Origin of the sequence: Rhodococcus sp. 14-2470-1a (assembly GCF_002259425.1) — a bacterium.
GTDB lineage: Bacteria > Actinomycetota > Actinomycetes > Mycobacteriales > Mycobacteriaceae > Rhodococcoides > Rhodococcoides fascians_E.
This window is the reverse complement of sequence record NZ_NPFZ01000001.1, coordinates 114,537-172,207: the sequence shown is the minus strand read 5'-3', so window position 1 is coordinate 172,207 and position 57,671 is coordinate 114,537. Positions and strand designations below refer to the sequence as shown.

The following is a 57,671-nucleotide window of genomic DNA, read 5'->3' as shown; positions in this document are numbered from 1 at the left end:
GTGTACTCGGAACCGTCGTCGGCCCAGACCGTCGCGACGCCGTCCATAGCCGTCGCGAGTGAGATCATCGCACCCGCGGGTAGAGAGAGACAGATGTTGCCGCCGACGGTGGCGACCTTCCAGATCTTGAACGACGCGAGCAATGCTGTCGCACACTGCTCGAACAACACCGTCGCCGGCCAGTCCCGTTCGAAGGTCGCCGTCGCCAGTGTCTCGATCGTGCAGGTCGCCGCGACGGTCAATCCAGCGTCGTCCACCACGAGCGGCGGCCAACCAAGACCGGTGATGTCGACCAGACGCGTCAGATGGTCCTGTTTCTCCGACATCAACCAGGTTCCACCGGCGATGACCGCACTGTCGTCGCGGCCGGGAGGAACATCGGACCGCATGCGCGGAATCACCACGTCGGCAATCGTTCCCAGGTCCATCCGTCACCGCCTTCGTGTGCCGCAGGAGCGGAGCCTGCGGAGTGACCATTGTGCTCCGCAGGAGCGGAGCCTGCGGAGTGACAATGTGCGAACTCTAGTGAACATCTGTTACGGCGGCGGCGTACTGATGCGATACGACCGAAACGCGACCGAAACACTCCGCGGTTATTGTCCGTTCCTACAAAGCCGGGGAACATCGGAGGTGAACATGCAGGTCAAAGACCTGCTCGCGGTTCCGGAATTTGGCATCCGCATGCTGACCACGGACACGGAGGCGTACGAGCGAACCGTCAAGTGGACGTTCACGACCGATCTACCGGATCCGTCTCGCTACATCGCGGGCGGCGAGTTGGTCATCACCGGACTCGTGTGGCGCCGAGCGCCCGAGGATTCGGACGCGTTCGTTCGGGCAGTGTTCGGCTCGGGCGCTGTGGCATTGGCAGCCGGTGAGGGGTTGCTCGGTCACGTTCCGGTCGATCTCGTCGACGCGTGCGAGCGGCACGGACTGCCCCTGCTCGCCGTACCGGCGTCGGTGTCGTTCGGCGATCTGACGGAGTTTCTCGTCGACCGGGTGTCGGGCGACAGGATCGCCGCGTTGAACACCTCGCTCATGCGACAACGACAGCTCCTGACGGCTGTCGCCGACGGCCGTGCCCTCGACGAGCTGGCCGTCCACACCACACGCGAGACCGGGATGCAGTGCTCGATCTTCACCGCGACCGGGCGTCGACTCGTCGTCGAAGCGACCCCCTTCTCCGACGAGGACGTCGATGCGCTGACCCGCTGCGCCCTGTCCGCCGACAGCCTGCCCGCGACGGTCACCCTCGCAGGAGGCCGCGTCCACAGCATCTTCGGTGTCGGTGCGGCGCTGTCCACCAGAGCGATGCGCTGGTTCCTTGCCGTCTCCGGTGACTACCGGACCTTCGGTCCGGCGATCTCCGACGCCTTCGGTCAGCTCGCTTCGATCGCTGCTCTCGACCGCGCTCGCAGGGAGGAAGGCCGCCTCGTGCGACGCGAAATCGCCGACCAGGCCGTGCGATTGCTGGAAGAGGACTGGTCGACATCGGAGACGCTCGTACGGCTTCGCCAAGCCGGCGTCGATCCCGAACAACCACTCGTCGTGATCAGTGCGGTCTTCGTCGGTCGAGGTGACATGCACGAACTGCTCAGGACCGTTCTGTCGGACACTCTGACGTCCTTCGGCGGTGGATGCGTCGGTGGCGGAAGCCGCGGCGACATCGTGGGGATCGTGACAACCAAAGCCGTCGACATCGTGCCCGTTCTCCGGACGAGATTGCGCAGGCTGGCCGCCGGGATCGGGAGGAGCAGGCTCGTCGTCGGCGTCAGCTCCGAGGTGACGGGCTCGGCACTGGAAGGTGCGGTTCAATCCGCTCGTCACGCGTCCGACGTGGCAAGGGCGAGCGAGAAACAGGTCGCTGTCGTCGCCGCGGGCGATCTGGACTCGGCGGTCTCGCTGGTGTCGATTCTTCCCGACCGTGTCCGACGCGACTATGCCGAGCGTGTCCTCGGTCCGGTGCTTCGGTACGACGGCGACTCCGGACTACTCGACACCCTGCGTGAGTTCCTGGCCCAGGGCGGTTCGTGGAACAGGACAGCCGACGTGCTTCACGTCCATCTCAACACGGTCCGCTACCGGATCAAACGCGTCGAAGAACTGCTCGGCCGCGATATGGCGTCCACTGCGGACCGCGTCGACGTCTACCTGGCTCTGCAATCGGTGGCGCAGCCGCACACCTAGAATCGGGCTCATGGCTTTCACGGGGATCCCTTTCGCCGCTCTCGACTTCTACGAGGACCTGGAAGCGGACAACAGCAAAGTGTGGTGGAACGCCCACAAGGACGTCTACCAACACTCGGTGAAGGAACCGATGACGGCGCTTCTCGCCGAACTCGAGTCCGAGTTCGGTCCCGCGAAGATGTTCCGGCCGTACCGCGACGTCCGATTCTCGAAGGACAAGACCCCCTACAAAGCGCACCAGGGTGCGTTCGTCGCGCGGGGCTCGGCCCTGGGGTACTACGTTCAGATCGACCCGGCCGGACTTTTCGTCGCGGGCGGCTTTTATCACGCGGACGCCGACGGAATCGCCCGGTTCCGGGACGCCGTCGACACCGAGGTGCGCGGGACCGAGCTCGAGAACATCGTTGCGGCGATGCAGAAAGCAGGCTTCGAGATCGGCGGCGACCAGCTCAAGACCAAACCGCGAGGTTACGACGCCGACCACCCGCGGATCGAACTGCTCCGCCACAAGACCCTGACCGTCAGCAGGCATTTCGGTTCGCCTGCCTGGCTCGAAACACCGAAAGCCGCTGCACGGGTCCGTGAATCGTGGCGGAAGATGGCCCCTCTCGTCGAGTGGGCCGAGCAGGTTCTGCAGTAGGTACCGGTGCTCAGCCGACCACCGAGTAGGTGCGCCATGCACTGCCGGCGTCCGGGGCATCCTCGCGCTCGACCGTCGCCTGGATCAAACCATAGGGTCGATCGTCGGCGTTGAATACCTCGTTGTCGTTGGGGACACCGAAACGTGCTGTGTCGTAGAGGAAATGATGCTTGTTGGGTGCCGACATCCGAATCTCTGCGATGAACGGATACTTCTGCAGTACCGCCTCACCCATCGCGTACAACGTCTGCTGCAGTGCAAGTGACTGCAGATTGGCGAACCGCTCGATCATCGCGGCCTTCACGCCTGCGTGGACTCCGTCCCAGTCCACGTCGGTGCGAGTGTAGCGCCACTGCGCAGTGAGAGACGTCGCCATCACCCGGTCATGGGTCGGTTCGAGCACGGTCAGCTCGTCCTCGAGGAAGCCCGCGAACTCCGACCCGGTAGACTTGAGGATGATCAGTTCCTTGAAACCGCTGACGACCCACGTCTTCTGGTACTCGCCCTTGCCTTCGACGGTCACCGCGGACGTGCGGATCTCCTCGCCCTTGCGCGTCCACGTGTGGTCGTGCTCGGCTCCGTCGACGACAACACGCTGCCAGGCGTACTCCTCGAGCTCGATGCGGGCGCCCTCGACGGGCTCGACATCGTCGACGTAATGCCGGGCAAGGTCGAGCCCGTAGCTCTCGATGTGCAACAGGCCCTTGGACTTGGCGTACGTGTATGCCGTCTGCTTCTGCGTATCCGTCGGTAGAACATTCGATTGATCGCCGACGAGGTGGGCGGGTGAGAAGTCGCCGCGCAGCGCGCTCGAGACGTTGATGTCGTGGATCTCGTGTCGCGGAGAATCACGGTAGATCCGTACGACTCGGTTCTCGGCTTTGCCGTACTGGTTTGCCCCGAGGACGATCTTGCCGTTCAGGTCGGTCATCTCAGCTCCCGCGATAGGTGGAATAGGCGAACGGGGACAACAACAATGGAACGTGGTAGTGCGCATCCGGGTCGGTCACAGCGAACGAGATGGACACTTCCGGATAGAACGTCGCCGTGCCGTGGACGTCGAAGTAGCTGCCGGTGTCGAAGGACAGGCGGTACGTACCGGTAGCGACCGGACCGGGTACCAGTTCCGGCACCCGTCCGTCGGCGTCGGTGGCCGCCGTCGCGATCTGTCCGTCCACCGGATGGAACAGCGCGACCCGTATCCCCACCGCGGGAGCCCCGGCGACCGCGTCGAGAACGTGCGTGCTGATCCCGCTCACTGCTGCGGCCCCAACACCCGGTTCAGTCGAATTCTGTTGATCTTGGCCAGTTCCACGCGCAGCACCCGTCGCTCGGTCTCGGGGTCGTTCCCCAATCTCTCTTCGAGGATAGCGAGCAACTCCGTCGCCGACCGTCCGGTGGCGCACACCAGGTATACGTGCCCGAACTGTGCTTCGTACTTGCGATTGGCCTCGGCGAGCTCGGCCAGCACATCCGATCCTGCACTCTGGACAGCCGCCTGCTCGCGCTGGGAGGAGCTGTTGTCCGCCCGCCCGCCGATCCGGGGGTGGCCGTCGAGCGCCTGGTCGATCTCCGCTTCCGGGAGTTCGGCGAGCACTCGATCTGCCCGGTCCAGCAGTTGATCTCGGGACGAGAACGGCCGAGACCCGGCGACCCGTCGAGCCCAGATCGACGACGAGCAACACTCGAACAGAGCATGCATCGCCTGCCGGTCCGACAGTTCGTTGAACCCGTCCAGGCCTATCCATTCGTGTAACAACGCATCTCGCTATCTGTGCTCGGTCAGCCGACCGAAGCGGGCGGCGGCGATGGGGTTGGCGTCGGCGACGAGGTCGTCGAAGCGATAGTTCGCGATCTTGGCGATCTCGATCATCGCAAACGATCGCTCGGCCGCGGCTGCATTCTCCATGCGCGACCACCCATTGGCGAGAACTCTGTCGTAGCGTTCGGTCTCCCTGGCACAGATCACGAGCGGAAATCCGAAGTGCTGCCGGTACTCCGCCGCGAGTTGGACGATGCTGTCGTGCTCGTCTTCCTCCAGATTGGACAGGCCGACGTGATCTGCGGCGTGCAGTGTTCCCGTCGCATCCTCACTGCCGAGGTCGGGGTAACTGTTGATCAGCTCCACCTGCTCCTCCGTCGTCCCGGCCAGCAGAGATTCCTGGAACGCCTCCCGCAGGCTGTGCGCGTCGGCGAACGGTGCCTGCTGGTACGCACGCTCGACCACCCATGGTGTGCCCTGAACCAGACCGCCGAACGTCGAGGCGAATTCGTCGGGAGTCATTGCGTTGACCTTGTCCAGGGTGATTCCCTTACCCGGTCCACCTGCCACGGCCTGGCCGCGACCACCGAGATGGAAGAACAACACGTTCAACACGATCGCCGTGACGGCTCCGAGGACGATACCGCTGCCGAAGAGCATCTCGAGCCATGCAGGCACGCCCTGGGACACCGTCGGTTGGATCGTCACCAGCATCGCGAGGCCCAGGCTGGTTGCCACGATGATCAAATTGCGGTGGTCGGTGAAATCGACCTTGGACAGCGTCTGGATTCCCACCACGGCAACCGTCGCGAACAGAGCCAGCGCCGCACCGCCGAGCACGGGCGGCGGAATCGACGCAACGACCGCGGCGGTTTTCGGCAGTAGCCCCAGCAGGATCATGATTGCGCCCGCCGCTGCCACGACCCACCGGCTCCGAACTCCGGTGAGACGCACCAGCCCGACGTTCTCCGAGAATGCGGTGTAGGGGAACGAGTTGAACGTCCCGCCGATCACCGTCGCCACGCCGTCCGCGCGCAGGGTTGCCGCTATGTCGTCCTTCTTGATCCGCTTCCCGACGATTTCGCCGGTGGCATAGACACTTCCGGTGGTTTCGACGGCAATGATCAGCATGACGACGATCATCGAGATGATCGCGATGACGCTGAACTTCGGCGCGCCGAACAGGAACGGCTGCGTGAAGCCCACCCACGATGCTTCACCGGTGCCGTCGAAGCTCATGTCTCCCAGAACGAATGCGACGGCGCTCCCGATCACCAAACCGAGCAACACCGCGATGGTCGCCATGAATCCTTTGAAGAAGCGCTGAATCAGCACGATGATCAGCAGGGTGCCGATGGCGTACGCCATCCACCGTCCGTTCGTCGGATCCTGCTCGTGCGTAGCGGGATTGGTCACCGCATCGTTGACGGCGACGGGGAGCAGTGCGACGCCGATGATCGTGATCACCGTCCCGGTCACGACGGGCGGAAAGAACCTCAGAAGCTTGCTGAAATACGGTGCCATGAAGAACGTGACGAGGCCCGCGACGATGACGGCTCCGTAGACGTACAGCAACCCCTCGGTGCCGCCGCCGTTCGCCATCGCGATCGCGATCACCGGTGACACTCCGGCAAACGTCACGCCCTGCAGAAGCGGGAGGCGAACGCCGATCTTCCAGAACCCCACGGACTGAATGATCGACGCGATCCCGCACGTGAACAGGTCGGCATTGATCAGGTGGATCAACTGTTCGTTGGTCAGTCCGATCGCGCTGCCGATGATGATCGGCACCAGTACGGCGCCCGCGTAGAACGCGACGACATGTTGAAAGCCGTACGCAGCGAGTTTGGGGACGGGCAACACTTCGTCGACAGGATGAACACGGCGACGCTTGATCGGGAGAACGGACATGTGGACACCTCGCGGTAGCGAACAGGAATCGAAGTCCTGCCACGCTGCAGGAGAAGTGGTAACAGAATCCGCCATCGCGGGAGATGCCGCGAGTCGAGCGGGCACAATAATGATCGGCTGTCCGGCCGTAGTCGTTGTGCGAATGTCCAAACGGAGGGTGCGCAGTGGTTCCAGATGCAGTGGTTCCAGATGCAGTGGGAGTGCTGCTGGCCGCTGGTGCCGGACGCCGATACGGCTCACCCAAGGTCCTCGCCCACGACGGTGACTGGCTGGCAGCGGCCGTCCAGGCATTGGTGGACGGAGGCTGCGCCGAGGTCGTGGTCGTCCTCGGTGCCGCCGACACCGACGTTCCCGCCCCCGCTCGCGCCGTGTATGCACCCGACTGGCAGGAAGGGATGAGCGCATCGCTGAAGGCCGGGCTCGCCGCGGCAGGTGACGCAGCCTTCGCCGTCGTCCACGTGGTGGACACTCCCGACGTCGGCGCGGAGGTGGTGCGCGCCGTCCTGGCAGCGGCAGACGCCACCGGGCTCGCACGGGCAGTGTTCGACGGTTCCCCCGGTCACCCGGTGGTGTTCGGACGCGAGCACTGGGCCGCAGTCGCCGCCGGCGCAACGGGGGACAAGGGAGCCCGAGAATTTCTCCGCAACCGCGACGACGTCATCGCCGTCGAGTGCTCGCGCTGGGCAACCGGTGTGGATCACGACTATCGATGACTTCGTACCGGGTTGTCAACGAGAACACGAGGTCCGCGTGTGGACGCCGGGACGACTGAAGGAAGTCGCTTCTCAGGGGTTTCGCTGCTGATACACGTCAGGAATCCCGTCCTGGTCGTCATCTCGCGTCTCGTCCTCGTGAATCTTTCGGTACACCGTGTTGCGCGCTCGAAGGAGGGCCGAGGCCAGCAGGGCCGCCATGATCGATCCTGCGAGCACACCGATCTTGACGTGGTCGTCGCGTTCGGTGCCTGGTCCGAAGGCGAGGTCGCCGATCAGCAGCGACACGGTGAATCCGATGCCGGCAAGTATGGAAATTCCCACGACGTCCACCCATCTGACGGTGCTGTCCAGCGATGCGCGAGTGAATTTCGAGAGCAGGAAGGTGACACCGAAAATCCCGACGGTTTTGCCGATCACCAGGCCCGCAATGATTCCGAGTGCCACGGGGTCGGTGATCGCGCTGGTCAGTCCGCTGAAGCCACCGACAGTCACGCCTGCCGCGCAGAATGCGAACACAGGAACAGCGACGCCGGCGGAGATGGGGCGAATGCGATGTTCGAAGTGCTCGGCGAGTCCGGGGCCGGCATCGGGTCCGCCCGCCGCTCGGCTTCGAATCACGGGGACTGCAAACCCCAGTAGTACTCCTGCGACGGTGGCGTGGATACCCGATTCGTGTACCAACACCCACGTGACGACTGCGAGCGGGATGAGGATCCACCACGATCGTATTCGTTTCTGAACGGCGATCGTGAACAGACCGAGAGGGATCACAGCGAGGGCGAGTGCTACGAAGTTCACCTCGTCCGTGTAGAAGATCGCGATGACGGTGATCGCGAGTAAGTCGTCGACAACGGCGAGAGTAAGAAGGAACGTCCTCAGTGCAGTGGGTAGATGGGTCCCGATCACGGCGAGAATGGCCACAGCAAACGCGATGTCGGTCGCTGTGGGAATGGCCCATCCCTGCAGCGCGCCGTCACCGGTGTTGCGGTTGACGAGCACGAAAATCAGTGCGGGAACTATCATTCCGCCGACCGCGGCCGCGATGGGAAGCGCTGCGCGCTTCGGATCGCGGAGGTCGCCCGCGACGAACTCGCGTTTGAGTTCGAGGCCGACGACGAAGAAGAAGATCGCCAGCAGTCCGTCGGCTGCCCACGTCGAGACGGTGAGATTCAGATGAACCGAGGACGGCCCGATCGTGAAGTTCATCAAGGTTCGGTAACTGTCGGACAACGGCGAGTTCGCCCAGACGAGTGCCGCGACGGCAGCGACGAGTAGTAGAACTCCGCCTACCGTTTCTTTGCGGAGTACTGCGGCGATACGACTGGCTTCGGACCACGAACCGCGGGAGAACAGTGTTCGCGGTGTCGGAGATGTCGGCATGATGGCCTTTCGCAACGTCATCACCCACAGCAGTGGGGCAACGACTTTCGGGCATGGTCAATTCATGCCGACCAGACTTCCCGGCGCACCGAGGGACAACTCTAGCGGGGTTGGTTGCAGACGTGTAATCGAGCGATTCTCGATCTGTTCAGCATCCCAGCGCCGAAGCCAGTTCGACGATCGACGAAACGCTATGAGTCCAGTCCGACTCCGCCGTCAGATCCGTCGACTGAGAAGGTCCGTGCTCGGTGGGGCGGGCGATGAAGGCGGTCTGGAATCCGCATGCACGCGCCGCGTCGAGGTCACTGTTGTGCGCGGCGACCATCATGCAGTGCTCCGGTGGGACACCGAGGAGGTCGGCTGTGCGGAGGTATGCCTCGGGGCTCGGCTTGTAGGCGCGCACCGGCTCGGCGCCGAGAATCGCGTCCCACGGCAATCCGGCGTTCTTCGCCATGTCCAACAGCAGCGAGATGTTGCCGTTGGAGAGGGGAGCGATGACGAACTGCGACTTCAACCGCTCGAGTCCGGAGACCGAGTCCGGCCACGGTGTCAGTCGATGCCATGCGCTGTTCAACTCCGCAACGGCCTCGGCGGGCAAACGCACGCCGAACTCGTCGAGCACCGTCCGCAGGCTTTCGAGGTGAAGCACGTCGAGACGGACGAACTCCCGTGCACCGGATCGGACGTCCTCCATCGATGGTTGATAGAGACTGCGCCAACGGTCGGCGAACGCGTACGAATCGACGTCGCCAGGCAGTGCGTCGGCGCAGTGCGCGGCAACGCTGGTTCTCCAATCGACGACCGTGCCGAAGACGTCGAAGAGAAGTACTTTCGCCGTCACCGATCGCGCCGCCTGGAGCGATCGCCACCGAACAGCAGGGCACCGGTCAGAGGAATGAGTAGGAAGAACAACCAGCTGTTGGACACCGGCACCACGAAGAACAGGATCAGCGCGACTATCGGTGCGGCTGCCAGGGTGGCTTTGCGCCAGTCCCAGCCATCCACCACCGCCGGGGCTGCCGGTTCTACGGTGGGTTCCGCTGACTTCGAGATATCCAGTGGCCGAGACGCCGTCGGTGCCAGCGAGGGGGTGGGGAGATCGGTGAAAACAGAATCCAACTCGCCACGCGTTGTCGCTGCCGTCACCACTGCGCTGCGCTCGTCGAACTCGGGGAGAGTGAGGCGCCCGTCGCTCAGGTGCTGACTCAGATTGGAGAGCGCCTGCTCGCGTTCGGCGGTACCAATGCGAACGTCCGGGTTGTCGGCCATGACAGACAGACTAACCCGGACGTCGCTTTCTTTCGTACTACTTCAGTTCTGCGAGGACGGTGCCCTGGGTGATGGCCGATCCTGGTTGGACGGCGAGCCCGGTGACGACGCCTGCTTTGTGGGCGTTGACGGGGTTTTCCATTTTCATGGCTTCGAGGACGGCGATGAGGTCGCCTTCGGCGACTTCCTGGCCTTCTTCGACGGCGACCTTGACGACGGTGCCTTGCATGGGTGCGGTGACAGCGTCACCGGATGCAGCTCCGGCTCCTGCTCCGCCGCGCTTGCGGGCCTTGGGCTTCCGACGGATCGCGCCGTCACCGGCGTTGCCACCGCCACCGAGGGAGAATTGGCCGGGCAGGGACACCTCGACGCGTCGGCCACCGACCTCGACGACGACAGCCTGACGCGGCAGAACCTCGTCCTCGTCCAACGTTTCGCCGGCGGTGAACGGGGGAACCTGGTTGTCCCATTCGGTTTCGATCCAGCGGGTGTGGACGTCGAAGGATTCCCCGTTACCGATGAACGCGGGATCGGAGACCACGGCAGCGTGGAACGGGATGACCGTGGCGAGGCCTTCGACCTTGAATTCGGCCAACGCGCGACGGGAGCGTGCGAGGGCTTCCTCGCGGGTGGCGCCGGTGACGATCAGCTTGGCGAGCATGGAGTCGAACTGGCCACCGATGACGGAGCCGGATTCGACACCGGAATCGACGCGCACACCGGGGCCGGACGGCGCGACGAACGTGGTGACCGGGCCGGGGGCGGGCAGGAAGCCGCGGCCTGCGTCTTCACCGTTGATGCGGAATTCGAAGGAGTGTCCGCGCGGGGTGGGGTCCTCGGTGATGGACAGTTCTTCGCCGTTGGCGATGCGGAACTGCTGCAGCACCAGGTCGATGCCGGAGGTTTCTTCGGTGACCGGGTGTTCGACCTGCAGGCGGGTGTTGACCTCGAGGAAGGAGACCAGGCCGTCCTGTCCGACGAGGTACTCCACGGTCCCGGCGCCGTAGTAGCCGGCCTCTTTGCAGATGGCCTTGGCGGAGGAATGGATCTCGGCGCGCTGGGCGTCGGTGAGGAACGGTGCGGGTGCTTCCTCGACGAGCTTCTGGAAGCGGCGCTGCAGGGAGCAGTCGCGGGTGCCTGCGACGACGACGTTGCCGTGCTGGTCGGCGATGACCTGTGCTTCGACGTGGCGGGGCTTGTCGAGGTAGCGCTCGACGAAGCATTCACCGCGACCGAACGCTGCGACGGCTTCGCGGGTGGCGGAGTCGAACAGCTCGGGGATCTCTTCGCGGGTGCGGGCGACCTTCATACCGCGGCCGCCTCCGCCGAAGGCGGCTTTGATGGCGATGGGGAGGCCGTGTTCGTCGGCGAAGGCGAGGATTTCGTCGGCGTCCTTCACCGGTTCCGCGGTGCCGGGAACGGAGGGTGCTTTGGCGCGGGCGGCGATGTGGCGGGCGGTGACTTTGTCGCCGAGGTCTCGGATGGATTGGGGGGAGGGTCCGATCCAGATCAGGCCTGCGTCGATGACGGCCTGGGCGAAGTCGGCGTTTTCGGAGAGGAAGCCGTAGCCGGGGTGGATGGCGTCGGCACCGGACTTGGCTGCGGCGCCCAAGAGTTTGTCGATGACCAAATACGATTCCGCCGAGGTCTGGCCGCCGAGGGCGAAGGCTTCGTCGGCGAGGCGGACGTGGGGTGCGTCGGCGTCGGGTTCTGCGTAGACCGCGACACTTCTCAGGCCTGCATCTGCTGCTGCTCTGATCACCCGAACTGCAATCTCGCCGCGGTTGGCGACGAGAACTTTGGTGATATGCGCACTGGCATGGCTGGGCACTGAGCCTCCTGTGGTGTCGAGTGTTCCGTGCTGGCCGTTTCGTGCCGCACTGGTACGAGCGTCTCTTCGGAGTTTAAGCACAGGCCCGAACACAACCGAAACTGGATGGTGATTATGGGGAACCTCCCCAAAAATCGAGTCACTACCTACTGATTGGTAGCAATCGGGCCGGTACCGGACGCGTCCAGGCTGTACGAGCGCCCTGCTCGACCGAGGAGTGCGTAACTGCCGGTGTCGACCACCTCGTCGACGATCCGGCGAAGTGCGCCGACGTACTGATGGACGTTCGACGTCGCCTCCTCGGTGTTGGGGTAGCGCGCCGAGATGTTGATCCCGCGCGGTGTCCGGTTGATCCAGATGTAGACATCGTGGTCGTACTGCCTGCTGCGTAGCGCGCGTGCATTCCAGTCGTGCCAGTTCTCGGCCATGGGGGCGAAGCGCACGTCCATGAAGGAGACGACGAAACGCGGTTTCGCCGACGTGTCCAAAGCCCGGAAGACTCGATCGAGGGGAACCCGGGCAACAGGTTTGGTCGCCGTGACCTGTTCGGTTGCCTGAGCCACGATGGAACCGAACGACTCCGCGTCGGCGATGTCGAACGACAACGGGCACAGTCCGACGAACCATCCGAGAGAGGACACCCAGTGCGGCTGGTCGCGGGTGTGGACCGGAGTGATGGTGCGAAACCGAGTGTCGCCGGAGAGTTCTGCGCCCGCGACAGCCAAAGCGGCGAGCAGGCCGGAGAACAGGCTGTTTCCGGTCTTCCGACACGCCACCGAGAAGGCGTCGGCTCGCTCCGCGTCGAGGATCCACGCCGACAGGCCGCTCTGCGGAGCGTGCATCCCGCCCGGTCGACCGATGTCCAGCGGGAACGCAGGCAGCTCACCGTTGCCCTCGTCCAAGAAGTGCTTCCACGCCAGAACGGCATCGTGCGTGTTCTCCAGTTCCTCGTGCACACGTCTCTCGGACACACCGAAGTCGAGGTACGAACCTGCCTCGAACAACCCGGCAGGCACCTGATCCTTGGCCTCCGCATACAGCGCCGAGATCTCGTGAGCGACGAGAACGGTGGACAGTCCGTCGATGATCGAGTGGTCCGCGGCGAAGAAGACAGTGACGCGATTCGGGGCTTCCTCGGCCAGCGGCTCGAGCGTCACGAACGCGTAGGCGGGCCACGCCAGTGGTGACGTGAACTCGTCGAACAGGTATTGAAGGTGCTCGTAGACCTCACCGGACTGAACGCAGCGTTCCTGCTCCACCTGCCAGATGTCGATGGCACCCTCGGCTGCGGTGACACGAGACAGTGCGCCGGAGTTCTCGTCGATCGACGCGTGCGAGCGCATCGACTCGTGACGGTCGATCCACGCGAGGACGGCGCGCCGGAACGCAGGCTTGTCCAGCGGGGCGTCGATCTCGAACGCTGCGCCTAGCCAGCTCTCCCGCCCTCGCCTCGGGCTGGCGAGGCTGGAGCGTAGATGCGCCTCGTGGACGTACGACGTGGGTCGGCTGTCCGGCTGCCACCCGGCCAGAACCGGAGTGGTGGCGTGCGGCCCGACGCTGGGAATCCACTCGGTGATGGTTCCAGCGGGGATGGCGTAGTCAGCCAGCTCGGTGAACTCCATGCGGCACTGACCATCTTTCCCGGTGACTTGAACAGACAACTACTGCAGCCGAGTGTACCGAGCCCGAAGTGTATCGATCAAGACGACCGGTCACCTCAGGTGTCGTTTGATGCGCGCCAGCATCGCGGACATGCCGCGCAGCCGGAGCGGGCTCACCGCGTCACCCAACCCGAGCGCCAGATAGAAGTCGTCCGGCACGTCCAGAATGTCCTGCGCACTGTGACCGTCGAGGCCCTGGTGAAGGATCGACGCGAACCCGCGCGTCGTCGGTGCCTCCGGCGGCGCGCTGAAGTGCAGCTGCACATGGTCTCGGTCGTCGGCGTCCACGGAGAGAAACAGTGGGGACTGGCACTCCGGAACGGGCTCCATCGCTGCCTGCTCGAGGTGAGCAGGCAGCTCGGGAAGCTCACGGCTGAACTCGAGCAGTAACTGAAGCTTGTCCTGGCCCCCGACCGCCGCGAAATCCTCGACGATCTCGGCCAGGGTGTCAGGCATGCCCTGAGAATCGGCCACGGCGCTACTTCTTCGCCGGTGCGTCGCCGGGCTCCTCGCCACGGGCGATCGGAACACGAACCGCGTTGCCCCACTCGGTCCACGAGCCGTCGTAGTTGCGGACCGATTCGTGCCCGAGCAGATGCGTCAGAACGAACCAGGTGTGGCTCGACCGCTCACCGATACGGCAGTACGCGATGACCTCGTCGTTCGCGACGACGTCTCCGTAGATCTCGTCCAGTTCCGCGCGTGAGCGGAAACGGCCGTCCGCTGCCGCTGCCTTGGCCCACGGAATGCTCGTGGCGGTCGGGATGTGCCCGCCGCGCAATGCGCCCTCCTCCGGGTAGTCCGGCATGTGAGTGCGTTCGCCGGTGTACTCGGCAGGTGAACGAACGTCCACCAGCGGAACGGAACCGAGGGCCGACAGAACATCCGACGCATACGCCCGGATAGGGGCGTCGTTGCGTTCGACGACCGGGTAATCCGTGGCCGGGTACTCGGGAACGTCGAGCGTCGTCTCACGGATCTCCGCCAGCCACGCGTCGCGTCCACCGTCGAGCAGACGCACATCTTCGTGTCCGAAGAGCGTGAACACCCAGAGCGCGTACGCAGCCCACCAGTTGCTCTTGTCTCCGTAGATCACGATGGTGTCGTCGCGGGAGATGCCCTTCCGGCGCATCAACGCCGCGAACTGCTCGCCGTCGATGTAGTCGCGCGTCACGGGATCGTTCAGGTCCAGGTGCCAGTCGATCTTGACGGCGCCGGGAATGTGCCCCACGTCGTACAGCAACACATCCTCGTCGGACTCGACGACCTTGAGGCCGGGAGTTCCGAGATGTGCGGACAGCCATTGCGTGGACACCAGGCGATCCGGGTGCGCATAGTCGGCGAAGGCGGGGGTGGGATCTGCTGCTATGGGCACTTCTTCTTCGCTCCTACTGAGAATTCGAGAGGGAGATGAGCAGTTCGCCGGGTGACGAGCTGACTGCATCGATCCTATGCGCTCGGGCCGAGAAGCAAGAGGTCACTGGTGTTCACCGGGTCCGATGCCGCGGCACGGACGACCGACTGCAGTGCTCGGACGAAACGCTCGATCACCATGTGCGCCTGCGTCGTGTCCGGAAAACGTGAACGGAGCGCAAGCCCGTCCTGGGTCCGCGACACCCAGAACTGAGCGTCGTCGGCAGTGGTGGCGTTGCTGATGTGGTGCGCGTTGCGGCCGGTGGCGTCGGCTCCGGGCAGGCGCCGGTAGTCGACGTAGGAGATCATGAAGACGTCGCCGCGCCCGCGCGTGAGGGTGTCGCCCACGGCTTCGAGGACGCGGGGTATCGGCACGGTCCCGAGCGCGAGTGCGTCCCGAAAGGACGACTGTGCCGAGGCGAGTGTGCCCGCGAACGTCTCGAACACCTCGACGTTCATCGGAGCGTTGGTGGTGAACCATCCGATCGCCTGCTCGTACCGGGCTTCGCGACGGGTGTGCAGTGGAAAGAGCAGCGGGAGAGTGCTCGGGCCACCGATGTCCGCCGACGCCTGCGCCATCGCTGCGGCGACCGCGGCGAAACTACCGCCGCCCAGATCTCGACAGGCCTGTTCGAACGCGGCGGCCTCGGCGGCGTCGGCAAGGCGGTGCACGGTCGTGGCCTGAGGTGCGCGAGTACCGGACGGCACGCCGAGGTCGAAAGGAAATTCGGGTGTCCGGTTCCCGCAGCTCGCGAAGAAATTCGCCCACGCCTGCAGGCGAGGGTCCGTGAGATCGACCACGGGAGCGGCGATCTCGGTAGCGCAGAAGTCGACGAAACTCCCGACCTCGGGAAGGGCCGCCGCGTCCTGCACGTGGTGTGCCGCGTAGAGATGCGAGATCTCCTCGGCCGCGACCGTCATCGAGACCGCATCGACGTGAGCATGATCGAAACCGCACACCACGGTCGAACGGCTCGTACGGCTCACCGCCGCGAGCGAATACGACGGAATGCGGGCGGGGTGGCAGAGGACGTCGAACCGCGCGCGAATGTGCGCGGTGAGCGCTGCGGATCCGTCGACGATCACCGACGTCGGTGTCATGACGTCGACCTCGTCCGGCTCGTACACGCGCCGAGCGACGACGCCGTCTCGCGCGGCGAACGAGGTCCGCAGAGCCGGGTGGCGGCGCACGAACGTACCGAAAGCAGAAGTGAGAGCATCGATGTCGATCGGTCCGTCGACGTCGAAGGCGACCGCGATCCATACCGATGCCGTGTCAGCGCCACTGCCGACCGCAGGCTCGAGTGCGGACGACAGATGGAAGCTCTGATTGAACGACGGCGGAACGGACGACGCAGTACCTGCGCGCATCACGACCGGCCACTCCAGGTACTGCCCCGGTGCGGTGTGGAAGTCGGCTATCGAGGTCACTCGCACCGGTCAACCACCGACGACTTCGGCCACCCGTATCGCGTAGTCGCCGTCACGGGCAACCGATTCCAAGATGCTCTGCAGGTGCGAGTGATAGCGCTCGACCGACTCGGCGGCAACCGGATTGTCGGGTACCTGCGCGCACAAGTAGAGGTGGTCTGCGTCGCGGTTGATCCACATCGACGCGTTGGACGTCCTGCCTTCGCCGGTGAAATGCTCACCCCGAGTATCAGCAGGACGGCCGACACCGGGGAACCATCGAAAATCGATGTAGGACAGCATGTTCGGACTCACGGCCAATTCGCTGCCCAATGTTCCGTCGGCAGCAAGCGCGCCGAGGACGGCATGAACGGGTACCGCTGCGATCTTCTTCGAAGCCTCGAATCCGGCGTGAGCCCTGACGGCGACCTCGGAGAAGGCGTCGGCGTCCCCGACGGTGAACGCGACCGGCGCGAAGTTCACGAACCAGCCCTGCGATTGCGCGTAGTCACCGACGTGTCGGGTGCTGAGCACCGTGATACCGAAGTAGTCGGTGCGGCCGGCCAGTTCGAAATCGGCAATGCCGACGGCTGCGAACACGCCGCTGCTGATGCGGGCACCCGCAGCCTTGCACGCCCGGTCGAGCGCAGCGGTGGCGTCGGCGTCGAGCAGATGGCGTTCGACGATCCGCACCGGTCCGCGTTCGCCTTCCTCGAGGCCGAGGGTAAGAGGGAACCGCGGCATCTTCCCGTCGTTGTTTCGAAAGATGCTTCTCCACGCCGCGATCTCGGGGGCGTCGGGGCCGTACGTCGCCGCGAGCGCACGCTCTGCAGTCGCGTACTCGAGGTGGCTGCCCGCTGCCGCAGGTACGGGAGCGTCCTCGCCGATCTCCAGGGCGTACAGATCGGCGAGTTCGCTGATGACGAGCGCCTGTGAACCACCGTCGGTGAACGCGTGATCCGCACCGTAGTAGAGCGTGAAACCGTCGGAGCGATCGACGGCACCGACGACGAATCCCGGCCACTCGAACGCCGTGGCTTCGGCGGAGAAACGGGCACGGACGTAACTCTGTAACTGCTCGTCGGTGTCGAAGCTGCCTGCATCGCTCGGTTCGAACTCGGCGACCGCGTTCGAGGCGAGGTGACGCACGACATGCGTACCGTTCACCTCGAACCAGCACCGCAATCCCTCGTGCCGGAGCACGTACGCAGCGATCGCCCGGGAGAGGGCATCCCGATCGAGTGCCCCGTCGATCTCGGTCGCGACACCGGTGTAGGCGTGGTGAACGTCACCGCGAGCGGACGCTGCTGCAGCCGCGACCAGATGGTCTTCCTGCAGAAACGACGGCGGGGCCGAGTGCACCGGGGCTGCCAGCGCAGCGTCCGACGCCGCCCGACTGGGGTGCCACTCCACGAGCGTGCCCGGTCGAGGTGTCCAGTTGCTCAGCGCGGTGATGATCATCGATGCTCCTCCCGGATCTATTCTCGCCCTGCTCCGACGGCGGCGACTGCAGAATCGAGGGTTTCCGTCGGTTCCTCGATCACAGCGGTCACCACGGAGACGAACTCGGTGATGAACCTGTGCACGTTGGTCGTCGACACGTCCGAGCTGGGGAATCGAGCCGAGATGTTCAGGCCTTGCAGGGTGCGGTTGATCCAGAAGTAGACCTCGTCCTCCGCGTGGCACTCGCTGCGCAGTGCGCGGCCCTTCCGTTCCTGCCATTCCTCGCCGTCCGGAAGGAACCTCAGGTCGATGTACGAGACGACGAAGCGAGGAATCTCGGTGGAGGACATCAGGGATGCGATCTTCGAGTACGGCATTGCGGCGAGCCCCTTGTACTCGGTTGCCCCGATGTTGGCCCGATCGATTGCCTCGGCGAAGGTCGTTGCATCGTCCAGCCGGATTTCCATCGGCAGAATCCCGACGTACCAGCCGACGCTCGCAGCCCACTTCTCCGCGAAGCGAGTGTGCATGGGCATGATCGTCCGAAACGTGCCGTTGCCCGTCAATCGCGAGTTGACGAGAGCGAGTGCCGCCAGGATTCCCGCCTGCATGTTCTGGCCGGCGGCTCGGCACTTGGCGTTGAACGCCTCGACCTGCTCGGTGGTCAACAACCAGGAGGAGACGCTGCTCTGACGAGTGGCGAGATCGGTCGGCGCCGACGAGTTCTCCGCGCGCAACGGGAGCGGAAACGCCGGGAACCGGCCGTCCTCGGCAGCCAGGAAGCGGTCCCAGGCCAGTACCGCGTCGTGGTCGGCGGTCAGCGATTCACCCAACGCACGTTCGGCTGCGGAGAAGTCCACGTAACTGCCCACCTCGGGGAGTCCGTGCTCGGCACCGTCCAGAACATGTGCGTACAGGCGGTCGAACTCGTTGATCGCGTAGATCTGGCTGTACGCGTCCATCACCGAGTGGTCGGCAGCGAACGCGACGAGGAACTTGTCCTGCTGCGGGACGGATGCGGCCACGTGCGGCTCGGGGACGACGGTCGCCAGAACGAAGTGCGGCCACGTCGTCGGTGAGACGACGTCGGCGAACCAGGATTCGAGATGTTCGAAGACCTGCGACTCGCTCCACGACGACGACTCGGCCCGGTCGTCGACCGTGACGGCGTCGGCGTCGACCGTGTAGCGCCTCCAGGCACCGGTTCGGTCGTCGCGCTCGACGCGTGTGCGGAACGCCTCGTGCCGTGCGATGTAGGCACCGATGGTCCGGCGCATGACCTCGACGTCGTAACGACGATGGATCTCGAAGACGGTACCGATCCACGAACCGTCGTTGCCTCGGCTGCAGTGGTCCTCGTGAGTGAAGGAGATCCCCCGCGGATCCTCGCGCCACGCCTCGGAGGCGACGGCGGGGACCCACTCGGTCAGCTTGCCTGCGGGCAGCGGGTAGTCCGCCAATTCGGTGTATTCCATCGAAAGCATCCAATTCCGAGCTCGGCCAGCAGCTACTGGCAACATGGGTGACGATTCGTGAAGCCGGACTCGACAGTCACAGCGCACGCGCATGACGTGACACCGTGCTTGCCGTTTGTAACGCGCATTCCGTGGTTCTCGCGGATTGTGCATTCGGTATTGGTTTCGCTGACGACACTAAGGCGAATCGTCCGGTAATTCGCTACGCAAAAAAGTGTTGTTCATCACCTGGTCTCGAGTTGACGACGGTGTCGGTTTCTGTCGTCCGAGAGCGTCTCGCCCGGGTGCATTCTGATGGTCGTTCGTAACCCATTGTTCGGCAATGCAGTTCGACCGACCGCGTCGGCGTGGGCGTCGACTGCCGTCGCGTGATGCGGAGACGTCGGCCTCGCGACTTCAAGACTTTCGGGTCGGTATTGTTATGGCCTGCACCACATATTCGAAACGAACCAATCCGTACGAAGTTCTGTTTCGAATTCGTGAATTCCAATTCTCGACGCTGTTTTCGGTGCTATTCGATCGTCGTCGAACCTGCTCGGCCAATGGCTTTGTAGTAGATTTTCGCAGATGACCCGAATTGGATTTGCGGATCACCTATTCCTCCGAATGCACCATGGAATCGGTAATCCTGTGTTCAATCAGTTCGTGTGGCGGTTCGACGGCCCCGTAGCAGTCGCCGAGCTCGCAAAACTGCACGCGAACCTGTCCGCGGGGCTGCTCTCACGGCGGGTGCTACCGCCGATCGTTCCGACGGCCAGGCACCGATGGGTCACCTCGAACGCGTCGCTACCGCTGGACTACTCCACCAACTCGGTCCCGACGGATGCGGTTCGCTGCTGGGCGGAACAGCGAATCTCCGCCGACATCGACCCGGAAGCGGGAACCGGATGGCTGCTGTCCGCAGCTCCGGTCGCAGACGGCGGCACGGTCGTGTCACTGGTCTGCTCGCACATGGTTGCCGACGGCGCGGCGATGGTCGCCGCCGTCGAGCGCGCATCCACCGGTGTGTCGGTGGGAGACTCCGCTCGTCTGGGCGAGAAGCCGTCGCTGGTCGATTCGGTCGCGTCCGACATCGCGGACACCGTGGGCCAGCTCCGGCCGATCGCGACGTGGCTCGCGGGGAAATCCGCGCAGGCTGTCACCTCCGTCGTCCGACCGGCGGCAGACGTTGCACCGTCACCGTCGGAAGCCTCGATCGCGCCCGACGGACCGAGTCGAACCGACGTTCCCGAGACGTCGGAGCCGTGGAGTCCGCCCTATGTCGTGGTCAGCTGCTCGGCATCCGAGTGGGCGTCGGCGGCCGCAGAGTGGGGTGGTACGTCCAACACTCTGTTCATCGCCGTCATGACGTCGGTGTCCGCTGCGCTGGGCCGCGCACGCCCGGGAGAAGAACTGCGGTGGTCGCTTCCCTACAACGATCGGGGCTCGACGGAAATCGAGTCGAACTCCACGAAGATCATCGCTGTGCGAGTGCCCGTACCGGATCCTGCCGACCGTGATCTCACTCGTATACGAAAAGCGAGCAAAACCGCATTCCAGGAATTCTCGGCGCGACAGGCTTCGGGCGCGTCCACCCAGGCGGTCCCGTTGAACCTCGTCCAGATGTTGCCCGATGCGGTGGCGAGACGGCTGCCCGTCCCCGCGGACGGCGCCGAGGGGCTGTGTTCCAACCTCGGTCGGCTATCCGAGGACTTCGTCTCCATCGGCGGAGTTCGCGCCACGAGAGTGGCTGCCAGAGCCACGTTCTCGGGAGCGGACGCGGATTTCGCGCGACAGCTCGGCGGTGGCTCCACGGCGTGGGCGACCGAGACCGACGCTGCGGTCACGATCAGTATGCACGGGATGGATCCGGACCGGATGGCAAGCGACGAGGACGTTCGGGCAGTCGTGTCGGAGGTTCTCGACCGGTGGGGGATCGGTCACGAATTCTGGTGAACCGCACCTTCGATCAAGCGCACGGCGGCGCGACGGGTGTCGGCCGGAGATGTCATGGCAGCAGCCAACTGTCGTGCACGTGACGCGGTGTCGGGGCGCATCAACGTCTCGATGCCTGCGGCGAGAATGTCCCGGTCGAGTTCGACGAACTTCGCCGAGCATCCAGCGCCGGTTCTCTCGAGAGCGGCACCCCAGAACGGTTGATCCGCGCTGAACCAGCACACCATGGTGGGTAATCCCGCCCGGACGCTTGCCGCAGTCGTGCCCGCGCCGCCGTGGTGAACTGCCGCGCGACACAACGGGAACAAGGCGCCGTGGTCGACGGAGCCGACGACGGCAACGCTGCTGTCGGCATCGATACGTTCGTCGAGTGTGCTCCAACCCGAGCTCACGACCGCGCGATATCCGCCGCGCGCGCAGACGTCCTCGATCATGCTCACCAACCCCGTCGGATCCTTGACCGGCATGCTGCCGAATCCGAAGTACACCGGCGCAGTCCCGGATTCGATCCAGGATCGGAGCGGTGACCCCGGGATCGAACCGGAACCGAGAACTCCGGTGCTGCCCGAGGATTCGCCTCCGTCCGGCTCGAGGAACCCGACGAACGGTCTCCTGTCCGCCCATTCCTGCCGAAGACCGGGGAAGAACGCGGAGTCGTAGGCCTGGATCTCGATCCCGCCGTACGACGCGATACGTTCAGGGAGGGGGCGCGACGCGTTCTCCAGTCCGAGGGCGCGGCGCTGAGCATTCTCCCGCTTCTTCATCGAGCTCCACCGCATGGACTCGAGGATCCGCCACGTCGCCCGGTTGACGACACCAGGCATCGTACGCGACGGCACGACCGACATCGACCGATTCGAGCGGATGGGGCAGTAATGCAAGGCTGCGAACGGAATCGATTGTGATTCAGCGTAATTGAAGACCAGCTCCTGGCCGAGGGTGCCGGCGATCGCCATGTCCGCGTGCGCACCCATCGACAGCACGCTCTCGGCCATGTCGTCCCAGCCGAAGTTGGCCAGTTCCGCCGACGCGGCCCACCGCGTTCGAAGATTCTTCGACTTGATTCGGGTACGCACCAGATCCGATTCCAGAAGCGCTCGGGTATCCGGACCGAACGGCACCACGGACACGGACGTACGGCCTGCCGTTGCTGCCTCGGCGAACGCGACGAGGTTGGGAGGTGCGCCGAACGTGACTTCGTGCCCACGAGCGGACAACTCGGACGCCAGGACCAGGCCCGGTTGGACATCCCCACGGCTGCCTGTGAACGGCATCACGAACTTCATTTCCGCCCTCCTCGGCCGCGTCGTCGCACGCAGAACTGAAACCTACCGCACGGGTGGGGAACGTCGCGTAACACGCACGGGCGCAATGGTGTTTCGAACCACGCGGGTGTTTCGAACCACGCGTTCTCCGATACCCTTTCCCGGTGACCAGATTGACGTACGACGACGACCTGTTCCTCCGGATGGAGTGCGTCCTCGACGTTCCTGTCGTCAATCAGATCGTCTGGCGCTTCACGGGTCCGATCGACTCCGAGGTGCTGGACTCGACGTGGCGGAACCTCGCAGGCGGGCCGATCGATCGAGCCGTGCACCGAGTGTCGGTTCCGGGTGCACGGGACCGATGGGTGCGAGCCGCGTCGACCCTGCCCCTACTCCGTGGTGCGCGAGCCATTGCCGTGCACGCGCTGGCCGAGTGGATGGAAGAGCGCGCGGCGGTCCCTCTCGACCCCACGAACGGACCGGTGTGGCAACTCGCGTACACGGACCTCGAGACCGGAGGGTCCGCGCTGTCTCTCGTCGCCTCCCATGTAGTCGGTGACGGTGGAGCGCTGACGTCTGCAGCCATAGCAGCGCTGCGAGGACCCTCGGATCCCGACGACTTCGCCTCGGCATTCGACACCGCACCCACCTCCGACCTTCGCGATGCTGCCGGGCAACTCCGCGCCGCGGCGTCCGGCACCGCCAGAGCGCTCGGCCGAACGGTGCGCGGCGTGCTTCCGGGTGCAGGCACCCCGTCCGCTTCTAAGGCGGTCACGCACGCTGCGGCGCACAAGTCACCCGTGGCGGCACAGTCAGCGGGGGAGTTCTCGCCCAGCACTGTCGTCGTGGATTGCCCGACGGACGAATGGGTGGCCGCAGCGTCGAGGGCCGGGGGTAGTGCCAACAGCCTCTTGGTGGCCGTCGCGCTGGGCATTCTGGCGGCCGGTGGCCGCGTGGACGAGTCGGATGCAGTCAAGGTGTCCCTTCCGGTGAGCACGCGCATTCCGGGCGACACCCGTGCCAACGCGACGTCGGGTGTATCGATCGTCGTGGACGGAGGCAGGGGCTACCTCGACGATCTCCGGCCCATTCGTCAGGACAGCAAGGCGGCGTTCCGAGCGCTCGCCGACACCACCCGGTCCACCACGTTCGAGCTGACGAAACCGCTGATGCAGATGTTGCCCGACGCCGTCGTCGCGCGCGCCGCCAAGTCGGCAACCGCACCGCTGTGCCTCTGCTCCAACCTGGGTGCACGCGGAAGCGCTCTGCGTTCGGTGGGTGGATCTGTGGCCGAGTCGGTCGCGATGCGCTCGATCACGCAGAACACCACGGCGGAGTTGCTGCGGCGTACCAAGGGCGGCGTGAGTGTCTGGTGGAACACGTGTGGCGAGACGGCGACGCTCTGTGTGACCGGCCTGGACCCGGACCTGTACCCCAGCCGGGAACATCTGAAAAACTTGATCGCCGACGAGTACACCAGGTGGCAGCTGACGCCCACTTTCTGGTGAGGCTATGCTTATCCACCGATTCCGCACCTTTTCGGTGCAGCGCTACGGACGAAGGGGAAGTGAACATGGCAGTAGTCGTGTTGTTCGGTTCGGAGACCGGTACCGCCGAGGAAGTGGCAGACAAGATTGCCGACATCCTGGTGGACCACGACGCCGAGGTACGCGACATGCTCGAGTACGAGGTCTCGGAGATCGACACCGATGCCTTCCACGTCATCATCTGCTCCACCTACGGTGACGGAGAGCTGCCCACGGGAGCCGAGCCCTTCTACGACGCACTCGTCGAGGACGCACCGGATCTATCCGGGCTCAAGTTCGCGCTGTTCGGCCTCGGCGACCGCATCTACGAGGACACGTTCAACCGTGGCGGCGAGATCATCGCGGAGAAGCTCGTCGAACTCGGTGCGGTGCAGGTCCACGAGCATGCTCGCCACGACAGCTCGTCCAACATCAAGCCGAAAGCTCTGGCCGAGGAGTGGGCTCGCGAGCTCACCGGACTACTGCCGGGCTGACCACACATCGGACATCGTCACGCCGACCTCGTTCAGCAACCGCCGAACGAGGGGCAAGCCGATGCCGATGACGCTGGACGGGTCACCCTCGATGCGGTCGACGAACCACCCACCGAGACCGTCCAGCGTGAAGGACCCCGCGACCTCCAGCGGTTCCCCGGACGCCAGATACGCCTCCAGGTCGGCCTCCGAGGGCGTCGCGAAGTGAACAGTCGTCGAATGGCACGCACCGACCACTGCCGTCGCCTTGCCGTGATGGACGCGAACGACCGAGTGGCCGGTGAGGAGCTCACCCGACGTCCCGGCCATGGCCTGCCACCGTCGACGGGCGACATCCACGGTGTGGGGTTTGCCCTGCAGCTCCCCGCCGATCGACAGCATCGAATCGCAGCCGACAACCACGGCGTCGATCGAGGGGGCATCGGTTCCCTCACCGCTCAGGCTGTTCACGACCGCCTCGGCCTTGGCGCGTGCCAGCGCCACGACGACATCCTCGGGCGACGCCGATTCACCGAGTGATGCCGTCAACGCATCCTCGTCGACGCCGGACACCCGAACGATGGGGTCGACGCCCGCCGCGCGGAGAACCCCCAGCCGAGCTGGGGACGCCGAAGCGAGAACGAAGGTCGTCATGGTGTGTCCACGTCCCGAGGTACGCGCCTCAGTAGCGGCGCGACGCAGCGAACGAGTACGGCGAGAACGGCGCGTGCGTGCGGTGCATGGTGACGGGAGATCCCCACAACTCTGCAGGACGCGTGTCCGCGGGTGCCGACCCCGAGCTCTGCGCGGCTGTCAGAACCGCAACCAGTGCGGCGATCTCCTCGTCGGAGGGATCACCCTTGACGATACGGATCGCCGACGCCGATGCGGCGGTGTCGGCGCCCAGTTCTGCGGACTCGATCAGCTCGTCGGCGACGGTCAGATCTGTTTCACGTGCGGGTGCACTCATCTGTGCAAGCTCACTTCCGGTGGTCTTCGTAAGACGTGTCAGAGCGGGATGTTGCCGTGCTTCTTGGGAGGCAGGGTGACTTGTTTGCGTTCGAGCAGGCGCAGGGCGGAGACGATCTGTCCGCGGGTGTGGCTCGGGGGGATGACGGCGTCGAGGTAACCACGCTCGGCGGCGACGTACGGATTCACGAGGGTGTCTTCGTACTCCTGCTGCAGCTTCAAGCGCAGTGCGTCGACGTCTTCGCCGTTCTTGGCGGCTTCGAGGAGTTGTTTGCGGTAGACGAATCCGACGGCGCCGGAGGCGCCCATGACGGCGATCTGCGCGGTCGGCCACGCGAGGTTGACGTCGGCGCCCATGTGCTTGGAGCCCATGACGTCGTACGCGCCGCCGTAGGCTTTGCGGGTGATGACGGTGATCTTCCCGACGGTCGCTTCACCGTAGGCGTAGAGCAGTTTCGCGCCGCGGCGGATGATTCCGTTGAACTCCTGTCCGGTACCGGGCAGGAAGCCGGGGACGTCGACGAGGGTGATGATGGGGACGTTGAACGCATCGCAGGTGCGCACGAACCGTGCGGCTTTTTCGGAGGCGTCGATGTCGAGGGTGCCGGCGAACTGGGTGGGCTGGTTCGCGACGATGCCCACCGAGCGGCCGTCGATGCGTCCGTAGCCGATGATGATGTTGCGGGCGCGGCCTTCCTGGACTTCGAGGAATTCGTCGTCGTCGAGGATGCGGCGGATGACCTCGTGCATGTCGTAGGGGGTGTTCGGTGAGTCGGGAATGAGGGTGTCGAGTTCGAGGTCCTCGTCGGTGAGGTTGTCTTCGATGGCGCCGTCGATCGGATCGCTGGGGATCGCGCGTGGTGCTTCGGCGCGGTTGTTGGACGGCAGGTAGCCGAGGAGGTCGCGGACGTAGTCGAGGGCGTCGTGTTCGCCGGAGGCGACGTAGTGGGCGACGCCGGATTTTTCCATGTGGGTGTGGGCGCCGCCGAGTTCTTCCATGGTGACGTTTTCGCCGGTGACGGTTTTGATGACGTCGGGTCCGGTGACGAACATCTGGGAGGTGCCGTCGACCATGACGACGAAGTCGGTCAGGGCGGGGGAGTAGACGTGTCCGCCTGCGGCGGGTCCCATGATCAGGGAGATCTGGGGGATGACGCCGGAGGCTTGGACGTTGCGGTGGAAGATTTCGCCGTAGAGGCCGAGGGAGACGACGCCTTCTTGAATGCGGGCGCCTGCGCCTTCGTTGATGCCGATGAGGGGGCGTCCGGTTTTGAGGGCGAGGTCCATGACTTTGACGATTTTTTCGCCGTAGATTTCGCCGAGGGAGCCGCCGAAGACGGTGGCGTCCTGGGAGAAGATGCAGACTTCGCGTCCGTCGATGGTGCCGTAGCCGGTGACGACGCCGTCGCCGTAGGGGCGGTTGTCGGCGAGGCCGAAGTTCTGGGAGCGGTGGCGGGCGAGGGCGTCCATCTCCACGAAGGAGCCCTCGTCGAGCAGTGCGGTGATGCGTTCGCGGGCGGTGAGCTTGCCTTTGGCGTGCACCTTCTCGATTGCGGCGGCGCCTGACGGTGCCATCGCTGCCTCGCGGCGGCTACGGAGGTCGGCGAGCTTGCCTGCCGTTGTATGAATATCGGGCTTGGCGTCCGTACCCTGCGCAGTCGAATCCTGAACACTGGTCATGAGGAAACACTTTAACCACGGGTGTGACCGGAGCCCTACCGAGGGCCACGTACCGGTTGGTAGCCCGAGCCGACGTCACCGGCCGTCGGACCGACGAGCCCATATGCTCTTGAGTCATGTGGACCAACCTCGATCGCCCCCCGCTCGACACCGCCGCTCTCCGACGGGCACTCGTCGACGGGCCACAAGCCTCCTGGTCCAGGCTCGATGTGGTCGAGCAGACCGGTTCGACCAACGCCGACCTCATTGCCAATGTGCACGGCCTCGCCGACCGGACTGCCCTCGTCGCCGAACAACAGGACAGCGGACGCGGACGACACTCGCGGCCGTTCGTGGGTCCACCGAGATCACAACTTCTGTTCTCGGTTCTCGTCAAGTTTCCAGGCATCGATCCGGCAGTTCTCGGATGGCTTCCGCTGCTCGCCGGTGTGGCCGTGGTCGATTCGCTCCGCACGGTCGCGGCCGTGGACGCGGCACTGAAGTGGCCGAACGACGTACTCATCGAGGGCCGCAAGGTCGCGGGCATCCTCGCCGAGGTGGCCGAGCACGGCCCCAACCCCTCCGTCGTCGTCGGAATCGGCCTCAATGTCACCATGACGGAAAGCGAACTGCCGGTCCCGACGGCAACGTCGCTTGCGCTCGAGAACGCCGCCGTCGTCGACCGCAGCACACTGCTGCGGTCGATACTCCGAGCGATAGGCGCGGAGATCGACTCCTGGCGTAACTCCAACTGGAACACCGAACACCTGGCCCACCGCTACCGCGAGCGGTGCGACACCATCGGCCGCCGGGTGCGCGTCGAGCTGCCGGGAGACCGCACGATGATCGGCGAGGCGACCGACGTCGACGATCAGGGCCGGATCGTCGTCCGCACCGACGACGCCGACACCGGAACCGTCGCGGTCGCTGCCGGCGACGTCACCCACCTACGAGCTGTCGACACCGACTGACCTCTCGAACGGCTTCCGATCGGCCACCGTTCGGCAGCGCGGTCGTGGCAGGATCACGGCGGAACCGGAGAAGGAGAGCGATCCGCATGGGCTATCCGCAGGATGCGTTGGCAGACGAAGAAGAGCTGCTACTGCATCACCACCCTCACTGGAAGATGCTCGTCCTTCCGGCGGCGACTTTCATCGTCGTCACCGCCCTGGCCGGATTCGGGATCGGAGTCGCCTCCGCTCGATTGGACGGCACCGCGTCGACGACCGCGGTCATCGTCGTCGCCGTGGTGTGGGCAGCCCTGGTCGCGTGGCGCTGCATCGCACCGTTGATCAGCTGGAAATGCACGCACTTCATCGTCACCGACCGCCGCGTGCTCATCCGACAGGGTGTCATCACGCACTCGGGGATCGACATCCCGATGAGCCGCATCAGCAACGTCCAGTTCCGGCACGGACTGGTCGACCGGATGCTCGGCACGGGCACGCTCATCATCGCGTCGGCGTCCGACGATCCGCTCGAGTTCGACGACATCCCACGGGTGCAGCGGGTGCACTCGCTGCTCTACCAACAGGTGTTCGACTCCCTGGAATTTCGGCGGTCCGGGGAATTTCGGCGGTCCGGGGAGTATCGGCCGGGGGAATACCGCAGTTCCGGCGACATCGACGGAGACGAGCTCGGCCACGAGGTGGACGGGCCGTCACCGGCCGGTGCCAGGCCTGGTTGGCGGGCCGGTCGGCGTCGATGACGGTGCCCGCGCGACGGTAGCGGTTCCGTGGAGCGCGGGTGTGCGCGGGTAAATACATCATTCTCACAGTTTCCGGCCGTACGCTCACCGAGTGACCGATGTGCTCCTTGCCGAAGACGACGAAGCTATTGCCGCGCCACTGTCCCGCGCCCTCGGCCGCGAGGGGTACACGGTGACGGTCGAACAGACAGGCCCCGCTGCACTGCAGCGTGCTCTCGACGGCAACTACGACCTCCTGATTCTGGACCTCGGCCTTCCCGGGATGGACGGTCTCGAGGTCTGCCGGCAGGTACGGGCCAACAGCTCGGATCTGGCGGTGCTGATGCTCACCGCACGCACCGACGAGGTGGATTTCGTCGTCGGGCTCGACGCGGGCGCCGACGACTACGTCGGCAAGCCGTTCCGGTTGGCGGAGCTCATGGCGCGGGTACGTGCGCTGCTGCGCCGACGAGGAACCGGCGAGGACGGACCGATCGAGGTAGGCGACATCAGGCTCGAGCCTGCTGCTCGGCGCGTGCTCGTCGGTGGCAACGAGATCTCGCTCGCCAACAAGGAATACGAGCTGCTGAAGGTGCTCCTCGAGCATGCAGGCCAGGTCGTTCCCCGCGAAACCATTCTGCGCGAGGTGTGGGGTGACGCCGAACTGCGCGGTTCGAAGACACTCGACATGCACATGTCGTGGCTGCGCCGCAAGATCGGTGACGAGGGTTCGGTCGCCGAGCGTCGCATCGCGACGGTGCGCGGAGTCGGGTTCCGGATCAACAGCGACTAGTCGTAACGAAGCCGAGCAGCCGACACCATGCGTCGTCGCATACTCCAATCCATTCTGGCCGTGGTCATTCTCACGGCCCTCCTGCTCGGCCTTCCGCTGATGTACACCGCGTGGCTGTGGGTCGAGGACTTCACTCGCGACGACCTTCAGCGTCGACTCGATCGAATGGCGTCGGAGATCCTCTCCCAGGAGGGTGAAGCGGGAATGGTGATCGGTGACCTCGACATCGGGTCGCTGCGGCTGGCCATTCCGCAGTCCGGGCGCCTCGTCGTGGTGTTCCCGACCCCGCAGGATGCCGCGTCGCGGGTCGACATCGGCGAACCCTTCGTCTCACGTCCGCTGGTCGAGTCCTTGTCGATGGGGACGTCGGGCTCACTACGGCTCGAGGTGCCGTCCGACGACATGCGAACACTGCAGCGGCAGGCGGTAGGAGCCGTCGGGCTGGTGGTGCTGGCCTCGATCCTCGCGGGCACGGCCATCGCGGTCCTCACCGCGAAACGGCTCGCCGACCCACTGCAGGACGTGGCGCGGCGAGCCGCGCGACTCGCGGAGGGCGATTTCAGACCGGATCCCACCCGTCACGGAATCGCCGAACTCGACCGGGTGTCCGAGGTGCTCGACTCCGCGACGGTGGAGATCTCCGGACGCCTGCAGCGTGAACACTCCCTCGTGGCCGACGTGTCGCATCAGCTGCGAAGCAGGCTCACCGCCGTCCGCCTGCGCCTCGACGAATTGTCGGTCCACCCGGACCCGGACGTCGTGCAAGAGGCGGACGAGGCGATGGCTCAGGTGGACCGACTGACACTGGCGATCGACGAATTGGTCCGGTCGTCGCGTAGTGACGGTTCGGCCGGAGCCGAAGAAGTTCCCGTGATCGCCGAGCTGACGGGTCTCGTCGCCGAATGGCAGCGCAATTTCGACGACGCCGGACGCGAGCTGGTTCTGCGAGGCGACGCGGGGGTGACGGCGTCGGTGACCGGATCGCGGCTGCGAGAAGCGGTGTCCGTGCTGGTCGACAACGCCCTGTCGCACGGCGGCGGTACGTGCACGGTGGCTGTTCGCCTCGTGCCCGCGGTGGACACCGCCGAGCGGCGACGGGAAGCTCTCGCCTGTGTGGAGGTGTCCGACGAGGGGGACGGCGTCAGCAACGACATGGCGCCGCACATCTTCGACCGAGGATTCTCCGGTGCGGGATCCACCGGCGTCGGGCTCGCGCTCGCTCGGGCATTGGTGGAGGCCGACGGTGGTCGACTGGAACTGCAGCGTCGACGCCCCGCGATGTTCTCGGTGTTCCTGCCGGCCTCGCGGGATCAAAGCATGGGAGCGCCCCGCACTCGAGAGCCCCGGTAGCCGGCGGGACGTCAGCTGTGGCCGAGTTGTTCCTCGGCGGCTTCTTCCTCGGTGGGGTCGTAATCGGTGGATCCAGCGGCTGCTCCGCGCGCGTTCTCTTCCGGGAAGGCGAACTTGCGCAGCGCCCAGAATCGGAACGCCATCTGCATCAGGTTGCCGATGATGTAGTTCAGCACGAAGTCGACGATCACCAGCATTGTGAGGCTCGTGTGGCCTTCACGGATGTCGAACAGGTTGTTCGCGATGAACAGAGGCGCCGCGGCAAGAATCACGCCGATGCCACTGATCGTGAAGAACAGGAGCGCCTCATGGTGCCGTTCGCGCCCGCCTCGGTTCTTGAACGCCCACTCACGGTTGAGGATGTAGCTCAAGATCGTCGCCATCACACCGGAGATGACCTTGGCGACCACCGGCTTGGGTTCGAGCACCGTGAGGCTGAGCGAGTAGAAGATGGCGAGGTCGAACACCATCGTCGTGCCGCCGACGATTGCAAATTTGATCAGTTCGCTGTGACGAATCGCCAGCTCCCGAATTGGACCGGGGAGGCGGTGAATCACACTGTCGATCGAGGGCACAACGGAGAAGTCTACGAAACGACACCTCGATTTCACGAACCGGCGCGCAGATCATCAGACTTCTCTCAGGCCAACGACGGTCGAATCCTCCTCACATGACACGATAGGAAGCCGTGACCGGTCCACATTTCCCCTCCGACGCGGCGAACCCGCGTCCCAGTACTCCGCGTCCGTCCACCAACGGAATGCCTGTCGTGGCGATGATCGGTGGCGGCCAGCTCGCGAGGATGACCCACCAGGCAGCCGTTGCGCTCGGACAGACGCTTCGAGTGCTGTCCGCCGGTGCCGACGAGCCCGCTGCACAGGTCAGTGCGGACGTGGTGCTCGGACACCACGACGACCTCGACGCGCTGAGGGCCGCTGCAACGGGTTCGAACGCGGTGACGTTCGATCACGAGCACGTGCCCACCGAGCACTTGGAGACTCTCGTCGCCGAGGGGGTGAACGTGCAGCCACCGCCGTCGGCGTTGATCTACGCGCAGGACAAGCTGAAGATGCGCCGTAAGCTCGCTGATCTCGGTATCCCGAGCCCCGAGTTCGCGGAAGTGACCTGGGCCGGCGACGTTACCAAGTTCGGCGAAGAACACGGCTGGCCGGTCGTGGTCAAGGCAATTCGGGGTGGATACGACGGTCGAGGCGTGTGGATGCCCGCCGACGCCGAGGAAGCCGAGGAGATCGTCGGTCGACAGCTCGATCTCGGTGTGCCCCTGATGGTCGAGACCAAGGTCGATCTGCGCCGCGAGCTGTCCGCGATGGTCGGGCGCTCGCCGTTCGGCCAGGGTGCGTCGTGGCCCGTCGTCGAGACGGTTCAGCGACACGGACAGTGCGCCGTGGTGATCGCGCCCGCGCCAGGTCTCGACGAGGACACGGCCATCGACGCCGAGCGCATGGCTCTCGGCCTGGCCGCAGAGTTGGGCGTCGTCGGATCCATGGCGGTGGAACTCTTCGAGACGACGGACGGACGGATCCTCGTCAACGAGCTCGCGATGCGTCCGCACAACTCCGGGCACTGGACCATGGACGGCTGCCGGACCTCGCAGTTCGAGCAGCATCTGCGAGCCGTTCTCGACTATCCGCTCGGCGACACGTCCCCCGTGGCGCCGGTGACGGTGATGGCGAACATCCTCGGCGCACCCGAGGCGCCCACGATGAGCATGGACGAGCGGCTGCACCACCTCTTCGCTCGGATGCCCGACGCCAAGGTGCACCTGTACGGCAAAGGCGAACGCAAGGATCGCAAGATCGGCCACGTCAACGTGCTCGGCGCGGCGGGCGGACGCGCCGACGACGCAGCCTACGTGGCCGCGATCAGAGAAAAAGCAGAGCGTGCCGCACATTGGATGTCGCACGCGGAATGGACCGACGGATGGGATCCGCACGCATGAGCGACAACTCGACGGGCCCTCAGGTCGGCCTGATCATGGGAAGCGACTCGGACTGGCCGACGATGGAAGCCGCGGCGGAAGCCCTCGCAGAATTCGGTGTCCGCTTCGAGGTCGGCGTCATCTCCGCGCATCGCACTCCGCAACGCATGATCGACTACGCGAACACTGCCGCCGAACGCGGACTGAAGGTCATCATCGCGGGAGCCGGGGGAGCTGCTCACCTTCCCGGCATGGTGGCGTCGGCGACGCCGTTGCCGGTCGTGGGCGTTCCGGTGCCGCTGAAGTATCTCGACGGAATGGACTCGTTGCTGTCCATCGTGCAGATGCCTGCAGGTGTTCCGGTGGCGACGGTGTCCATCGGCGGCGCGCGTAACGCAGGCCTGCTCGCCGTACGCATCCTCGGCGCATCCGACGCTGCTCTCCGTGAGCGGATGGCCTCGTTCCAGGCCGGGCTCGAGCGGATGGTCGAGGACAAGGACGCCGCACTGCGCGCCAAGCTGCTGGGATAGTGCGGCTCTCGCTCCGGGCGCGCGTACGCCGAGCCTCACGCGGTCGGCGCCAGGTCGTCGTCGTGACCTGGCTGGCGCTTGCGTACGCGGGCCTGTGGCGAGCGAGAGTCGAGTTCGACGAACCGAGTGCACTGTTCGTCGCGTCCGGGATGCGGTACGGCTTCGGGCGCGGCGGGACGACGATCGGCGGTGTCTACCTGACGAACTCCAACGTGTCTCGTCGGGTATTGCGTCACGAGGCCGTCCACGCCGATCAGTGGGCGCGATACGGCATCGCCTTCGCGGCGCGTTATCTCGTCGAAGAGATCCGTCGACCGGGCGCGAAGAACAGATACGAGATCGAGGCAGGCCTGGCCGACGGCGGCTATCGCACCTGACGACCGGAGTCACGAGGGAAGCCAGCTAGAGGGTCTTGGTGACCTTCTCCGTCGCGACGCGGCGTTCGGTCTTCGAGTCGTCGGGCGAGCTCACCTGAACCAGGGATGCGCCGGCGGCGAGCACCGAGAGCAGCCCGTCGATCAATTCGTCGGCCGTGGTCCACGGCAACGAGGACAGCACGCGGTCTCCCACCGCGATCGAATGCGCCTCGGCGCGGGCACGTGCGGCGCCGAGCACCTCGTCGACCGAACGACCGTCCAGAGCGCCCGATTGTCCCGACGGCCGAAACTGATCCCCGTGCACACGGACCGACGTCGCGTAATCGGTCACACCCACCGGTAGATCCGGGACCGGTCTACCGAAGGCGTCGAGCGACAGTGCCACGACCTCGGGCACGTCGCCTGCATCGTCGATGCGTCCGCCGTGTACCAGTGCGACCTCCACGTCGGGGTCCGCGCTCAGGGTGACGTCCGCGCCTGCCCACCACGCCCCGAGGAGCACTGCCGCCGTCTGCCAATGAGCGGGAAGCAGTACCGACACTCGTGTCCCCGGTTCCACACCCAGCTCGTCGCGGAGAAAGTTCGCAGTCTTCGCAGCCCAGTTGGCCAGCGTCACACCGGAGACCTCGACCCGCTCGCCGGTGGCGTCGTCGTAATACGTCACGCGCGGGCCGGCTGGGTCGGTTGTCAGGATGGGGTCCAGAAGTTCCTGCGTCAGAGTCGAAGCCACGCAGGGAACACTACCGCCTCAGTTGACGCACGCGGGGCCGGTGGAACCGGCGTCGATGGGGGGAGCGGGCGACTCGCCTGCCGAGCTGCCCGCAGTTTCGGAGGCAGCGGATGCGCTCGTCGCGGCAGGGGCGCCTGCCGTACCCGGTCCGGAGTAGTCGGACGCGAGGACCACGCGCACGGTGCCACTCGCCAACGAATCGTCGCCTGCCACGCTGACACCGCCGAGCGCGGCAGCGACGGCTCTCGCTTCGTCGCTCTCGGGATCGGCGGCCTGAACCGTGGTGGTGGACACCGTCGTTCCCTCGTAGTTGCCGACGGTGCCGCCGACGTACCCGAGCTCGCTCAACGTGGAGGCAACCCCGCCGGCCAGTCCGTCGATGCCGCTGTCGTTCGCGACATCGACCGTCACCGAGGACGGATCGACCTGCGGCGCATCGGTTGTCGGGGCATCGCTCTCGTCCTCCGACGAGCCGTCCAGAAGGCCCTCGACGTACCTCTTCACTGCGGCGGGATCCACCTCGACGATGGACTCGCCGTAATCGGTCACCCCGTTGATGTCGACCGCGGGAATCGTCTCGAACTTCACCTGGCCGCCTGCGAGATCCTGCAGGCGAGTGGCGAATTGCAGTATGTCCCAATCGGAGTCGAGCACCACCGACCGTTGTACCGCCGCGCTCAACTGGTTCAGTTTGCCGGGATTGCTCAGTGTCTGTGCACTCAGCACACTGCGCACGAGCGACGCCATGAACACTTGCTGCCGCACGATGCGATCCAGATCACCGCGCGGCAGATCGTGGCGCTGCCGCACGAAGCTGAGTGCGTCGGCACCGGACAAGGTCTGCTCGCCGGCAGGGAAATTCGCACCGGACAGGGGCTCGTCGACCGGAGCGTTGAGGCACACACCGACCCCGCCGACCGCGTCGGTGAGGAGAACGAAACCGAGCAGACCGACCTCGGCGTAGTGGTCGACGGTGATGCCTGTCAGATCGGCCACCGACGTGATGAGCGCCTCGCGGCCCGCCTCGGTGGACTGGGACTCGGCGTCGGCGTCGGACACGCCGCTCTCGACGAGTTCGAGGCGCTTGTTCTCCTTGGTGGCGCCGTACGCGGCGTTGATCTTCGACATCCCGATGCCGGGCACCTGAACATAGGAGTCGCGGGGAATCGAGATCGCCGTCGCCGACGACCCGTCGTTGGGAACGCGGATCAACACGATGGTGTCGGTGTTCGACGCCACCTCCTCGCCCGCGCGCAGTGAATCGAGTTCCGCCTGCGACAGTGCGTTTCCGTGCGCATCGGTGCGACTGTCGGTGCCCACCATCAGGATGTCCACGGCGCCGTCGGCTCCGCCGCCGAGGCCGAGCGCGCCTGCCGTCGCGATGTTGGAACGAAGGCCGTCGATGCTTCGCCACGCGAAACCGGTGACCACCAACACCATCACGGCCAGTGCCGCGACGAAGATCTGTGGTGCTCGCATCGTCTTCGCGGATCGCGCGGCAGGGGTCGACGGGTCCCGATGTGCCGGGCCGGGTCGACGGCGGTCCGTACGCTCCGTCGCGGGCCGGCCGGTCCGGCGCGGTTCGTCCTCACGGCGACGACGAGGAATCTCGCTCCTGCTCCGGTCGGCTCGTGACCTGCGGGACCCGGCCCGAGAATCACTCCGGGGCTCCCGGCGGGCACGGGACTCGTCGGAGCGACGGCGATACTCGTCGCGGCCGGGGCGTGGGAAGTCCCCTGGCTCGTCCGACTGACCTGGCACCTGAGCGGTTCCTTCCGTTGTACGAGCTTGTTCGACGATCCTGGTTCGGATCCAGGCTACTTGTGAAATCTCACTGCCTCGCTCAAGCACGGACGGCGTGCCACACTTTCCGACTGTGACGAACATTCTTGTGACCGGCGCCGGGGGGCAACTCGGACGACAGATTCTGAAACGAGCCGAGCGGGCAGGCGTACAGGTGACGGGCGTCACCAGCGAAGAACTGGACATCACCGACAGGGACGCGGTCGGGGCTGCCGTGACCGCGGGGTCGATCGTGATCAATTGCGCCGCGTACACCGCCGTCGACGCAGCCGAGACGGACGAGGACCGCGCACTCTCGGTCAACGCCGTCGGACCTGCCAACCTGGCGCAGGCATGTGCCGAGGCCGGGGCGCGGCTGGTGCACGTGTCGACCGACTACGTCTTCGACGGCACCTCCGACGTCCCGTACCGGCCTGGTGACCCCACTGCACCGCGCAGTGCGTACGGGCGCACGAAACTCGCGGGCGAGCACGCCGTTCTCGACGCGCTTCCGACGGCGACCGTCGTCAGGACCGCGTGGGTGTACACGGGCGTCGGTTCGGACTTCGTGTCCACGATGCGCAGGCTCGAACGCGAACGAGACACCGTGCGTGTCGTCGACGACCAGGTGGGGTCGCCCACCTACTCGTGGGATCTGGCGGGTGGACTGCTGGAACTCGCCGCCGCGGACTCGCCGATGCCCCCGATCCTCAACCTGACGAACGCAGGCACCGCCAGCTGGTTCGAGCTCGCCCGCGCGGTGTTCGCCGGAGTCGGAGCCGATCCGGAGCGGGTGGAGCCGTGCTCGAGTGCGGAGTTCGTCCGGCCCGCACCTCGGCCCTCGTACTCGGTCCTCTCACCCGATGCGTGGAGCGAGTCCGGTCTGACGCCGCTGCGGGACTGGCGTGACGCACTCGCCGATGCCTTGGACGTCGCGGTGCACGTGGACCGATAGGGTTGCCCGCGTGAGTTCCAAGCTGGCCGTCGTGACGGTGACCTATTCGCCCGGTGAACACCTTGACCAGTTCCTGACGTCCTTGGCGACGGCGACGTCCGAGGACCCGCAGGTCATCATGGCGGACAACGGCTCGACCGACGGTGCGCCGGAGGCCGCCGAGGCGAAGTACCCGAACGTGCGACTGTTCCGGACCGGCGCCAACCTCGGCTACGGAGGCGCGGTCAACCGAGCCGTCGCCGAGATCGACGACGGCGTCGAGTTCGTCGTCGTGGTCAACCCAGACGTCCGGTGGCATCCGGGATCGCTCGACGGACTTCTGGGCGCAGCCGAGCGATGGCCGCGCGCAGGCGCGCTCGGACCTCTGATTCGTGAGCCGGACGGTAGCCGCTATCCCTCGGCGCGGTCGGTTCCGGATCTCACGTCCGGCGCGGGTCACGCGCTTCTCGGGAAGGTGTGGCCGAACAACCCGTGGACTCTGCGATACCGGCAGGACAACGAAGCAGCCACCGAGCGGGCCGTCGGGTGGCTGTCGGGGTCGTGCCTGTTGCTGCGCCGTGCCGCTTTCGACTCCGTGAACGGGTTCGACTCGCGATACTTCATGTACATGGAGGACGTGGATCTGGGAGACCGGCTCGGAACCGGCGGATGGCTCAATGTGTACGTGCCGAGTGTGGAAGTGACCCATTCCAAAGGGCATGCGGCAGGTAGGCATCCGGAACTCATGCTTCCGGCCCACCACGCGAGCGCGTATCGCTTTCAAGCGGATCGCCACCCTCATCTGTGGCAAGCTCCCATACGATGGGCGTTACGCGCAGGTTTGGCGGCGCGCTCGAAGGTTGTTGTGGCTTCGGCACTTCGATCGCGACAGACAGACGACACTCGACCGGACCACGACAGAGAGGCCGACAATGCCAGCTGACACGGGCAAGACCACCGATGCCGTAATCCTGGTGGGAGGCAAAGGGACTCGGCTCAGGCCGCTGACGCTGTCGGCCCCGAAACCGATGCTCCCGACCGCGGGATTGCCGTTCCTCCATCACTTGCTCGCACGCATCAAGGCCGCCGGGATCACCCATGTGGTGCTCGGCACGTCGTTCAAAGCCGAAGTCTTCGAAGAGCATTTCGGCGACGGCTCCGAGCTGGGCATCGAACTCGAGTACGTCACCGAGACCGAGCCGCTGGGCACCGGCGGCGGAATCCGCAACGTACTGCCGAAACTGCGTGCCGACAACGTGGTGGTGTTCAACGGCGACGTGCTCGGTGGAACCGACCTGACCGCGGTGCTCGACACCCACGCCCGTACCGAGGCGGATGTGACGCTGCACCTGGTTCGCGTCGGTGATCCCCGTGCGTTCGGTTGCGTTCCCACCGACGAGGACGGACGGGTCACGGCATTCCTCGAGAAGGCTCAGGATCCACCGACCGACCAGATCAACGCCGGCTGCTACGTCTTCAAACGCGACATCATCGAAACCATCCCCGCCGACAGGCCCGTGTCCGTCGAGCGCGAGGTGTTCCCCGCACTGCTCGCCGAGAACAAGCGCGTCTACGGCCACGTCGACAGCGCGTACTGGCGAGACATGGGAACACCCGAGGATTTCGTGAAGGGCTCGTCGGACCTGGTGCGCGGTATCGCCCCGTCACCTGCCCTGAGCGGCCCCCGCGGTGAGTTCCTCGTGCACCCGAGTGCCGGTGTGGCTCCGGGGGCGCTGCTGATCGGTGGCACGGTCGTCGGCCGCGGCGCCGAGGTGGGTGCAGGTGCCCGTCTCGACGGAGCGGTCGTGTTCGACGGAGCCGTCATCGAAGCAGGCGCGGTGGTGGAGCGGTCGATCATCGGCTTCGGCGCTCGCATCGGACCTCGCGCGTTGGTCCGCGACGGCGTGATCGGAGACGGGGCGGACATCGGCGCACGGTGCGAACTTCTGCGAGGCGCTCGCGTGTGGCCGGGCGTCAAACTCCCCGACGGCGGAGTGCGTTTCTCCACCGACGTCTGACCGGGTACGTCTGACCGGGGACGCCCCCGGTCAGCGCGCAGCCGCGAGGTCGACGAGGTGGGTGATGGTGTCCACCTCGGCGGACTCCGGCAACTCGTCGATCGGCCACCACCTCAGGTCCGTCGACTCCTCGCTTCGCACTGCTGTTGCACCCGCGGGAGCGCGCACGAGAAATCTGAGGTCCAGATGGCGCGTCGGCTTGCCGAGTGAACAGGTGATCGGATGCGTGTCCGCGGACAGCAGCACAGGATCGATCGTCAGATCGTCGATACCGGACTCCTCGCGCGCTTCCCGGAGCGCGGCATCGACGACGGTGCTGTCGGACGGTTCGCAGTGACCACCGAGCTGGATCCATCGTCCGACGCGTGGATGAAGCGTCAGCAGTACCTGCTGTCCCGAGGAATCGAGTACCAGCGACGACGCCGTGATGTGGCCGGCTTCGTTGGAGCGAAGGCAGCCGTCGGGGCACGCCGCGAGAAACGCGAGCATGGTGTGCCGCAGCGCATCGTCGCGGGTGTCGCCGACAGGCCAGTCCTCCAGCACACGTCGAGCGGAGTCGTGCAGTGAGCGAGCGCTCACCTCACATCTCCAGCAGCTCGGAGCCCGGTGCAGTGCGCACGCGAGGTTCCGACGGTTCGGCCGGGTGCCCGATTGCGATGGCGCCCATGGCTTTCCAGTCGGCGCGCAAGCCCAGTTCGGCTCGGACGAGGTCGGAGACGAAGATGGTCGACCCTACCCAGCAGCTGCCGAGACCCCGCGCTGCCAACGAGACCAGCAGGCCTTGCACGGCGGCGCCGACCGCGACGGTGAACATCGTCTCCTCGGCTGCGGTCCGGCGGGCGTCGGCATAGGTGTGCGCCCCGTCGGGAACGCAGAACGGAATCACTATCTCCGGTGCGTCGACCAGGATGTTGCCGCGAGCGACTCGTGCATCGATCGCACTCGGGGTGAGGCCGTCCGACTCGAGATCCGTCCGCCATGCCTTCTGCATTTCGCTCAGCAGTCGGGTGCGCAACGCAGGAGTTCTGACCCACACGAATCTGACGGGGTGGGTGTGGTGCGGTGCCGGTGCGGTCAGAGCGTCGGCCACGGCTTCGCGAACCATGTCCGGGTCCACCGAGTCCGGAGCGAACGATCGAACCGAACGACGCGACGGGACGGCCTCGCGCCTGCCGCGTGCGATCGACTCCTCCGTCCCGAGCCAGAACAGATCGTCCTCGCCGGGGCGCACGAGATCGCGTGCACGCGAACCGTTGTCGACCGGAGTCAGTCCGCGGACGACCGCCACCGGAACCGAACCGAGCTTGCCCTTGACGAGATCGCCGGCCGCAGCGATCTCGTCCGCGACGGCGACCTCGGTGACCACGAGTTCGTTTCCCTGACTGTCCTCGGCACCGGCGTACGCGTGTACCACGGCGAGGCCTGCACTTCCGATGGCCGCGTCCGTCTGCCCGACCCGCCACGCACGCCCCATCGTGTCGGTCACCACGACACCGACCGTGACACCGAGCGACTCCGCCAGGGCAGCCCGAAGACCGGCCGCGCTCGCATCGGGATCCTCGGGGAGAAGCGCGAGTTCCGCCCGGTCCACGTTGGACCCGTCGATCCCCGACGCGGCCTGGACGATGCCGAGACGGTTCTCGGTGATGAGTGTGCGGCCCTTGCGCGCGACGACCCGAACGGCTTCCTGATCGACGAGCACACGCCGCGCGGCATCGCGTTCCTCCGGATCCAGCGGAGCGGCGACCAGTCGACCCTCCACCTTCGAGAACGCCTTGCTCGTCACCACGAGAACGTCGTCGTCGCGGATCCACGGCGCGGCCGTCGCGATGGCCGCAGCCAGGTCGTCGCCGGGGCGGAACTCGGGAAGTCCGGTGACCGGCAGGATCTCGATGCCGCCGCCCGGAGCGTGATCGCCGGGCACACGGGAGGCCGCCGCCTGTTCGGTCACAGCGTCAGCCCTGCCGAACGTAGAGCAACGGCAGCCATCTCGGCCGTGGTGGCCGGATCGGTCATCAGCAGAGGCACGCTGAGAACGTCGACGCCGGGAATCACTGCCGTGTCGGTGGAATGGATCATCCACGAATCGAGGATGCCCGTGTCGGTACGAGCGCCGTAGTACTTGCCGACCGCCTCGGCAGTGGTCTCGACGCCGATGACCGACAGGCACTCGTCGGCCATCCCGCGCAGGGGCCTGCCGTCGACGACAGGGGACAGGCCGACGACCTTGGCCTTCGTGGTGCGCAAGGCGCTGCGGATCCCGGGAACGGCAAGGATCGCCCCGACGCTCACGACCGGATTCGACGGAGCCAGGATGATGGCGTCGGCGTCGGCAATGGCGTCGAGCACGCCGGGGGCAGGACTGGCCTGCTCCGCACCGATGTGGGCGAAACTGTGCGTCGGGATCCGAGCCCGGTAGCGAACCCACCACTCCTGGAAGTGAATTGCGCGCTGACTCTCACCCGACTCGTCGTCGGGGTCGGTGACGACGACGTGCGTCTCGCTCCGGTCGTCGGAGACGGGAAGGAGACGCACTCCGGGTTGCCACCGGTTGCACAGCGCTTCGGTGACGGCGGAGAGCGGGTACCCGGTCCTCAGCATTCGGCTTCGGATCAGGTGTGTGGCGATGTCGCGGTCGCCGAGACCGAACCAGTCCGGGTCCGCTCCGTACGCGGCGAGCTCGTCGCGCGCGTGCCACGTTTCCGCGATCCGGCCCCATCCGCGGTCGGTGTCGATGCCCCCGCCGAGTGTGTACATGCAGGTGTCCAGATCGGGGCAGATCCTGAGCCCGTGCATCCACACGTCGTCTCCGACGTTGACGATCGCGGTGATGTCACCGCCACCGCCGAGCAGTTCTCTGAGGCCCTGGAGAAATCGCGCTCCACCGACCCCACCCACCAAGACAGTCACTTTCACAGATGAGGAGCCTATGCCTTGCCGGACGCCTGCGTGTGGGCGCCTCGTGTGCGGACGTGCTCGAGGCATGGTTAGCTGCCTGTTCACGGGGACGACACGCGCGAAACGGCCGTGTATTCGGGGTGTCGGCCGATTTCGGGTCGTAGATGGTATTGGAAATGTGCCCATCAGCTTGACCGCACCACTGTGCGGCGTGTCTAATCACATGTATGTCATTCCAGGGTTGCCGAGCGAGTTTGCTTGGTGCCGACCTTGATTCGAACACGCGTTCCCATGTGGCGCCATTTCGTGGATACGTGTAGTAAAGGTCGAGAGTTCAGAGTGATTACGAATACCGGCGTGGGGCAAGGTGTTCGGACCGACCGGATGTATCTGCGCTAGAAGAAATGGTGAGGAGGCGGAAGCGATGTATGACCAGCACGTGACACGTGAACAACAGGGCGAGGCTCTTGCTCACCTCAGCGCAGTCGACGGCGCGCCGCAGACCGATTCCCAAGCGGGCGCAGCACGAAGCGACTGCGACAACACAATTCAGAACAGTGCTCGAGGAGTCGAGGTCGTTCCGGTGGACGCGGGTGCCGCGTACGTCGATGCGTCGCCGACCGACGACACCGCGTTCGTCGACGCCGATTCCAGCGAGACCGATTCCGACGAGACCGATTCCGATCTCGATGTCGTTCGGGAGCCGGTGGAGCCAGTACTCAGCTTGATCGCGGGCTTCGACCAGATGTTCGAGGAAATCGAGGATCAGTGGCAGGAGCGCGCACTGTGCGCTCAGACCGATCCCGAGGCTTTCTTCCCGGAGAAGGGCGGCTCCACGCGTGAGGCGAAGCGTATCTGCCTCGGCTGCGAGGTGAAGGACGAGTGCCTCGAGTACGCGCTAGCCAACGACGAGCGCTTCGGAATCTGGGGCGGACTGTCCGAGCGTGAGCGCCGACGCCTCAAGCGCGGCATCGTCTGACCCTGCCGCGATCCACAGCGGCTGTCTGCACCGACGTCCGGGTCGCTCCGGGTCTGTGCCGGTGATCCGTCAGTCCTCGTCGGGCAGCGGGTCCACCACATCCGGGTCGACGCCCAGGTAGGTGGCGACCTGCTCCACCAAAATGTCGAACAGCAGATCTTCCAGGTCCTCGGGATGTTTCGCACGTCTCTCCAGCGGACGGCGGAACAGCACTATCCGAGCGCGTGTGGTTTCTCCGCGCTTGTCGATTCCCGCCGGTACCAGCCGAGAGAGCGGCACCGGCCCTTCTGCTACCACCTCGGGTGGCCAGTTCACCGATTCCGGGTCCTTCGCGCGAATCTTCGGGACCTCGTCCACTGCTATGTCGAGACGTTCGAGCTTGTCGTGCCACCGGTGGTCGATGCGCGCGAATGCTTCGAGGACTGCGCGGTCGAACTTGTCGGCTCGTGATCGATGACCGGGAAGCGACGCGGGGAGAATCGGACCGCGAATACCGCGGCCTCGTCGTGATGCGGATCGGGAGGTCGTTCTGCGTCCGGAGCCGGTTCGAGCCATGCCGAGAGGCTATCGGTGCCGTTGCGCGGTGTGTCGAGCGGCTCGGCGTCGGAGTGGGGGACTACTCTCTTGCGTGTGAGATCTATGCGTGGATGCTGCCGCCCTGGGTGCAACCGATCGGCCGTTGCGACGCTCACGTATGTCTACTCCGATTCCACCGCCGTCGTCGGGCCACTGGCCACCGTCGACGAGCCTCATTCCTGGGATCTGTGCGAGGTGCATGCCTCGACCACCACGGCACCCAAGGGATGGGAGATGGTTCGGTACGAGGGCGGGTTCACCACGTCGACTCCCGACGAGGACGATCTGACGGCGCTGGCGGAGGCCGTCCGCGAAGCAGGCCGCGGAGATCGCGTCCGCGACGACGTCCCCGGACCCCGTTCCGGTGTCCGGTCCGCTACGGAGTCCACGCAGGACCGCCGCGCGGCCTCGCCCGTCAGAACCGGGCGACGCGGCCATTTGAGGGTGCTTCCCGATCCGACGGCTTGATCGGTAGCCCGAAACTGCAATTGCGGTCCGCTGCTTTGTCGTTCGGATGATCGACCCAGGCATCATTTCTGTCACATCTGGTGTGAGTCATCGCGACGTCCACCTCCATCTGTGACACATTCGTAGGTGAGTGCGCCCTCGATTCGCGCTCGCAGTTGAACCATTCGAAACCCCGAGGAGTCGTTCGTGGCACGCACTGCCGAAGCCGTCAATGCAGTCATCAAGGCCTACGACGTGCGGGGGGTGGTCGGCGAGCAGATCGATGCCGAGTTCGTGCGCGACGTCGGTGCTTCCTTCGCTCGTCTGGTGCGCGAACCCGGCGTCACGCGCATCGTCATCGGCCACGACATGCGGGCATCGTCACCGGAATTGTCGCGTGCGTTCGCCGACGGCGTCACCTCGCAGGGCCTCGACGTGGTGTTGATCGGTCTCGCGTCGACGGATCAGCTGTACTTCGCTTCGGGATCGTTCGACTGCCCGGGCGCGATGTTCACGGCGAGTCACAATCCGGCGAAGTACAACGGCATCAAACTCTGCCGTGCCGGTGCCAAGCCGGTCGGTCAGGACACGGGTCTCGCGACCATCAAGTCCGAGCTCGTCGAAGGCGTCCCGGCCTACGACGGGACGCCGGGCTCGGTCACCGAACAAGATGTCCTCGTCGACTACGCGAACTTCGTCCGGGGCCTTGTCGACCTCTCTCAGGTGTCCGGAGTCAAGATCGCTGTCGACGCCGGCAACGGAATGGGCGGCCACACGGTTCCAGCCGTGTTCGACGGATTGCCCGTCACCGTCGAACCTCTGTACTTCGAGCTGGACGGCACGTTCCCCAACCACGAGGCCAACCCTCTCGATCCGGCGAACCTGGTGGATCTGCAGAAGTTCGTGCGGGAGACCGGCGCGGACATCGGGCTCGCGTTCGACGGAGACGCCGACCGATGCTTCGTCGTCGACGAGAACGGCGACCCGGTGTCGCCGTCCGCCGTCACCGGCCTCGTCGCCGAGCGTGAACTGCGCGGCGAACCCGGAGCGACGATCATCCACAACCTGATCACGTCGAGAGCGGTGCCGGAGCTGGTGACCGCGCTCGGTGGTACCCCTGTGCGTACTCGCGTCGGTCACTCGTTCATCAAGCAGCAGATGGCCGAGACCGGAGCGATCTTCGGCGGAGAACATTCCGCGCACTACTACTTCAAGAACTTCTGGGGCGCCGACTCCGGCATGTTGGCTGCGTTGCACGTCCTCGCGGCACTCGGTTCACAGGACCGTCCGCTCAGCGAGCTCATGCGCGGGTACGAGACGTACTCGGCGTCCGGGGAGATCAACTCCACCGTCGACGACGCCGCAGCACGGACGTCGGCCGTGCTCGACGCGTTCGCCGAGCGCACCGCGGGCGTCGATCGGCTCGACGGAGTGACGGTGGATCTGAACGGAGGTGCCTGGTTCAACCTGCGTGCGTCCAACACCGAGCCGCTTCTCCGGCTCAACGTCGAGGCTCGTACCTCCGACGAAGTGGATGCCTTGACGACCGAGATCCTCGGCATCGTCCGAGGCTGATCGGCGGAGCATCACCTCGAGCCCGAACTGTATTAATGGACGCGGCGGTGGGTATGCGGGCACCATCGGTGGGAGAAACGGCGAGTCGGATCAGGAAGGACGGTGGCACGCGATGACCACGCTGACGCCTGCACTGGATCTGGACGACTCGGACGCCCTCGCCAAGGCCGACATCGAAGGCTGGTTGCGCAGCGCGGCGCTGGCCGGCGCACAGACCCGCGCGACGATGTCCTCCTACGAGGACGTCGTCGGTGACCGATTGTCGGATCTCCGTCCCCGCAGTGTGGTGTTCGTGGCCGGCGGCGGCCGAGCCCGCCGAGCCACCGCGATGGTCGTCGCTGCCGTGGGCGCCCGTATCGGCGTCCCGTTGGTCGTGTCGGACGGCACACCGCCGTGGGTCGGACCCCTCGACGTCGTGGTGATCTGTGGAGACGACGCTGGAGATCCCCGGTTGTCCGAGGCCACGTCTGCCGCCGTGCGCCGCGGCGCGGAAACCGTACTCGTCACTCCCGACGAGGGGCCGCTCCGTTCGGCGGCGGCCGGACGTGGGCTGTTCCTGGCGCCGCGCGTGTCGGTGCGTGAACCCAACGCACTGATGCGCTACGTCGCTGCTGCGGTGTGCGTTCTGGGCGCGTTGTCGTCCGGCGCCTACCGAGCGTTGCTTCCCGATCTCGCTCGCCTCGCCGATGCGTTGGACGAGGAAGCGTCGCGAAATCACCCTCGGCACGAGGTCTTTCACAATCCCGCCAAGTCCATCGCGTCGCGCATCTCAGGGCGCCGAGCGGTGTTCACCGGAACGAGCGCACTCGCGGTGGAGACGGCACGGCACGGCAGCGAAGTGCTGTTCCGCGTCGCGGGGGTGGCGGCGGCCTCCGGCGATCTACCGGACGTGGTGGCAGCCGGCGTACAGGCCACCGGTGCCTCCTCCGAGATGCCGGCCGATTACGACCCGTTCTTCCACGACGACCAACTCGACGGTCCGAAGCCGCAACCCGGCGTCCGGGTGTTCGCGGTGGCCGCGCCGACGGGTGCCCTGGACACGGACCGTCGCACCGCGGCGCTGGACGACGTGGACATTCTCGTCGCGGGCGGCGACGACGCCGTCACGGCGTCCGTTCCTGCAGCGGGCCCCGTCTCCGATCGGGTCGGTCCGCAGGCTCCACTGCCGTCCGGGACGGTCGGGGAACTCGAATCGATGACATTGTTGGCCACGCGGCTGGAGATGGCTGCCGCGTATCTACATCTGATGGGCGGTAACTAGTGCAACCACTGCACGGTGCAGTTCGGTCGTACGCGTGGGGATCGAGAACCTCGCTTGCGCAGTTGCAGGGACGGCGAGTGCCGTCCGAGCATCCCGAGGCGGAGATCTGGCTGGGTGCACACCCCGCCGACCCTGCTCGAATCGGGCCGGGTGATTCCGCTCGATCGCTGCTGGCCGTCATCGACGACGATCCGGACCGTGAGCTCGGAGCTGCCACCTCGCAGGAGTACGGAGGCCGGTTGCCGTTCCTGCTGAAGTTGCTCGCCGCCGACGAACCCCTGTCCCTGCAGGCGCACCCGAGTTCCGTTCAGGCGAAAGAAGGTTTCGCGCGCGAGGAGGCACGTCGAGTACCGATCGATTCTCCCGTCCGTAACTACCGAGACGCGTCGCACAAGCCGGAACTGATCGTCGCACTCACCGAATTCCATGCGCTGGCAGGCTTTCGGTGCCCCAGGCATACCGTCGAATTCATCGACGCGCTCGGCGTCGACGCTCTCTCCGGCTACCGGTCTCTACTCGCCGACCAGCCGGATCAAGCGGGTCTGCGCACCGTGTTCACGTCGTGGATCACGTTGCCGGGTCCTGCCCTCGACGCGCTCCTCCCTCTCGTGGCCGAGGGATGCATCCGGTACCTGTCGACCTCCGCGCACGACGACGACGGCAAATTCGTCGACGAAGCACGAACCTTGTTGGAACTGGGGGAGTCCTACCCCGGCGATGCAGGCGTTCTCGCCGCGCTTCTGCTGAACCGTGTGACGCTGTCACCCGGGCAAGGTCTCTACCTGGATGCCGGCAATCTGCACGCGTACCTGTCCGGCACCGGCGTGGAGATCATGGCCAACTCCGACAACGTTCTCCGCGGCGGACTGACGCCGAAGCACGTCGACGTCCCGGAGCTGCTGAGAGTCCTCGATTTCGAACCCGCCGAGGTGAACATTCTCGATCCCGAGGTGTCCGGTGAGTCGTCGACGATCGTCTACGACACGCCTGCACCGGAGTTCGCGTTGTCCCGCACGGCGTTGGCCGACGGAGCGTCCGAGATCCTCGACAGCGTGGGCCCGCAGATCGTGTTGTGCACGGAGGGTCGGGTGGCCGTGCAGGACGGTGAGGTCGAGCAGATCGTCGAACGCGGGTCGGCAGTGTGGGTCTCGGCAGGCGAAGCCGCCCCGACCGTGACCGCTCGGTGGGGTGACGCCGAGGTGTTCCGCGCGACGGTGGGCAACTTCCGCGTCTGAGGCACGCGTTCGCTCGAGTTGCATCGGGCCGACGTGTCTACGCCTTAGGGTGTTACCGAAGGTGTTCGAGTGACACACACCCGACGGTATCGACAGGTGGAAGCAGAGAAGATGGAACAAGAGCGTTCGACCGGACCCGCTCGCAGAACTGGAATCTTCCGAACGAAATCGGTCGAGGATTCCATCCGCGACACGGACGAACCGGACACCAAGCTGCGCAAGGATCTGAACTCGTGGGACCTGACCGTCTTCGGCGTCGCCGTCGTCATCGGTGCCGGAATCTTCACGTTGACTGCGCGTACCGCGGGCAATGTCGCGGGCCCGTCCGTGTCGCTGGCCTTCGTGCTCGCTGCGGTCGCCTGTGGTCTCGCGGCGCTGTGCTACGCCGAGTTCGCCTCGACCGTTCCGGTGGCAGGTAGCGCATACACGTTCTCCTACGCCACGTTCGGTGAGTTCATCGCCTGGATCATCGGCTGGGACCTGATTCTGGAGTTCGCGCTCGCCTCGTCCGTCGTCGCCAAAGGCTGGTCGTTGTATCTGGGGGAGGTGCTCGGATCCTCGTCGCCGATCGTGACCATCGGCTCGTTGGACGTGGACTGGGGCGCGTTCCTGATCGTCGTCGTCATCACCGTCCTGCTGGCGAGCGGTACCAAACTCTCCTCCCGGGTGTCGTTGGTGATCACCGCGATCAAGGTCGCTGTGGTGTTGCTCGTCGTGGTCGTCGGAGCCTTCTACATCAAGGCCGAGAACTACTCGCCCTACATCCCACCCGCCGAGGAAGGATCGACCGGCGAGGGAATCCATCAGTCCCTGTTCTCCTTCGTCACCGGAGCAGGTGGCAGCACCTTCGGCTGGTACGGACTTCTGGCCGCCGCAAGTCTCGTGTTCTTCGCGTTCATCGGATTCGACGTCGTCGCGACGACCGCCGAGGAAACCAAGGAACCGCAGAAGGCGTTGCCGCGCGGCATCCTCGGATCACTGGCCATCGTGACCGTCCTGTACGTCGCCGTGACACTCGTTCTGACCGGAATGGTCAAGTACACCGAGTTGGCAGGCGACAGTTCCACATTGGCGACGGCCTTCGATCTGAACGGTCTGACATGGGCCAAGAACATCATCTCGTTCGGTGCTCTCGCCGGTCTGACAACCGTCGTGATGGTGCTGATGCTCGGTCAGACCCGCGTACTGTTCGCGATGTCGCGCGACGGGTTGGTGCCGACCTCGCTGGCGCACACCGGCAAGCGCGGCACTCCGGTTCGCATCACGATCCTCGTCGGTGTGGTGGTCGCGGTACTCGCCGCGTTCTTCCCGATCGGCGTCCTCGAAGAGATGGTCAACATCGGCACCCTCTTCGCGTTCGTGCTGGTGTCCATCGGCGTCGTGGTGTTGCGGCGCACCAGACCGGATCTGCCGCGTGGGTTCAAGGTCCCGCTCATGCCGGTCGTTCCCATCCTCGCGGTGGTGGCCTGCCTGTGGTTGATGGTCAACCTGTCGGTCGAGACCTGGCTCCGATTCATCGGTTGGATGGTCATCGGTGTGGTGATCTACTTCGTCTACAGCAAGCGCAACGCGGATAAGACTCTGCGCGCCCGTGAACAGGCTCGTTCGTCCAAGTAAGAATTCGATCGACGAACCCCTGTTTCGGAACTTCCGCCTGCTATAGGCTTGCCGAACAAACCCGAGGTTTTCTTTTCAGGGGGGATCGAATGAAACGCGCCGGTCACTCGTCCACGGCCGTGGACGAGTCAGCCGGGGGTGGCGTGTCGGGGGACGCGACCGTCGAGCCAGCACGAAGCGCCAATGTCGTTCACAAGCGGCGGGCCGGGAAGCGAGCGTTGTGGCTTCTCGGCCTGCTGGCACCCGCGTCGGCCCTACTGCCGTCGCAACTGGTTCTCTGGACCGGAATGCCCATCTTCTGGTGGAGCGGTGTGATGGTGTTCTTCGTCGTGATCCCCGTCATCGACATGCTGGCGGGCGAGGACGGAGACAACCCGTCCGACAGCGACGCCGAGCACATGCAGGAGGACCGGTTCTACCGGTGGTGCACCTATCTCTTCCTCCCCGTCCAATTCGTGACGTTGCTGGTCGCGTGCTGGATGTGGGCGTTCGGTTCACTCGCCGTCATCGACAAGATCGGGCTCGCTGTGACGGTCGGGCTGGTCGCGGGCACGGGAATCAACGCGGCTCACGAGCTCGGTCACCGGATCGAGGAGCACGAGCGGTGGCTTGCGAAGGTCGCGCTGATGCAGACCCTCTACGGTCACTTCTTCGTCGAGCACAACCGCGGTCACCACGTCCGCGTCGCCACCCCCGAGGACCCGGCAAGTGCTCGGTTCGGCGAGAACCTGTACACGTTCCTGCCTCGAAGCGTCGTCGGGGGACTCCGATCCGCGTGGCGGCTCGAGAATCAGCGCCTGCATCGGCGCGGGATCCACCGATGGAGCCCGCAGAACGCCCTGCTGCACACGTGGGCGATGAGCGTCGCACTGTTCGGCACGCTGGTGCTCGTGTTCGGGCTGTCGATCCTGCCGTACCTTCTGCTCCAGGCCGTCGTCGGTGTCCTGCTGCTCGAGACGGTGAACTACGTGGAGCACTACGGTCTGCTTCGAGAGAAGAACGAGCGGGGGCGCTACGAGCGGTGCTCGCCGCGGCACAGCTGGAACAGCGACCGCCTGTGCACCAACATCTTTCTGTACCACCTCCAGCGGCACAGCGACCACCACGCCAATCCGGGCAAGCGCTACCAGACCTTGCGCAGCTGCGACGAGGCCCCGCAGCTACCGGCCGGCTACGCGTCCATGGTGCTCGTCGCCGCCGTCCCTCCGCTGTGGCGTCGAGTGATGGATCGCCGGGTGCTCGCTCACTACGACGGTGACATCACCCGCGCCAACATCCTGCCCCGACGTCGAGACAAGGTTCTCGCCCGACATGGGCTACTCGCGGCGCCCGAGTCGCAGAACCGGACAACTCGTACGGCCGCCTGATTCCGAACGAGGGCGGCGCCACCTGGCCCGAACCCACCGCGAGTCGACCCGATAGCCTGGTGCGGAAACGCAACGCACAACAGGAGAGGCAAGATGACGACCTCAGCACATGCCGGCGGCAGTTCGGCCGCCGGATCGGCACTCACCGCGGACCACCGGGGTGGAATCGACTTCAAGGTCGCAGATCTTTCGCTCGCAGAGTTCGGCCGCAAGGAAATCCGGCTCGCCGAGCACGAGATGCCGGGTCTGATCGCACTCCGACGTGAATACGCGGAGGTGCTCCCGCTCAAGGGCGCCCGCGTCTCCGGGTCACTGCACATGACCGTACAGACGGCCGTTCTCATCGAGACGCTCGTTGCGCTCGGCGCCGAGGTGCGGTGGGCGTCGTGCAACATCTTCTCCACCCAGGACCACGCAGCAGCAGCTGTCGTCGTCGGCCCCCACGGAACCGAGGAGGAGCCCAAGGGCGTCCCGGTGTTCGCGTGGAAGGGCGAGACCCTCGAAGAGTACTGGTGGGCTGCCGAGCAGATGCTCACGTGGCCGGGCGAACCCGCGAACATGATTCTCGACGACGGTGGCGACGCGACGATGCTCGTGCTGCGTGGCGCCCAGTTCGAGAAGGCAGGCGTCGTACCGCCGACCGACGACGATCACGACTCCGACGAGTACAAGGTGTTCCTCGGATTGCTGCGTCGCTCGCTCGAAGAGTCGAAGACCAAATGGACGGCCATCGCGGAGTCGGTCAAGGGTGTCACCGAGGAGACCACCACCGGCGTCCTGCGTCTCTACCAGTTCGCAGCGGCAGGCGAGCTCACGTTCCCGGCGATCAACGTCAACGACTCGGTCACCAAGAGCAAGTTCGACAACAAGTACGGCACCCGCCACTCGTTGATCGACGGCATCAATCGCGGCACCGACGTTCTCATCGGAGGCAAGGCCGTCCTCGTCTGCGGTTACGGCGACGTCGGCAAGGGCTGCGCCGAGGCACTCAAGGGTCAGGGCGCACGCGTCACGGTCACCGAGGCCGACCCGATCAACGCGCTCCAGGCCCTGATGGACGGATTCGACGTCCGCACCGTCGAGGAGTACATCGACAAGGCCGACATCGTCATCACCTCCACCGGCAACCTCGGCATCATCACCTTCGAGCACATGAAGCGGATGAAGCACCAGGCGATCCTCGGCAACATCGGCCACTTCGACAACGAGATCGACATGGCCGGGCTCGAGAAGGCTGCGGACGTGACGCGTATCAACATCAAGCCGCAGGTCGACGAGTTCCAGTTCAAGGACGGCCACTCGATCATCGTGCTGTCCGAGGGCCGGTTGCTCAACCTCGGCAACGCAACGGGTCACCCGTCGTTCGTGATGAGCAACAGCTTCTCCAACCAGGTCATCGCCCAGATCGAACTGTGGACGAAGCCGAGCGAATACGACAACGAGGTGTACCGCCTGCCGAAGCACCTCGACGAGAAGGTCGCTCGCATTCACGTCGAGGCACTCGGTGGCACCATCACCAAACTGACCAAGGAGCAGGCCGAGTACATCGGCGTCGACGTCGAGGGCCCGTACAAGCCCGAGCACTACCGCTACTAGGTCCCGTCGTGGGCCGTTTGATCGTCATCGAGGGAGTCGACGGCGCGGGCAAGAACACGCTCGCCCGTCGGCTCGTCTCGGCGTGGGAACGCGAACATCTCGAGGTGGTTCGCATCGGCTTTCCGAGGTACGACGCCTCGGTGCACGCCGATCTCGCCGCGGAAGCGTTACGAGGTGAACACGGCGACACCGCGCAGAGCGTCCACGCAATGGCGTTGCTGTTCGCGCTCGACCGCAGGTCGGCCGCGGAGGAGCTACGAAACGCGCTCTCTCACAACGACATAGTGCTGTTGGATCGTTATGTCGCGTCCAACGCGGCGTACACCGCCGCGAGGCTCGACCAGTCCGCGGACGGCGAGGCGGTCGAATGGATCCGCGCCCTCGAATTCGATCGATTCGAGGTACCGATCCCGGACACTCAGATCTTCCTCGACGTGTCGGTGGAACTGGCCGCCTCGCGCGCGGAGTCACGCGAGACCGCGGACGCCTCGCGGACGCGGGATGCCTACGAGCGCGACGGATCGCTGCAATCGCGAACCGCTGCGGTGTACGACGAACTGGCGGCGTCGAACTGGATGTCGCCGTGGCAGGTCGTCGGCGCCGACGTCGACCCCGATCGACTCGCCGCCGACGTGTTCAATCAGCCAACTGACGCCGGGAAAGTGACAACATAGGTCCATGAAGCCTCGGATTCTTGTAGTCGACGACGATTCGGCACTCGCCGAAATGCTGACCATCGTCCTTCGCGGCGAGGGTTTCGAACCGTTCGTGGTCGGCGACGGCACACAGGCGTTGTCCGCGGTACGAGAGAATCGTCCGGATCTCGTGCTGCTCGACCTGATGCTGCCCGGGATGAACGGCATCGACGTGTGCCGTGTTCTACGGGCCGATTCCGGGGTTCCCATCGTGATGCTCACCGCGAAGACGGACACCGTCGACGTCGTGCTGGGTCTCGAGTCCGGCGCCGACGACTACATCATGAAGCCGTTCAAGCCCAAGGAACTGGTCGCTCGTGTGCGAGCACGTCTGCGGCGCACCGAGGACGAGCCGGCGGAGTTGCTCTCCATCGCGGACATCGTCATCGACGTTCCCGCGCACAAGGTCAGCCGAGGGGACGAACTGGTGTCGTTGACGCCGCTCGAATTCGACCTGCTGGTGGCCCTCGCGCGCAAACCGCGTCAGGTGTTCACCCGAGAGGTGCTGCTCGAGCAGGTGTGGGGTTACCGCCACGCCGCGGACACCCGCCTCGTGAACGTCCACGTGCAGCGGTTGCGCGCCAAGGTCGAGAAGGATCCGGAGAATCCTGAGGTGGTGTTGACGGTGAGGGGAGTCGGCTACAAAGCCGGACCGCCGTGATCTGGTCCAACCGTTCGCGGCGTCGAATCAACGGAACGTTCACGCCGCTTCTGCGCTGGTTCAGAGCGCTCACCACATCGATCGGCCATGCGTGGCGCCGGTCGCTGCAACTGCGTGTGGTCGTCTCCACACTCACGTTGTCTCTCGTCGTCATCACCATTCTCGGTGCGGTGCTGACGAGCCAGATCACCGATCGACTCCTCGAAGCGAAGATCACTGCTGCCACGGAGGAACTCGAACGTTCCCGGATGACCGTGGAGGGCGCGCTGGCGGGCGCCGAGGAAACGACGGGGCTCTCCTCGCGTCTGGAACGCGCTCGTGCGCAGCTGACGAGCGGCGGAGTCGACTCCGGGCAGAGCACCGGATCCGCCGGTACGTTCGATCCCGTGCTCATCGTCGATGGAGACGGCATCAGGACGGACTCGTCCATCGGCCCGTCGTCTCAGATCCCGGAGAGCCTTCGGAATTTCGTCCAGGAAGGCCTGATCAGTTGGCAGTACGCCACGGTCAGCGACGCCGAGCAGGGTGACTACACCGGTCCGGCCATCATCTTCGGTACGCCGACCGCGTCGGACATCGCCGACCTGGAGCTGTACCTCGTGTTCCCGCTCGGGAGCGAGGAGCGCACCCTCTCGCTCGTGCGGGGGACGCTGCTGATCGGCGCCGTGGTCCTGCTGGTGTTGCTCGCTGCGATCTCCATGCTGGTGGCCAGGCAGGTTGTGCTGCCGATTCGCTCGGCATCGCGTATTGCCGTTCGATTCGCCGACGGCAGGCTCAAGGAACGGATGCCGGTACGCGGAGAGGACGACATGGCGAGGTTGGCCATGTCGTTCAACGAGATGGCGGAGAGTCTGTCCAAACAGATCACCCAGCTGGAGGAGTTCGGAAGCCTGCAACGAAGGTTCACCTCCGACGTCAGCCACGAGCTACGAACCCCGCTGACGACCGTCCGCATGGCCGCCGATCTGATCCACGACGGCTCGGCCGACCTGGATCCAGCGCTGAAACGATCGTCGGAACTACTGGTCAACGAGCTCGATCGGTTCGAGACCCTCCTCGGCGACCTCCTCGAGATCAGTCGCCACGACGCAGGCGTCGCCGAGCTGGCGTCCGAACAACTCGACCTCCGCATGTGCGCACGGGCCGCGGTGTCCACCGTTCGGCATCTCGCGCGGGAGAGCGCGACCGAAGTGATCGTCGACATGCCCGATCACGCGGTCGTCGCCGAGGTCGATCCCCGTCGCGTCGAGCGCATCCTTCGCAACCTGCTGGCCAACGCTCTCGATCACGGCGAAGGCCGCCCGGTTCTGATCCGGCTCAGGGCCAACACCGACGCCGCGGCGTTCGTCGTCAGGGACCAGGGCATCGGCCTGCGTCCGGGGGAAGAGAAGCTGGTGTTCAACCGCTTCTGGCGCTCGGATCCGTCGAGAGTCCGCAGATCCGGTGGCACCGGCCTCGGCCTGGCGATCAGTGTCGAGGACGCCCGGCTGCACGACGGCAAACTGGAAGCCTGGGGAGCCGTCGGCGAGGGGGCATGCTTCCGCCTGACTCTGCCGCTGGTGCGAGGACACAAGGTGATCGGCAGTCCACTTCCGCTCAAGCCGAGCACGCGCAGATACACCCAGGGGCAACCGCTTCCGTCCGCGACGGATCGCGCGGACGAACCGAGAGGACCCGGTGCGTCGATCGATTCCGCCGGTTCGATCGGCGCGGACACGGGCGGAGGTCGGTCCACATGACGACGCAGCGTCGACGCACTCGGTTCTCACGCGTCAGCCTCGTGGTCGCTGCGCTGACGAGTCTCGTTCTGATACTGGGCGGATGCGCGAGCCTCCCTGAATCCTCCAGTCCGCAGGCAATCGGGTCGCTCACCGCAGGTGCGGCGTCGACAACTCCGCCCCCGCCTGCTTCGGGCCGCGAGCCGGACCTGCTGCTGCGAGATTTCGTGACCGCAAGTGCGGCATCGGCGAACCGACATCAGGCCGCTCGGCAGTTCCTGACCGCCTCGGCGTCGAGTAGCTGGGACGACAGCGCGAAGACCGTCGTCGCCGACAAGATCGATCTCCTCACCGGCATGCGCACCGACACCGAGGCGCAGTTCACGCTCCGATCCAACACCGTCGGTCTCGTGGCACCCGGCGGTGACTACCAAGCAGGAGCAGGCACGGTCGACTCGAACATCAGGATGATCAAGGTCGACGGGGAGTGGCGCATCGACGAACTGCCCCCCGGCGTCGTCATCGATCGTTCGCAATTCTTCGGCGCATATCAGCGCAAGTCGCTGTTCTTCGTCGACCCGCTCGGCGCGGCCCTCGTACCCGACGTCCGGTGGGTGAGCGGCGCAGCCGATCAGATGGCCGATCAACTGGTCCAGTTGCTGATCGACGGACCGAAGCCGAGCCTGGCTCCCGCCGTGTCCAACGAACTGGGCAACGGCGTCGGAATTCGCGGGCCCATCACCAAGGCCGACGGGCGAACCTCGCAGGAGGCCATCGGATCCGGCGGCGGCGTACGGATCGACTTCGGGGGCCTGCAGGCCGTCGACGCCAAGAACCGCGAACTGCTCGCGGCCCAGGTGGTGTGGACGTTGGCGTCGGCAGACATCGCGGGACCGTACGTGCTTCTCGCGGACGGTCAACCCCTCGACAACTCCAAACCCGACGGATGGACGACGGCGGACGTCGGCACCCTCGACCCACTGGCCTCGCCGGAGAACGACGTCGGGTTGCACGCGCTGGTGTCCGGCCGCTTGGTGTCCGTCGACGACAGCGGCACGACGCCGGTGCCGGGCTACTTCGGCACCGTGGAGAATCTGCGGAGCGCAGCGCTGTCGACGGACGGAACTCTCGTCGCAGGTGTCGCCGACACCGGCCGTCCCGCACCCGAACCGTCGTCGGCGTTGATGATCGGCGGCTACGACAGCGGAGCGTTCCCGGTGGCCGAGGGACAGTCGATCACCCGGCCTACGTGGGGAGTGGACAACAACGCGGCGTGGGCGGTCATCGACGGCACCAATGTCATTCGCGCAGCGCGAGATCCGGCCAACGGTCAGGTGTCGGTGCTTCCGGTCGACGCGGGTGCCGTGACGGCTCTCGGATCGCGAATCACCGATCTTCGTCTCTCCCGAGACGGCGTCCGGGCGGCCATGATCGTCGACGGGTTGGTGTACGTCGCGACAGTCGTGCGCCAACCCAACGGAACGTACTCGCTCGTGTCGCCGAAAGCGGTTGCCAACGGACTCGGTAGCGATGCGCTCGCGTTGGATTGGAGTACCGGCGACGCGGTGGTCGTCGTGCGTATCGCGACGGACGTTCCGGTGGTTCAGGTGACCACGGACGGCTCGCGGCTCGATGCGCTGCCGAGTCGAAACCTGACCGCACCTGTGCTGTCGGTCGATGCGTCGACGACGGCCGAGTACGTCGCGGATTCGCGCGCGGTGTTCCAGCTGAACAACAACGATCCGGCGGGGGATCGGTACTGGCGTGAAGTCGCCGGCCTGGCCGGGGTGAAGGCGACTCCGGTACTGCCCGGCTGAGCGCATCGTGTCTGTCGGACCGATCGGTCATACTCCCACGCATGAGCGGTGTGTTGGCGGCGATGTTGGACCTGGCCCTTCCACGTGAATGCGGTGGCTGCGGCCGACCTGGCGCCCAATGGTGCGCGCGGTGCGAGGACGAGTTGGCGAGCCCGCCGATCGCG

General features: G+C 65.6%; 55 protein-coding genes (2 of these 55 cut by a window edge). 29 read left to right on the top strand and 26 right to left on the bottom strand.

Annotated elements, in window-relative coordinates; all coding sequences use genetic code 11:
- On the bottom strand, positions 1-428 hold the 5' portion of the coding sequence (locus CH292_RS00830) for an FAD binding domain-containing protein (protein ID WP_094653795.1). 388 nt of this gene lie to the left of the window's left edge; 428 of the gene's 816 nt are visible here — the first part of the coding sequence; the start codon lies at positions 426-428; the stop codon falls past the left edge of the window.
- Positions 429-636: 208 nt separating this feature from the next.
- Between CH292_RS00830 and CH292_RS00825 the strand changes: the two genes are divergently transcribed.
- Together CH292_RS00825 and CH292_RS00820 are read left to right on the top strand one after the other, a co-directional pair.
- The gene (locus tag CH292_RS00825; RefSeq protein WP_230621116.1) at positions 637-2,187 is read left to right on the top strand and encodes a PucR family transcriptional regulator; all 1,551 of its coding nucleotides are present in this window, start codon (positions 637-639) and stop codon (positions 2,185-2,187) included.
- 10 nt (positions 2,188-2,197) lie between these two features.
- Positions 2,198-2,827 carry a DUF2461 domain-containing protein gene (locus CH292_RS00820; RefSeq protein ID WP_019666168.1) on the top strand — a complete coding sequence of 210 codons (630 nt, stop codon included), beginning with the start codon at positions 2,198-2,200 and terminating at the stop codon, positions 2,825-2,827.
- A 10-nt stretch (positions 2,828-2,837) separates the two neighbouring features.
- On the opposite strand, the gene pucL is transcribed toward CH292_RS00820, so the two are convergent.
- From pucL to CH292_RS00800, 4 genes are read right to left on the bottom strand one after another with little or no spacing between them, the layout of a single operon-like run.
- Positions 2,838-3,758 carry a factor-independent urate hydroxylase gene (gene pucL, locus CH292_RS00815; protein ID WP_020112150.1) on the bottom strand — a complete coding sequence of 307 codons (921 nt, stop codon included), beginning with the start codon at positions 3,756-3,758 and terminating at the stop codon, positions 2,838-2,840.
- Between the two features lies 1 nt (position 3,759).
- Positions 3,760-4,086, bottom strand: a complete 327-nt coding sequence (gene uraH / locus CH292_RS00810; protein ID WP_019666166.1) for a hydroxyisourate hydrolase — start codon at positions 4,084-4,086, stop codon at positions 3,760-3,762.
- Positions 4,083-4,586, bottom strand: coding sequence for a 2-oxo-4-hydroxy-4-carboxy-5-ureidoimidazoline decarboxylase (gene uraD / locus CH292_RS00805; protein WP_019666165.1), 504 nt, complete (start codon positions 4,584-4,586; stop codon positions 4,083-4,085). Before uraD ends, uraH begins: the two co-directional genes overlap by 4 nt.
- Positions 4,587-4,595: 9 nt before the next feature.
- The gene (locus tag CH292_RS00800) at positions 4,596-6,500 is read right to left on the bottom strand and encodes a solute carrier family 23 protein (RefSeq protein WP_033190513.1); all 1,905 of its coding nucleotides are present in this window, start codon (positions 6,498-6,500) and stop codon (positions 4,596-4,598) included.
- Positions 6,501-6,679: 179 nt separating this feature from the next.
- Here CH292_RS00800 and CH292_RS00795 point away from each other — a divergent pair, with 179 nt between their 5' ends.
- Complete coding sequence (locus CH292_RS00795) at positions 6,680-7,213, top strand: NTP transferase domain-containing protein (RefSeq protein WP_094653822.1); 534 nt, start codon at positions 6,680-6,682, stop codon at positions 7,211-7,213.
- 72 nt (positions 7,214-7,285) lie between these two features.
- On the opposite strand, the gene nhaA is transcribed toward CH292_RS00795, so the two are convergent.
- From nhaA to CH292_RS00745, 10 genes are all read right to left on the bottom strand, one after another.
- A complete protein-coding gene (gene nhaA / locus CH292_RS00790; protein WP_094653794.1) occupies positions 7,286-8,617 on the bottom strand; it encodes a Na+/H+ antiporter NhaA in 1,332 nt (443 codons plus the stop codon).
- A 127-nt stretch (positions 8,618-8,744) separates the two neighbouring features.
- Positions 8,745-9,437, bottom strand: coding sequence for a haloacid dehalogenase type II (locus tag CH292_RS00785; protein WP_094653793.1), 693 nt, complete (start codon positions 9,435-9,437; stop codon positions 8,745-8,747).
- Positions 9,434-9,865 (bottom strand): DUF1707 domain-containing protein, encoded by a 432-nt coding sequence (locus CH292_RS00780; RefSeq protein WP_094626514.1) that lies wholly within the window; start codon positions 9,863-9,865, stop codon positions 9,434-9,436. The genes CH292_RS00785 and CH292_RS00780 overlap by 4 nt, the downstream gene beginning before the upstream one ends.
- A gap of 37 nt (positions 9,866-9,902) precedes the next feature.
- Positions 9,903-11,696, bottom strand: coding sequence for an acetyl/propionyl/methylcrotonyl-CoA carboxylase subunit alpha (locus CH292_RS00775; RefSeq protein ID WP_094653792.1), 1,794 nt, complete (start codon positions 11,694-11,696; stop codon positions 9,903-9,905).
- A 146-nt stretch (positions 11,697-11,842) separates the two neighbouring features.
- Positions 11,843-13,318: a condensation domain-containing protein gene (locus tag CH292_RS00770; protein ID WP_094653791.1), complete on the bottom strand. Its 1,476-nt coding sequence runs from the start codon at positions 13,316-13,318 to the stop codon at positions 11,843-11,845.
- A gap of 90 nt (positions 13,319-13,408) precedes the next feature.
- Positions 13,409-13,813: a SufE family protein gene (locus CH292_RS00765; protein WP_020112141.1), complete on the bottom strand. Its 405-nt coding sequence runs from the start codon at positions 13,811-13,813 to the stop codon at positions 13,409-13,411.
- Positions 13,814-13,835: 22 nt separating this feature from the next.
- A complete protein-coding gene (locus CH292_RS00760) occupies positions 13,836-14,732 on the bottom strand; it encodes a sulfurtransferase (protein WP_020112140.1) in 897 nt (298 codons plus the stop codon).
- Positions 14,733-14,806: 74 nt separating this feature from the next.
- On the bottom strand, positions 14,807-16,201 hold the full coding sequence (locus CH292_RS00755) for a condensation domain-containing protein (protein ID WP_094653790.1): 1,395 nt from the start codon (positions 16,199-16,201) through the stop codon (positions 14,807-14,809).
- Positions 16,202-16,210: 9 nt separating this feature from the next.
- Positions 16,211-17,641: a condensation domain-containing protein gene (locus tag CH292_RS00750; protein WP_094653789.1), complete on the bottom strand. Its 1,431-nt coding sequence runs from the start codon at positions 17,639-17,641 to the stop codon at positions 16,211-16,213.
- A gap of 17 nt (positions 17,642-17,658) precedes the next feature.
- Entirely contained in the window at positions 17,659-19,098 is a 1,440-nt protein-coding gene (locus CH292_RS00745) for a condensation domain-containing protein (RefSeq protein WP_094653788.1), read from the bottom strand.
- A 645-nt stretch (positions 19,099-19,743) separates the two neighbouring features.
- Between CH292_RS00745 and CH292_RS00740 the strand changes: the two genes are divergently transcribed.
- The gene (locus CH292_RS00740) at positions 19,744-21,033 is read left to right on the top strand and encodes a hypothetical protein (protein WP_256977819.1); all 1,290 of its coding nucleotides are present in this window, start codon (positions 19,744-19,746) and stop codon (positions 21,031-21,033) included.
- On the opposite strand, the gene CH292_RS00735 is transcribed toward CH292_RS00740, so the two are convergent.
- Positions 21,018-22,319 (bottom strand): glycosyltransferase, encoded by a 1,302-nt coding sequence (locus CH292_RS00735; RefSeq protein WP_094653786.1) that lies wholly within the window; start codon positions 22,317-22,319, stop codon positions 21,018-21,020. The genes CH292_RS00740 and CH292_RS00735 overlap by 16 nt on opposite strands.
- Positions 22,320-22,462: 143 nt before the next feature.
- Here CH292_RS00735 and CH292_RS00730 point away from each other — a divergent pair, with 143 nt between their 5' ends.
- Positions 22,463-23,806: a hypothetical protein gene (locus tag CH292_RS00730; protein WP_094653785.1), complete on the top strand. Its 1,344-nt coding sequence runs from the start codon at positions 22,463-22,465 to the stop codon at positions 23,804-23,806.
- Positions 23,807-23,871: 65 nt separating this feature from the next.
- Entirely contained in the window at positions 23,872-24,318 is a 447-nt protein-coding gene (locus tag CH292_RS00725; protein ID WP_020112133.1) for a flavodoxin domain-containing protein, read from the top strand.
- Here the strand turns inward: CH292_RS00725 and CH292_RS00720 are convergent.
- The 3 genes from CH292_RS00720 to CH292_RS00710 are packed head-to-tail and all read right to left on the bottom strand — an operon-like array spanning position 24,304 to position 26,946.
- Positions 24,304-24,951: a nucleoside triphosphate pyrophosphatase gene (locus CH292_RS00720; RefSeq protein ID WP_019666147.1), complete on the bottom strand. Its 648-nt coding sequence runs from the start codon at positions 24,949-24,951 to the stop codon at positions 24,304-24,306. The genes CH292_RS00725 and CH292_RS00720 overlap by 15 nt on opposite strands.
- 28 nt (positions 24,952-24,979) lie before the next feature.
- Positions 24,980-25,267: an acyl-CoA carboxylase subunit epsilon gene (locus CH292_RS00715; protein ID WP_019666146.1), complete on the bottom strand. Its 288-nt coding sequence runs from the start codon at positions 25,265-25,267 to the stop codon at positions 24,980-24,982.
- Positions 25,268-25,305: 38 nt separating this feature from the next.
- On the bottom strand, positions 25,306-26,946 hold the full coding sequence (locus CH292_RS00710) for an acyl-CoA carboxylase subunit beta (protein ID WP_094653784.1): 1,641 nt from the start codon (positions 26,944-26,946) through the stop codon (positions 25,306-25,308).
- Positions 26,947-27,062: 116 nt separating this feature from the next.
- On the opposite strand from CH292_RS00710, the gene CH292_RS00705 reads away from it, so the two are divergent.
- The 4 genes from CH292_RS00705 to CH292_RS00690 all read left to right on the top strand — a co-directional run bounded on the left by CH292_RS00705 (position 27,063) and on the right by CH292_RS00690 (position 30,755).
- On the top strand, positions 27,063-27,896 hold the full coding sequence (locus CH292_RS00705; RefSeq protein WP_019666144.1) for a biotin--[acetyl-CoA-carboxylase] ligase: 834 nt from the start codon (positions 27,063-27,065) through the stop codon (positions 27,894-27,896).
- Between the two features lie 86 nt (positions 27,897-27,982).
- Positions 27,983-28,633 carry a PH domain-containing protein gene (locus CH292_RS00700; protein WP_094653783.1) on the top strand — a complete coding sequence of 217 codons (651 nt, stop codon included), beginning with the start codon at positions 27,983-27,985 and terminating at the stop codon, positions 28,631-28,633.
- Between the two features lie 91 nt (positions 28,634-28,724).
- Positions 28,725-29,405: a response regulator transcription factor gene (locus CH292_RS00695; protein ID WP_019666142.1), complete on the top strand. Its 681-nt coding sequence runs from the start codon at positions 28,725-28,727 to the stop codon at positions 29,403-29,405.
- 27 nt (positions 29,406-29,432) lie between these two features.
- Positions 29,433-30,755 (top strand): HAMP domain-containing sensor histidine kinase, encoded by a 1,323-nt coding sequence (locus CH292_RS00690; RefSeq protein ID WP_020112129.1) that lies wholly within the window; start codon positions 29,433-29,435, stop codon positions 30,753-30,755.
- Positions 30,756-30,766: 11 nt separating this feature from the next.
- Here the strand turns inward: CH292_RS00690 and CH292_RS00685 are convergent, their stop codons facing one another.
- Positions 30,767-31,330 carry a GtrA family protein gene (locus tag CH292_RS00685; protein ID WP_019666140.1) on the bottom strand — a complete coding sequence of 188 codons (564 nt, stop codon included), beginning with the start codon at positions 31,328-31,330 and terminating at the stop codon, positions 30,767-30,769.
- Positions 31,331-31,515: 185 nt separating this feature from the next.
- On the opposite strand from CH292_RS00685, the gene CH292_RS00680 reads away from it, so the two are divergent.
- The 3 genes from CH292_RS00680 (at position 31,516) to CH292_RS00670 (ending at position 33,601) form a co-directional block, all read left to right on the top strand.
- Complete coding sequence (locus tag CH292_RS00680) at positions 31,516-32,715, top strand: 5-(carboxyamino)imidazole ribonucleotide synthase (RefSeq protein ID WP_230595742.1); 1,200 nt, start codon at positions 31,516-31,518, stop codon at positions 32,713-32,715.
- Positions 32,697-33,224, top strand: a complete 528-nt coding sequence (gene purE, locus CH292_RS00675; protein ID WP_019666138.1) for a 5-(carboxyamino)imidazole ribonucleotide mutase — start codon at positions 32,697-32,699, stop codon at positions 33,222-33,224. Before CH292_RS00680 ends, purE begins: the two co-directional genes overlap by 19 nt.
- Positions 33,225-33,286: 62 nt before the next feature.
- Complete coding sequence (locus CH292_RS00670; RefSeq protein WP_019666137.1) at positions 33,287-33,601, top strand: hypothetical protein; 315 nt, start codon at positions 33,287-33,289, stop codon at positions 33,599-33,601.
- A gap of 25 nt (positions 33,602-33,626) precedes the next feature.
- On the opposite strand, the gene CH292_RS00665 is transcribed toward CH292_RS00670, so the two are convergent.
- Positions 33,627-34,331 (bottom strand): TIGR03089 family protein, encoded by a 705-nt coding sequence (locus tag CH292_RS00665; RefSeq protein WP_019666136.1) that lies wholly within the window; start codon positions 34,329-34,331, stop codon positions 33,627-33,629.
- 18 nt (positions 34,332-34,349) lie between these two features.
- Complete coding sequence (locus CH292_RS00660; protein ID WP_019666135.1) at positions 34,350-35,810, bottom strand: LCP family protein; 1,461 nt, start codon at positions 35,808-35,810, stop codon at positions 34,350-34,352.
- Between the two features lie 397 nt (positions 35,811-36,207).
- On the opposite strand from CH292_RS00660, the gene rfbD reads away from it, so the two are divergent.
- From rfbD to CH292_RS00645, 3 genes are read left to right on the top strand one after another with little or no spacing between them, the layout of a single operon-like run.
- Positions 36,208-37,068, top strand: coding sequence for a dTDP-4-dehydrorhamnose reductase (gene rfbD, locus CH292_RS00655; protein ID WP_019666134.1), 861 nt, complete (start codon positions 36,208-36,210; stop codon positions 37,066-37,068).
- 10 nt (positions 37,069-37,078) lie between these two features.
- Positions 37,079-37,990, top strand: coding sequence for a glycosyltransferase family 2 protein (locus tag CH292_RS00650; RefSeq protein ID WP_020112127.1), 912 nt, complete (start codon positions 37,079-37,081; stop codon positions 37,988-37,990).
- Complete coding sequence (locus CH292_RS00645; protein ID WP_019666132.1) at positions 37,980-39,065, top strand: sugar phosphate nucleotidyltransferase; 1,086 nt, start codon at positions 37,980-37,982, stop codon at positions 39,063-39,065. The genes CH292_RS00650 and CH292_RS00645 overlap by 11 nt, the downstream gene beginning before the upstream one ends.
- A gap of 30 nt (positions 39,066-39,095) precedes the next feature.
- Here the strand turns inward: CH292_RS00645 and CH292_RS00640 are convergent, their stop codons facing one another.
- The 3 genes from CH292_RS00640 to cofD are packed head-to-tail and all read right to left on the bottom strand — an operon-like array spanning position 39,096 to position 41,981.
- Complete coding sequence (locus tag CH292_RS00640; RefSeq protein ID WP_026347955.1) at positions 39,096-39,644, bottom strand: NUDIX hydrolase; 549 nt, start codon at positions 39,642-39,644, stop codon at positions 39,096-39,098.
- Between the two features lies 1 nt (position 39,645).
- Positions 39,646-41,016 (bottom strand): coenzyme F420-0:L-glutamate ligase, encoded by a 1,371-nt coding sequence (locus CH292_RS00635; RefSeq protein ID WP_094653782.1) that lies wholly within the window; start codon positions 41,014-41,016, stop codon positions 39,646-39,648.
- Positions 41,013-41,981 carry a 2-phospho-L-lactate transferase gene (gene cofD, locus CH292_RS00630; protein ID WP_094653781.1) on the bottom strand — a complete coding sequence of 323 codons (969 nt, stop codon included), beginning with the start codon at positions 41,979-41,981 and terminating at the stop codon, positions 41,013-41,015. Before cofD ends, CH292_RS00635 begins: the two co-directional genes overlap by 4 nt.
- Before the next feature lie 727 nt (positions 41,982-42,708).
- Here cofD and CH292_RS00625 point away from each other — a divergent pair.
- Positions 42,709-42,942 carry a WhiB family transcriptional regulator gene (locus CH292_RS00625; protein WP_027498876.1) on the top strand — a complete coding sequence of 78 codons (234 nt, stop codon included), beginning with the start codon at positions 42,709-42,711 and terminating at the stop codon, positions 42,940-42,942.
- Between the two features lie 69 nt (positions 42,943-43,011).
- Here the strand turns inward: CH292_RS00625 and CH292_RS00620 are convergent, their stop codons facing one another.
- Positions 43,012-43,497, bottom strand: a complete 486-nt coding sequence (locus CH292_RS00620) for a metallopeptidase family protein (RefSeq protein WP_019666127.1) — start codon at positions 43,495-43,497, stop codon at positions 43,012-43,014.
- A gap of 84 nt (positions 43,498-43,581) precedes the next feature.
- Here CH292_RS00620 and CH292_RS00615 point away from each other — a divergent pair, with 84 nt between their 5' ends.
- The 12 genes from CH292_RS00615 to CH292_RS00560 form a co-directional block, all read left to right on the top strand.
- The gene (locus CH292_RS00615; RefSeq protein ID WP_020112123.1) at positions 43,582-43,986 is read left to right on the top strand and encodes a DUF3499 domain-containing protein; all 405 of its coding nucleotides are present in this window, start codon (positions 43,582-43,584) and stop codon (positions 43,984-43,986) included.
- 186 nt (positions 43,987-44,172) lie between these two features.
- Positions 44,173-45,540, top strand: a complete 1,368-nt coding sequence (locus CH292_RS00610; RefSeq protein WP_020112122.1) for a phosphomannomutase/phosphoglucomutase — start codon at positions 44,173-44,175, stop codon at positions 45,538-45,540.
- A 112-nt stretch (positions 45,541-45,652) separates the two neighbouring features.
- The gene (locus tag CH292_RS00605; RefSeq protein WP_094653780.1) at positions 45,653-46,801 is read left to right on the top strand and encodes a tobH protein; all 1,149 of its coding nucleotides are present in this window, start codon (positions 45,653-45,655) and stop codon (positions 46,799-46,801) included.
- Positions 46,801-48,036, top strand: coding sequence for a mannose-6-phosphate isomerase, class I (gene manA, locus CH292_RS00600; RefSeq protein ID WP_094627270.1), 1,236 nt, complete (start codon positions 46,801-46,803; stop codon positions 48,034-48,036). Before CH292_RS00605 ends, manA begins: the two co-directional genes overlap by 1 nt.
- A 111-nt stretch (positions 48,037-48,147) precedes the next feature.
- On the top strand, positions 48,148-49,653 hold the full coding sequence (locus CH292_RS00595) for an amino acid permease (protein ID WP_176458676.1): 1,506 nt from the start codon (positions 48,148-48,150) through the stop codon (positions 49,651-49,653).
- Positions 49,654-49,742: 89 nt separating this feature from the next.
- Positions 49,743-51,020: an alkane 1-monooxygenase gene (locus CH292_RS00590; RefSeq protein WP_094653779.1), complete on the top strand. Its 1,278-nt coding sequence runs from the start codon at positions 49,743-49,745 to the stop codon at positions 51,018-51,020.
- 93 nt (positions 51,021-51,113) lie between these two features.
- Positions 51,114-52,616 (top strand): adenosylhomocysteinase, encoded by a 1,503-nt coding sequence (ahcY, locus tag CH292_RS00585; protein WP_019666120.1) that lies wholly within the window; start codon positions 51,114-51,116, stop codon positions 52,614-52,616.
- Between the two features lie 8 nt (positions 52,617-52,624).
- Complete coding sequence (locus CH292_RS00580; RefSeq protein ID WP_019666119.1) at positions 52,625-53,290, top strand: dTMP kinase; 666 nt, start codon at positions 52,625-52,627, stop codon at positions 53,288-53,290.
- 4 nt (positions 53,291-53,294) lie between these two features.
- The gene (mtrA, locus tag CH292_RS00575) at positions 53,295-53,972 is read left to right on the top strand and encodes an MtrAB system response regulator MtrA (RefSeq protein ID WP_008717777.1); all 678 of its coding nucleotides are present in this window, start codon (positions 53,295-53,297) and stop codon (positions 53,970-53,972) included.
- Positions 53,969-55,711 (top strand): MtrAB system histidine kinase MtrB, encoded by a 1,743-nt coding sequence (mtrB, locus tag CH292_RS00570; protein ID WP_019666118.1) that lies wholly within the window; start codon positions 53,969-53,971, stop codon positions 55,709-55,711. The genes mtrA and mtrB overlap by 4 nt, the downstream gene beginning before the upstream one ends.
- Positions 55,708-57,507 (top strand): MtrAB system accessory lipoprotein LpqB, encoded by a 1,800-nt coding sequence (gene lpqB / locus CH292_RS00565; protein WP_020112117.1) that lies wholly within the window; start codon positions 55,708-55,710, stop codon positions 57,505-57,507. Before mtrB ends, lpqB begins: the two co-directional genes overlap by 4 nt.
- Before the next feature lie 41 nt (positions 57,508-57,548).
- Positions 57,549-57,671, top strand: partial view of a ComF family protein gene (locus CH292_RS00560; protein WP_094653778.1) — the start only. The gene runs 570 nt beyond the window's last position; 123 of the gene's 693 nt are visible here — the first part of the coding sequence; it begins with the start codon at positions 57,549-57,551; the stop codon falls past the right edge of the window.

What these genes read in the sequence shown, in the direction of transcription:
- CH292_RS00605 (WP_094653780.1), top strand. Translation starts at nt 45,653, where the DNA reads ATGACCACGCTGACGCCTGCACTGGATCTGGACGACTCGGACGCCCTC.
- CH292_RS00680 (WP_230595742.1), top strand. Translation starts at nt 31,516, where the DNA reads ATGCCTGTCGTGGCGATGATCGGTGGCGGCCAGCTCGCGAGGATGACC.
- CH292_RS00800 (WP_033190513.1), bottom strand. Translation starts at nt 6,500, where the DNA reads ATGTCCGTTCTCCCGATCAAGCGTCGCCGTGTTCATCCTGTCGACGAA.
- CH292_RS00625 (WP_027498876.1), top strand. Translation starts at nt 42,709, where the DNA reads ATGTTCGAGGAAATCGAGGATCAGTGGCAGGAGCGCGCACTGTGCGCT.
- pucL (WP_020112150.1), bottom strand. Translation starts at nt 3,758, where the DNA reads ATGACCGACCTGAACGGCAAGATCGTCCTCGGGGCAAACCAGTACGGC.
- CH292_RS00725 (WP_020112133.1), top strand. Translation starts at nt 23,872, where the DNA reads ATGGCAGTAGTCGTGTTGTTCGGTTCGGAGACCGGTACCGCCGAGGAA.
- CH292_RS00770 (WP_094653791.1), bottom strand. Translation starts at nt 13,318, where the DNA reads ATGGAGTTCACCGAGCTGGCTGACTACGCCATCCCCGCTGGAACCATC.
- lpqB (WP_020112117.1), top strand. Translation starts at nt 55,708, where the DNA reads ATGACGACGCAGCGTCGACGCACTCGGTTCTCACGCGTCAGCCTCGTG.
- purE (WP_019666138.1), top strand. Translation starts at nt 32,697, where the DNA reads ATGGGATCCGCACGCATGAGCGACAACTCGACGGGCCCTCAGGTCGGC.
- CH292_RS00720 (WP_019666147.1), bottom strand. Translation starts at nt 24,951, where the DNA reads ATGACGACCTTCGTTCTCGCTTCGGCGTCCCCAGCTCGGCTGGGGGTT.
- CH292_RS00820 (WP_019666168.1), top strand. Translation starts at nt 2,198, where the DNA reads ATGGCTTTCACGGGGATCCCTTTCGCCGCTCTCGACTTCTACGAGGAC.
- nhaA (WP_094653794.1), bottom strand. Translation starts at nt 8,617, where the DNA reads ATGACGTTGCGAAAGGCCATCATGCCGACATCTCCGACACCGCGAACA.
- CH292_RS00615 (WP_020112123.1), top strand. Translation starts at nt 43,582, where the DNA reads ATGCGTGGATGCTGCCGCCCTGGGTGCAACCGATCGGCCGTTGCGACG.
- CH292_RS00660 (WP_019666135.1), bottom strand. Translation starts at nt 35,810, where the DNA reads ATGCGAGCACCACAGATCTTCGTCGCGGCACTGGCCGTGATGGTGTTG.
- CH292_RS00700 (WP_094653783.1), top strand. Translation starts at nt 27,983, where the DNA reads ATGGGCTATCCGCAGGATGCGTTGGCAGACGAAGAAGAGCTGCTACTG.
- CH292_RS00620 (WP_019666127.1), bottom strand. Translation starts at nt 43,497, where the DNA reads ATGGCTCGAACCGGCTCCGGACGCAGAACGACCTCCCGATCCGCATCA.
- mtrA (WP_008717777.1), top strand. Translation starts at nt 53,295, where the DNA reads ATGAAGCCTCGGATTCTTGTAGTCGACGACGATTCGGCACTCGCCGAA.
- CH292_RS00765 (WP_020112141.1), bottom strand. Translation starts at nt 13,813, where the DNA reads ATGCCTGACACCCTGGCCGAGATCGTCGAGGATTTCGCGGCGGTCGGG.
- CH292_RS00825 (WP_230621116.1), top strand. Translation starts at nt 637, where the DNA reads ATGCAGGTCAAAGACCTGCTCGCGGTTCCGGAATTTGGCATCCGCATG.
- CH292_RS00595 (WP_176458676.1), top strand. Translation starts at nt 48,148, where the DNA reads ATGGAACAAGAGCGTTCGACCGGACCCGCTCGCAGAACTGGAATCTTC.
- CH292_RS00645 (WP_019666132.1), top strand. Translation starts at nt 37,980, where the DNA reads ATGCCAGCTGACACGGGCAAGACCACCGATGCCGTAATCCTGGTGGGA.
- CH292_RS00690 (WP_020112129.1), top strand. Translation starts at nt 29,433, where the DNA reads ATGCGTCGTCGCATACTCCAATCCATTCTGGCCGTGGTCATTCTCACG.
- CH292_RS00710 (WP_094653784.1), bottom strand. Translation starts at nt 26,946, where the DNA reads ATGACCAGTGTTCAGGATTCGACTGCGCAGGGTACGGACGCCAAGCCC.
- CH292_RS00745 (WP_094653788.1), bottom strand. Translation starts at nt 19,098, where the DNA reads ATGGAATACACCGAATTGGCGGACTACCCGCTGCCCGCAGGCAAGCTG.
- ahcY (WP_019666120.1), top strand. Translation starts at nt 51,114, where the DNA reads ATGACGACCTCAGCACATGCCGGCGGCAGTTCGGCCGCCGGATCGGCA.
- CH292_RS00750 (WP_094653789.1), bottom strand. Translation starts at nt 17,641, where the DNA reads ATGATCATCACCGCGCTGAGCAACTGGACACCTCGACCGGGCACGCTC.
- CH292_RS00715 (WP_019666146.1), bottom strand. Translation starts at nt 25,267, where the DNA reads ATGAGTGCACCCGCACGTGAAACAGATCTGACCGTCGCCGACGAGCTG.
- CH292_RS00735 (WP_094653786.1), bottom strand. Translation starts at nt 22,319, where the DNA reads ATGAAGTTCGTGATGCCGTTCACAGGCAGCCGTGGGGATGTCCAACCG.
- CH292_RS00705 (WP_019666144.1), top strand. Translation starts at nt 27,063, where the DNA reads ATGTGGACCAACCTCGATCGCCCCCCGCTCGACACCGCCGCTCTCCGA.
- CH292_RS00780 (WP_094626514.1), bottom strand. Translation starts at nt 9,865, where the DNA reads ATGGCCGACAACCCGGACGTTCGCATTGGTACCGCCGAACGCGAGCAG.
- CH292_RS00590 (WP_094653779.1), top strand. Translation starts at nt 49,743, where the DNA reads ATGAAACGCGCCGGTCACTCGTCCACGGCCGTGGACGAGTCAGCCGGG.